Source organism: Streptomyces sp. Ru71 (assembly GCF_002920535.1).
GTDB lineage: Bacteria > Actinomycetota > Actinomycetes > Streptomycetales > Streptomycetaceae > Streptomyces.
The window spans coordinates 1-57,671 of the sequence record NZ_PQSS01000043.1; the positions used below are offsets into that span (position 1 = coordinate 1).

General features: G+C 72.6%; 46 protein-coding genes (1 of these 46 running past the window's edge). 24 read left to right on the plus strand and 22 right to left on the minus strand.

The features are described from left to right. Together C3489_RS23570 and C3489_RS23575 are read left to right on the plus strand one after the other, a co-directional pair. Positions 1–3,099: carboxyl transferase domain-containing protein (locus C3489_RS23570; protein WP_103784035.1), on the plus strand; the 3,099-nt coding region annotated here is incomplete at its 5' end. 110 nt (positions 3,100–3,209) lie between these two features. Then, the gene (locus C3489_RS23575; protein ID WP_103784036.1) at positions 3,210–5,996 is read left to right on the plus strand and encodes a beta-L-arabinofuranosidase domain-containing protein; all 2,787 of its coding nucleotides are present in this window, start codon (positions 3,210–3,212) and stop codon (positions 5,994–5,996) included. A gap of 9 nt (positions 5,997–6,005) precedes the next feature. On the opposite strand, the gene C3489_RS23580 is transcribed toward C3489_RS23575, so the two are convergent. Then, entirely contained in the window at positions 6,006–6,806 is an 801-nt protein-coding gene (locus tag C3489_RS23580) for a LysR substrate-binding domain-containing protein (protein WP_103784037.1), read from the minus strand. Positions 6,807–6,865: 59 nt separating this feature from the next. On the opposite strand from C3489_RS23580, the gene C3489_RS23585 reads away from it, so the two are divergent. Then, positions 6,866–7,252 (plus strand): DUF5997 family protein, encoded by a 387-nt coding sequence (locus C3489_RS23585; protein ID WP_103784038.1) that lies wholly within the window; start codon positions 6,866–6,868, stop codon positions 7,250–7,252. Positions 7,253–7,300: 48 nt separating this feature from the next. After that, positions 7,301–9,472: a TerD family protein gene (locus C3489_RS23590; protein WP_103784039.1), complete on the plus strand. Its 2,172-nt coding sequence runs from the start codon at positions 7,301–7,303 to the stop codon at positions 9,470–9,472. A 137-nt stretch (positions 9,473–9,609) separates the two neighbouring features. Here the strand turns inward: C3489_RS23590 and C3489_RS23595 are convergent, their stop codons facing one another. The 4 genes from C3489_RS23595 to C3489_RS23610 form a co-directional block, all read right to left on the minus strand. Further along, entirely contained in the window at positions 9,610–12,984 is a 3,375-nt protein-coding gene (locus C3489_RS23595) for a pyruvate carboxylase (protein WP_103784040.1), read from the minus strand. Between the two features lie 126 nt (positions 12,985–13,110). Then, on the minus strand, positions 13,111–14,592 hold the full coding sequence (locus C3489_RS23600; protein WP_103784086.1) for an MFS transporter: 1,482 nt from the start codon (positions 14,590–14,592) through the stop codon (positions 13,111–13,113). Between the two features lie 153 nt (positions 14,593–14,745). After that, the gene (locus C3489_RS23605) at positions 14,746–16,242 is read right to left on the minus strand and encodes an alpha-amylase family glycosyl hydrolase (RefSeq protein WP_103784041.1); all 1,497 of its coding nucleotides are present in this window, start codon (positions 16,240–16,242) and stop codon (positions 14,746–14,748) included. Then, the gene (locus C3489_RS23610; RefSeq protein WP_103784042.1) at positions 16,239–18,938 is read right to left on the minus strand and encodes a glucosidase; all 2,700 of its coding nucleotides are present in this window, start codon (positions 18,936–18,938) and stop codon (positions 16,239–16,241) included. Before C3489_RS23610 ends, C3489_RS23605 begins: the two co-directional genes overlap by 4 nt. A gap of 99 nt (positions 18,939–19,037) precedes the next feature. Here C3489_RS23610 and C3489_RS23615 point away from each other — a divergent pair, with 99 nt between their 5' ends. After that, positions 19,038–19,589, plus strand: a complete 552-nt coding sequence (locus C3489_RS23615; RefSeq protein ID WP_258054920.1) for a GNAT family N-acetyltransferase — start codon at positions 19,038–19,040, stop codon at positions 19,587–19,589. A 16-nt stretch (positions 19,590–19,605) separates the two neighbouring features. Here C3489_RS23615 and C3489_RS23620 read toward each other — a convergent pair whose 3' ends face one another. The 6 genes from C3489_RS23620 to C3489_RS23645 all read right to left on the minus strand — a co-directional run bounded on the left by C3489_RS23620 (position 19,606) and on the right by C3489_RS23645 (position 26,358). Beyond that, positions 19,606–20,256 (minus strand): GntR family transcriptional regulator, encoded by a 651-nt coding sequence (locus tag C3489_RS23620; protein WP_103784044.1) that lies wholly within the window; start codon positions 20,254–20,256, stop codon positions 19,606–19,608. A gap of 117 nt (positions 20,257–20,373) precedes the next feature. After that, positions 20,374–21,099, minus strand: coding sequence for an aspartate/glutamate racemase family protein (locus C3489_RS23625; protein ID WP_103784045.1), 726 nt, complete (start codon positions 21,097–21,099; stop codon positions 20,374–20,376). A 44-nt stretch (positions 21,100–21,143) separates the two neighbouring features. Then, entirely contained in the window at positions 21,144–22,625 is a 1,482-nt protein-coding gene (locus C3489_RS23630; protein WP_103784046.1) for an NCS1 family nucleobase:cation symporter-1, read from the minus strand. A 227-nt stretch (positions 22,626–22,852) separates the two neighbouring features. Next, entirely contained in the window at positions 22,853–24,043 is a 1,191-nt protein-coding gene (locus C3489_RS23635; RefSeq protein WP_103784047.1) for an amidohydrolase, read from the minus strand. A 46-nt stretch (positions 24,044–24,089) separates the two neighbouring features. Further along, positions 24,090–25,373 carry an amidohydrolase family protein gene (locus C3489_RS23640; RefSeq protein WP_103784048.1) on the minus strand — a complete coding sequence of 428 codons (1,284 nt, stop codon included), beginning with the start codon at positions 25,371–25,373 and terminating at the stop codon, positions 24,090–24,092. Between the two features lie 163 nt (positions 25,374–25,536). Beyond that, positions 25,537–26,358, minus strand: a complete 822-nt coding sequence (locus tag C3489_RS23645) for a GntR family transcriptional regulator (RefSeq protein ID WP_103784049.1) — start codon at positions 26,356–26,358, stop codon at positions 25,537–25,539. 324 nt (positions 26,359–26,682) lie between these two features. On the opposite strand from C3489_RS23645, the gene C3489_RS23650 reads away from it, so the two are divergent. From C3489_RS23650 to C3489_RS23665, 4 genes are all read left to right on the plus strand, one after another. Further along, entirely contained in the window at positions 26,683–27,960 is a 1,278-nt protein-coding gene (locus C3489_RS23650; RefSeq protein WP_103784050.1) for an extracellular solute-binding protein, read from the plus strand. Positions 27,961–28,042: 82 nt separating this feature from the next. Next, the gene (locus C3489_RS23655; protein ID WP_181139813.1) at positions 28,043–29,041 is read left to right on the plus strand and encodes a carbohydrate ABC transporter permease; all 999 of its coding nucleotides are present in this window, start codon (positions 28,043–28,045) and stop codon (positions 29,039–29,041) included. Continuing rightward, entirely contained in the window at positions 29,038–29,868 is an 831-nt protein-coding gene (locus C3489_RS23660; protein WP_103784052.1) for a carbohydrate ABC transporter permease, read from the plus strand. The genes C3489_RS23655 and C3489_RS23660 overlap by 4 nt, the downstream gene beginning before the upstream one ends. A 7-nt stretch (positions 29,869–29,875) precedes the next feature. Continuing rightward, the gene (locus tag C3489_RS23665) at positions 29,876–31,393 is read left to right on the plus strand and encodes a glycoside hydrolase family 3 protein (RefSeq protein WP_103784053.1); all 1,518 of its coding nucleotides are present in this window, start codon (positions 29,876–29,878) and stop codon (positions 31,391–31,393) included. A gap of 342 nt (positions 31,394–31,735) precedes the next feature. Here the strand turns inward: C3489_RS23665 and C3489_RS23670 are convergent, their stop codons facing one another. From C3489_RS23670 to C3489_RS23685, 4 genes are read right to left on the minus strand one after another with little or no spacing between them, the layout of a single operon-like run. Beyond that, the gene (locus C3489_RS23670) at positions 31,736–32,866 is read right to left on the minus strand and encodes an XdhC/CoxI family protein (RefSeq protein ID WP_103784054.1); all 1,131 of its coding nucleotides are present in this window, start codon (positions 32,864–32,866) and stop codon (positions 31,736–31,738) included. Beyond that, positions 32,859–34,985 (minus strand): xanthine dehydrogenase family protein molybdopterin-binding subunit, encoded by a 2,127-nt coding sequence (locus tag C3489_RS23675; RefSeq protein WP_103784055.1) that lies wholly within the window; start codon positions 34,983–34,985, stop codon positions 32,859–32,861. The genes C3489_RS23670 and C3489_RS23675 overlap by 8 nt, the downstream gene beginning before the upstream one ends. Continuing rightward, positions 34,982–35,974 (minus strand): xanthine dehydrogenase family protein subunit M, encoded by a 993-nt coding sequence (locus C3489_RS23680; protein WP_103784056.1) that lies wholly within the window; start codon positions 35,972–35,974, stop codon positions 34,982–34,984. Before C3489_RS23680 ends, C3489_RS23675 begins: the two co-directional genes overlap by 4 nt. Continuing rightward, positions 35,971–36,537, minus strand: coding sequence for a (2Fe-2S)-binding protein (locus C3489_RS23685; RefSeq protein WP_103784057.1), 567 nt, complete (start codon positions 36,535–36,537; stop codon positions 35,971–35,973). The genes C3489_RS23680 and C3489_RS23685 overlap by 4 nt, the downstream gene beginning before the upstream one ends. A gap of 227 nt (positions 36,538–36,764) precedes the next feature. Between C3489_RS23685 and C3489_RS23690 the strand changes: the two genes are divergently transcribed. The 3 genes from C3489_RS23690 (at position 36,765) to C3489_RS23700 (ending at position 38,595) form a co-directional block, all read left to right on the plus strand. Then, positions 36,765–37,364 (plus strand): TetR/AcrR family transcriptional regulator, encoded by a 600-nt coding sequence (locus C3489_RS23690; protein WP_103784058.1) that lies wholly within the window; start codon positions 36,765–36,767, stop codon positions 37,362–37,364. Between the two features lie 165 nt (positions 37,365–37,529). Continuing rightward, positions 37,530–37,733, plus strand: a complete 204-nt coding sequence (locus tag C3489_RS23695; RefSeq protein ID WP_103784059.1) for a cold-shock protein — start codon at positions 37,530–37,532, stop codon at positions 37,731–37,733. A 172-nt stretch (positions 37,734–37,905) separates the two neighbouring features. Next, positions 37,906–38,595, plus strand: coding sequence for a triacylglycerol lipase (locus tag C3489_RS23700; protein WP_219821972.1), 690 nt, complete (start codon positions 37,906–37,908; stop codon positions 38,593–38,595). A gap of 3 nt (positions 38,596–38,598) precedes the next feature. Here C3489_RS23700 and C3489_RS23705 read toward each other — a convergent pair whose 3' ends face one another. After that, positions 38,599–39,414, minus strand: a complete 816-nt coding sequence (locus tag C3489_RS23705; protein ID WP_103784061.1) for a DUF427 domain-containing protein — start codon at positions 39,412–39,414, stop codon at positions 38,599–38,601. A 43-nt stretch (positions 39,415–39,457) separates the two neighbouring features. Beyond that, entirely contained in the window at positions 39,458–39,880 is a 423-nt protein-coding gene (locus C3489_RS23710) for a secondary thiamine-phosphate synthase enzyme YjbQ (protein WP_103784062.1), read from the minus strand. Positions 39,881–40,002: 122 nt separating this feature from the next. On the opposite strand from C3489_RS23710, the gene C3489_RS40060 reads away from it, so the two are divergent. From C3489_RS40060 to C3489_RS23735, 6 genes are all read left to right on the plus strand, one after another. Further along, complete coding sequence (locus tag C3489_RS40060; RefSeq protein WP_374936770.1) at positions 40,003–40,086, plus strand: putative leader peptide; 84 nt, start codon at positions 40,003–40,005, stop codon at positions 40,084–40,086. Positions 40,087–40,200: 114 nt separating this feature from the next. Continuing rightward, positions 40,201–41,076, plus strand: a complete 876-nt coding sequence (locus tag C3489_RS23715) for an ABC transporter permease (RefSeq protein ID WP_103784063.1) — start codon at positions 40,201–40,203, stop codon at positions 41,074–41,076. Beyond that, positions 41,049–41,789 (plus strand): ABC transporter ATP-binding protein, encoded by a 741-nt coding sequence (locus tag C3489_RS23720; RefSeq protein ID WP_103784064.1) that lies wholly within the window; start codon positions 41,049–41,051, stop codon positions 41,787–41,789. The genes C3489_RS23715 and C3489_RS23720 overlap by 28 nt, the downstream gene beginning before the upstream one ends. A gap of 45 nt (positions 41,790–41,834) precedes the next feature. Then, on the plus strand, positions 41,835–42,863 hold the full coding sequence (locus C3489_RS23725; RefSeq protein WP_103784065.1) for an ABC transporter substrate-binding protein: 1,029 nt from the start codon (positions 41,835–41,837) through the stop codon (positions 42,861–42,863). Between the two features lies 1 nt (position 42,864). Beyond that, complete coding sequence (locus C3489_RS23730; RefSeq protein WP_103784066.1) at positions 42,865–44,010, plus strand: LLM class flavin-dependent oxidoreductase; 1,146 nt, start codon at positions 42,865–42,867, stop codon at positions 44,008–44,010. A 45-nt stretch (positions 44,011–44,055) separates the two neighbouring features. Beyond that, on the plus strand, positions 44,056–45,141 hold the full coding sequence (locus C3489_RS23735) for an NAD(P)-binding domain-containing protein (protein WP_103784067.1): 1,086 nt from the start codon (positions 44,056–44,058) through the stop codon (positions 45,139–45,141). Positions 45,142–45,153: 12 nt separating this feature from the next. Here the strand turns inward: C3489_RS23735 and mltG are convergent, their stop codons facing one another. Next, positions 45,154–46,065, minus strand: a complete 912-nt coding sequence (mltG, locus tag C3489_RS23740) for an endolytic transglycosylase MltG (RefSeq protein ID WP_103784068.1) — start codon at positions 46,063–46,065, stop codon at positions 45,154–45,156. Between the two features lie 38 nt (positions 46,066–46,103). Continuing rightward, on the minus strand, positions 46,104–47,930 hold the full coding sequence (locus C3489_RS23745) for an ABC transporter ATP-binding protein (RefSeq protein ID WP_103784069.1): 1,827 nt from the start codon (positions 47,928–47,930) through the stop codon (positions 46,104–46,106). Between the two features lie 116 nt (positions 47,931–48,046). Between C3489_RS23745 and C3489_RS23750 the strand changes: the two genes are divergently transcribed. Further along, a complete protein-coding gene (locus C3489_RS23750; RefSeq protein WP_103784070.1) occupies positions 48,047–48,496 on the plus strand; it encodes a MarR family winged helix-turn-helix transcriptional regulator in 450 nt (149 codons plus the stop codon). A 15-nt stretch (positions 48,497–48,511) separates the two neighbouring features. Here the strand turns inward: C3489_RS23750 and C3489_RS23755 are convergent, their stop codons facing one another. Further along, entirely contained in the window at positions 48,512–50,119 is a 1,608-nt protein-coding gene (locus C3489_RS23755) for a peptide-N4-asparagine amidase (RefSeq protein WP_181139814.1), read from the minus strand. Between the two features lie 93 nt (positions 50,120–50,212). Beyond that, complete coding sequence (locus C3489_RS23760; protein ID WP_103784072.1) at positions 50,213–50,947, minus strand: L,D-transpeptidase family protein; 735 nt, start codon at positions 50,945–50,947, stop codon at positions 50,213–50,215. Positions 50,948–51,122: 175 nt separating this feature from the next. Between C3489_RS23760 and C3489_RS23765 the strand changes: the two genes are divergently transcribed. From C3489_RS23765 to C3489_RS23780, 4 genes are all read left to right on the plus strand, one after another. Further along, positions 51,123–53,048, plus strand: coding sequence for an ABC transporter ATP-binding protein (locus C3489_RS23765; RefSeq protein WP_103784073.1), 1,926 nt, complete (start codon positions 51,123–51,125; stop codon positions 53,046–53,048). Continuing rightward, positions 53,045–54,826, plus strand: a complete 1,782-nt coding sequence (locus tag C3489_RS23770; RefSeq protein ID WP_103784074.1) for an ABC transporter ATP-binding protein — start codon at positions 53,045–53,047, stop codon at positions 54,824–54,826. Before C3489_RS23765 ends, C3489_RS23770 begins: the two co-directional genes overlap by 4 nt. 315 nt (positions 54,827–55,141) lie before the next feature. Beyond that, a complete protein-coding gene (locus C3489_RS23775; protein WP_103784075.1) occupies positions 55,142–55,612 on the plus strand; it encodes a DUF5709 domain-containing protein in 471 nt (156 codons plus the stop codon). Positions 55,613–55,678: 66 nt separating this feature from the next. Then, positions 55,679–55,930, plus strand: coding sequence for a type B 50S ribosomal protein L31 (locus tag C3489_RS23780; protein WP_103784076.1), 252 nt, complete (start codon positions 55,679–55,681; stop codon positions 55,928–55,930). Between the two features lie 38 nt (positions 55,931–55,968). Here the strand turns inward: C3489_RS23780 and C3489_RS23785 are convergent, their stop codons facing one another. After that, positions 55,969–56,763, minus strand: a complete 795-nt coding sequence (locus C3489_RS23785; RefSeq protein ID WP_103784077.1) for a metal-dependent hydrolase — start codon at positions 56,761–56,763, stop codon at positions 55,969–55,971. 145 nt (positions 56,764–56,908) lie between these two features. Between C3489_RS23785 and C3489_RS23790 the strand changes: the two genes are divergently transcribed. Then, on the plus strand, positions 56,909–57,671 hold the 5' end (the start) of the coding sequence (locus tag C3489_RS23790; RefSeq protein ID WP_181139815.1) for an RNA helicase. 1,751 nt of this gene lie beyond the right edge of the window; the window shows 763 of its 2,514 coding nt (coding positions 1–763); it begins with the start codon at positions 56,909–56,911; the stop codon falls past the right edge of the window.

The window sequence follows — 57,671 nt, forward strand, 5'->3', positions numbered from 1 at the left end:
GAGATCGCCGTCCGGGTGCTGCGGGCGGCCCGGGAGGCGGGGCTGCGCACGGTCGCGGTGTACGCGCGGGGCGACGACGCCCATGTGGGGCTCGCCGACGAGGCCGTGCCGCTCGACGGCGGCTATCTGGACGGCGACGCCCTGATCGAGGCGGCCCGGCGCACCGGCTGCGGGTTCCTCCACCCGGGCTACGGCTTCCTCAGCGAGGACGCGGACTTCGCGGACCGCTGCGCCGGGGCCGGTGTCCGCTTCGTCGGGCCGAGCGCGCACACGCTGCGCGTGCTCGGCGACAAGGTGCGCGCACGTGAGCTGGCCGCGCGGGCGGGGGTGAGCGTGCTGGAGGGGGCCTTCGCCCTCGACGAGGCCCGTGCGCTGCTGGCCGGCGGGCCGCTGATGGTGAAGGCGGTCGGCGGGGGTGGCGGCCGTGGCATGCGGGTGGTGCGGTCGGCAGGAGAGCTCGACGAGGCGTGGGAGCGGTGCGGTTCGGAGGCGCGGCAGGCCTTCGGACGGGCGGAGGTGTACGCCGAGCGGCTGCTGGAGGGCGCCCGGCACATCGAGGTGCAGATCGTCGGTGACGCCACCGGCGCGGTGACCCACCTGGGAGACCGGGACTGCAGCGCCCAGCGCCGCCATCAGAAGCTGATCGAGATCGCTCCCGCACCCGAACTCGCGGACGCGGTCAGGGAGCAGCTCCACGACAGCGCTCTGCGGCTGGCGCGGGCCGCGCGGGTGTCCAGCCTGACCACGGTCGAGTTCCTCGTACGGGGCGAGGAGTTCCGCTTCATCGAGGCCAACCCGCGGCTCCAGGTGGAGCACACGGTCACCGAGGAGGTGACGGGCGTCGACCTGGTCGCCGTGCAGCTGCGCCTCGCGGCCGGGGACACGCTGGCCGACGTGGGGCTCGCGGGTCCGCCGCCGGTGCCGCGTGGCTGCGCGGTGCAGGCGCGGGTCAACGCCGAGGTGACGGCGGGCGACGGGAGCGTGCTGCCGCAGTCGGGCCGGATCACCCGGTTCGACGTGCCCACGGGACCGGGCGTCCGGGTCGACACGGCGGTGCGGGCCGGGGTGGAGGTCGGCACGCGCTATGACACGCTGCTGGCGAAGGTGATCGCGCACACCCCGCACGGCGGTGTGGAGGCGGCCTGCGCGCGGGCCGGGCGGGCGCTGGCGGAGTTCGCCGTGGACGGCGTGCGCACCGGTATCCCGCTGCTGCGCGAGCTGCTGGCCCTGCCGCGTTTGTGGGCACACACGGGCGTGGTCGCCGAGCACGTCCGGACCAGGGAACCCGAGGCACCCGTGGCGCTGGACGGCACGGTCACAGCGCCGATGAGCGGCACGGTCGTCTCCGTGGACGTGGCACCGGGCGATCCGGTCCGCGCGGGTCGGCAGCTGCTGGTGCTCGAAGCGATGAAGATGGAGCACGTCGTCCGGGCGCCCGCCTCCGGTGTGGTCCGGCAGCTCGACGCACGCGTGGGTGAGACGGTGACCGCGGGGGCGCTGCTCGTGGCACTGGACGAGGTGGAGGGCACCGATCAGGAGAGCACCGCCGGCGAACAGGCCGACCTGGACGCCGTCCGTGCCGACCTGGCCGAGACGGTGCGCCGGCACGCCTTCACGCTGGACGCGAACCGGCCCGAGGCCGTGGCCAAGCGGCATGCGCTCGGCCGCCGTACCGCCCGGGAGAACATCGCGGACCTGTGCGACAAGGGGTCGTTCACGGAGTTCGGCGCGCTGGCGATCGCCGCGCAGCGCCGGCGCCGGGCGCTGGACGACCTGATCCGCTCGACACCGGCGGACGGCATGGTGACGGGCACCGGGCGGATCGACGGCAGGGCGTGTGTGGTGATGTCGTACGACTACACGGTCCTGGCCGGTACGCAGGGGCTGAACAACCACCGCAAGACCGACCGGATGCTGGAGCTGGCGGAGCAGCGGGAGCTGCCGGTGGTGCTGTTCGCGGAGGGCGGCGGGGGCCGTCCCGGGGACACGGACACGACGTCCGTGGCGGGCCTGGACATCACCACGTTCCAGCGCATGGGCCGGCTCAGCGGCCGGGTGCCGCTGGTCGGCATCGCCTCCGGCCGCTGCTTCGCCGGGAACGCGGCGCTGCTCGGCTGCTGTGACGTCGTGATCGCCACGCCGGAGGCGAGCATCGGGATGGGCGGCCCGGCGATGATCGAGGGCGGCGGGCTCGGGGTGTACCGGCCGGAGGAGGTGGGGCCACTGTCGGTCCAGGTCCCGAACGGTGTGGTGGACCTGGCGGTGGCGGACGAGGCGGAGGCGGTGCGGGTCGCCCGGCGCTATCTGTCGTACTTCCGGGGCCCGCTCGCCGACTGGGAGGAGCCGGACCCGCGGCTGCTGCGGCATGTCGTGCCCGAGAACCGGCGGCGGGCCTACGACATGCGGGCGGCCGTGCGCGCGCTGGCCGACGTGGACTCGGTGCTGGAGCTGCGGGCCGGGTTCGGAGTCGGCGTCCTGACCTGTCTGGTCCGCGTGGCGGGCCGGCCGCTCGGTCTGATCGCCAGCAATCCGGCGCACCTGGGCGGGGCCATCGACCGGGACGCCGCCGACAAGACGGCCCGTTTCCTGCAGTTGTGCGACGCGTTCGGGCTGCCGGTGGTCTCGCTGTGCGACACGCCCGGTTTCATGGTCGGCCCGGACGCCGAACGCACCGCGACGGTACGGCACTTCGCCCGCCTCTTCGTCACCGGCGCCAACCTGCGCGTGCCGCTGGTGAGTCTGGTGCTGCGCAAGGCGTACGGGCTCGGCGCGATGGCGATGATGGGCGGCTCGACCCGTGCCCCGCTCGCCACGGCGGCCTGGCCGAGCGGCGAGTTCGGCGGCATGGGCCTGGAGGGCGCGGTCCGCCTCGGCTACCGCAAGGAGCTGGAGTCCATCGCCGACCCCGCAAAGCGGCAGGCGGCCTTCGAGGCCCGGGTCGCCGAACTGTACGAGCACGGCAAGGCGGTGAACGCGGCGGCGGCACTGGAGATCGACGCGGTGATCGACCCGGCGGAGTCCCGTGCGTGGATTCTGGCGGCGCTTCAGGACTGGAGCGAACCCGCCGAGCGGCGAAGGGCGTTCGTCGACACCTGGTGAGACGACCGGGGCGCAACTCGTCAGTACCGTTGACGCCCTCCTCCCCCACCTCTACCGTCTGGTCGACCTTCCGTACGCCGTTCGTGATGTCGAACAACCGTGGAGGACCCATGGCCCCGCCCCTCACCCGGCGGACCCTGCTGCGCACCGCCGTTCTCGCCGCGTCCGTGTCCGGCCTGGCGGCCGGGACGACCGGTGCGGCGGGGGCGGCCCCGCTGCCCGCCCCCGGCACCTGGAAGCTGCACCCCTTCGGGCTCGACGAGGTCGCCCTCGGCCCCGGACTCTTCGCGGACAAGCGGGCGTTGATGCTGGCGCACGCCCGCGGTTACGACGTCAACCGGCTGCTGCAGGTGTTCCGGGCGAACGCCGGTCTGTCCACCCTCGGCGCGGTCGCGCCCGGCGGATGGGAGGGCCTGGACGGGGAGGCCAACGGCAATCTGCGCGGGCACTACACCGGGCACTTCCTGACCATGCTGTCCCAGGCGTACGCGAGCACCGGCGAGCAGGTGTTCGCGGAGAAGATCCGCGCCATGGTCGGCGCACTGACCGAGGTGCGCGAGGCGCTGCGGCACGACCCGGCCGTGCTGAGCGTCGAGGGCAGGTTCGGGCCGGCCGCCGAGAACGTCCGCGGCTCCTACCGGTACGTCGACCTGCCGCCGCAGCTCCTGGGCGGCGCCGCCGAACTCACCCTGGCCGCCTGGGTGAAGCCCACGCACGACGCCGCCTGGGCCCGCGTCCTCGACTGCGGCGACGACACCACCCGCTATCTGTACCTGGCCGCACGCAACGCGAGCGGAGTGCCCCGGTTCGCCATCACCACCGGCGGGCCGGGCGGTGAGCAGGGGCTGAACGGCACGGCCGCGCTGCCGCTGGACCAGTGGAGCCATCTGGCCGTCACCCTCGGCGCGGGCACCGGAACGCTGTACGTCAACGGCACGGCCGTGGCCCGGAGCACGGCCATGACCCTCACCCCGGCCGCCCTCGGCACGCTCGCCCACCACTGGCTCGGCCGCTCCGCCTTCGCCGCCGACCCCGTGTTCGCCGGCGCCTTCGGCGGCTTCGACGTGTGGTCGCGGGCGCTCGGCCCGGCCGAGATCGCCGCCCTGCAAGGCCGCCGGGGCTCCGGCGACCTCGTCTCGTACGCCTTCGACGAGCAGGAGGGCGGGACCTTCGCCGACGCCTCCGGGCGCGGGCTCACCGCGACCCTGCGGCGCACCTGGGGCGGGCCCAGTCACCCCGGGTTCCTCGCCGCGTACCCGGAGACCCAGTTCATCCAGCTGGAGTCGATGACCGGCAGCGACTACACCAAGGTGTGGGCGCCCTACTACACCGCGCACAAGATCCTGCGCGGGCTGATCGACGCGCACCTCGCCACCGGCGACGCCCGCGCGCTCGACCTCGCGGCGGGGATGGGCGACTGGATGCACAGCCGCCTGTCGAAGCTGCCCGCCGCCACGCTCCAGCGGATGTGGGGGATCTTCTCCAGCGGCGAGTTCGGCGGCATCGTCGAGGCGATCTGCGATCTGCACGCGCTCACCGGCCGCTCCCAGCACCTGGCGCTGGCCGAGCTGTTCGACCTGGACCGGCTCATCGACGCGTGCGCCGCCGGCACCGACGTCCTCGCCGGGCTGCACGCCAACCAGCACATCCCGATCTTCACCGGGTACCTCGGGCTGTACGACGCGACCGGCGAGGAGCGCTACCTCCAGGCCGCGCGGAACTTCTGGCACATGGTCGTACCGCACCGCATGTACGCGATCGGCGGCACCAGCACCGGCGAGTTCTTCAAGGAACGGGACGTCATCGCGGGCACGATCGCCGCCACCACCGCCGAGACGTGCTGCGCGTACAACATGCTCAAGCTCAGCCGGGCACTCTTCCTGCACGATCAGGACCCGGCCTACATGGACTACTACGAGCGGGCGCTGTACAACCAGGTGCTCGGCTCCAAGCAGGACAAGCCGGACGCCGAGAAGCCGCTCGTCACCTACTTCATCGGCCTGACACCCGGTCATGTGCGGGACTACACGCCCAAGCAGGGCACCACCTGCTGCGAGGGCACCGGCATGGAGAGCGCCACCAAGTACCAGGACTCGGTGTACTTCGCGCAGGCCGACGGCAGCGCCCTGTACGTCAACCTCTACAGCCCGTCCACGCTGACCTGGCGGGAACACGGTGTGACGGTCACTCAGGAGACCGGCTTCCCGAGCGAGCAGGGCAGCACGCTGACCGTGCGCGGCGCCACCGCCGCCTTCACACTGCGGCTGCGGGTGCCGGCGTGGGCGACAGCCGGTTTCCGGGTGACGGTCAACGGGCGCCCGGTGGGCGGCACTCCGGTCCCGGGCAGCTACTTCCCCGTCGAGCGGACCTGGCGGGACGGGGACGTCGTCCGGGTGGTGATGCCGTTCCGGCTGCGGGTGGAGAAGGCGCTCGACGACCCGGTCCTCCAAGCGCTCTTCCTCGGCCCGGTCAACCTCGTCGCCCGTCACCCGGCCACGACGTACCTGGAGTTCGGGCTGTACCGCAACGCCGCCCTGTCCGGGGACCTGCTGCCCACGCTCACGCCCGTGCCCGGCAAGCCCCTGCACTTCACCCTGGACGGGATCGAGTTCGCTCCCTTCCACGAGGGCACCGAGGACCCGACGCACGCCTACGTCCGGCGCGTCGAGCCCCGGGTGGTGTTCGGCGGAGCCGACTCGGGCGTGGCCAACCCCGCGCGGCCGGACGGCGCCACACTGCTCGACGAGGTGTGGGCCGGGGCGCCGTTCGCCGGGAAGGGGGCGCTGGTGGCCCGGGTGCGTGCCGTGGTCGAGGCATGGGTGGCCGACGGGTTGCTCGGCCCGGCCGACGGCGAGGCGGTGGTACGGACGGCGCGGTCGGCGACGTACGTGCGCTGACGGCGCCGGCTACGAGCGGCGGCGGGGCTTGCCTCCGCCGCCGCGCCGGCCGCCCGACTTGGCGCCCGCGCCCCGGGAGCCGGCCGCGCGCGAGCTGCCGCTCCGGGCAGCACCCCCGCCCTTGCGCTCACCGCTCCCGGCGGTCTTGCGCCGCTCCCGCTTCTCCGCGCCCTGCTGCGCCGCCTGCTGGGTCCGGCCGCGCCCCCGGGTGCTGTTGACCGTGCGGCCCCGGACGATGCCGATGAACTCCTCCACCAGGTCGGTGGTGGCCTCCTCCGGCCAGCACAGTCCGATGCCGGACTGCGGCGCGTCGGTGACCGGCCGGTAGGTGAGGTCCCGGCGGTGGTACAGCCGGGCCAGTGACTGCGGCACGATCAGCACGCCGATCCCGGCCGCGACCAGCTCGATCGCGTCCTCGGTGGTCTCCGGGCGCTGGAAGGCCGGCTCCCCGGGCGGCGCGTCCTGCCAGCCGAGGACGTCGTCGAGGGGGTGCAGCACGACCTCGTCGGCGAGATCACCGAGGGTGACCTCGTCGGCCGCGGTCACCACATGGTCCTTGGGGACGACCACGACCGTCGTCTCCGTGTAGAGCGGGATCGCGCTGAAGAAGGTCCGGTCCACCGGCAGCCGCAGCAGGCCGATGTCGGCGGACTGCCCGCGCAGCAGGTCGGACGCCTCGGCGGCCGGGACCTGCAGGAGGGTGAGGGGGACGTCGGGCAGGCGCTCGTTCCACACCCGCGCCCACTTGGCGGGCGTCACGCCGGGGACGTACGCGAGCCGGAACGAGGGGGAGTCTTCGGTGCCTGTCACGCCCGCAAGGCTACCGGCTGTGGTCGGAGGTCTCCGCCCGGGCGGATAGTCTGGACTGCATGAAGTCGCAGCAGAACGCCCAGACGATGAAGCCGGCCACGGCGGCGAAGAAGCTGGGTGTGTACCTCCCCGCCACCCCCAAGGAGTTCCAGGAGGGTGCCGTCTCGCGTGCCGAGCTCGACGAGCTCCAGGCCAACCCGCCCCAGTGGCTGCGCGAGCTGCGACAGAACGGCCCGCACCCGCGCCCCGTGGTCGCGGCCAAGCTGGGCGTGTCCAACGCGGGGCTGGCCCGCGCCGGGATCACCGAGGCCCTCACCACCGAGCAGATCGAGGCGCTCAAGCAGGAGATGCCCGAGTGGCTGGTGAAGGAGCGCGCCACCCAGGCCGAGGTGCGCAAGGAGGCGGCCCGCCTGAAGCAGCGGGACGCGGAGCGCAACCAGGCGTAGCCGCAAAATGCGGTGCGGGGCCCCGCGGGGCGCTGCGATCATGCCGCAATGCGTGACACCCTCGAACAGCTGGTCGTACGGCACACCCACCGCATCCCCTCCCCCGCCGGACCGGCGGGGTCGGGCGAGGTCGCGGCGCGGCAGTTCGACGCCGCGCTGATGTCGGTGGGGTTCAAGCTCTCCGGGCAGGCGCTGGAGCACCTGTCGTCGCTGTCCGGAGCCACGGTCGCCGGCACCGCCCGCCGGGTGCTGAGCACCGTCCGGGAGATGGTCGGCGACCACGTCCGGCACAACGTCTACTTCGTCGACTTCCCGGCGAACGTCCCCGACACCCTCGACTTCTGGATGCGCTGCATCGCCGAGGCGCTCGCCGACGACGCCTCGCGCGCGAGCACGCTGCAGCAGCTCAGCCACGGCGTGGTGGACCTGCTCACCCTGCCGTCCTACGGCCGCTACCCGCACGCCTACGCCGAGATGCTCGCCGCGCACGACGAACTGATCCCGGCGGCCGGCGACCGCCTCACCGTGCTGCACCTCGGCGGCCCGCTCCAGGACGAGGTCACCGGCCTGTACCTGGCGCTGGCCGGCAGCAGCACCCCGCTGGGCGAGGACGGGCTGCGCGACCTGGAGATCCTGGCCGGGCACTGCGTGGCCGGGCCGCAGCCGGAGACGATCCCGGTGCGGGAGAACCGGGCGGTGGTGAACCGGGCCCGGCTGGTGGCGGGCGCCGGCCTGCTGCTGGACACGGTCACGGACGTGCTCCGGCTGGCCTGCGCCCTGTCCGGCGGCGATGTGACCCTGACGGAGCCGACCCGGTTCCGGACGCTGCCGCGGCCGGTGCGCCGCGCGCTGCTCGCGGGCCTCGACGCGGTCGTGGCCGCCTCCCCGGCCAAGCTCGCCGACGTCACCGCGCACCGGGAGGCGTTCAAGCGGCTCGGTGAGCGCCTGCACCCGCACGAGTATCCGCACTGGCCGCACGCCGCCGACGTGTTCGCGGTCGCCCGTGGGGAGAAGGAGGCGCGCTCCTTCGACAGCCGGGTCGAGGAGCTGCTGGCGATGCACGACGTGACGGGTGCGGTGAACTTGCTGTCCGCCGCGCCGGGCAAGCTGTTCCGCTCGCTGGACCGGCTGCTGCGCATGGCGCTCACCCAGGACGAGCGGGACACGATCGCCGAGACGGCCGGGCAGGTCGCCGGCGAGGTCTCCGGCCGCGTGCTGCTGTCGGTCGCCGAGCATCTGCGCAACCGCGCCTGGGCGACCGGTGAGCGCCGGGTGTTCGTGGGCCGCACGGGCCGCGCCTGGGTCACCGAGGACACGCGCCCGCCGGTGCTGCCGCCGGAGCGCGAGCGGCTGATCGCCGTCGTCGACGCGGAGATGCGCCGCCGGCTGCCGGACACGGCGCACGTCCTGGTCGACCCGGATGTGCTGGACGTGGCGCTTCCGCTCAGCGGCAGGGCGACCACGGCCGGCCTGGGCGTGCTGCCGCGCGGCTCCCTCTCCCCCGTCGACGGCGAGCTGCTGCGCTTCTTCGTGTACTGGAAGGAGCACGCTCACACCACCGACTACGACCTGTCGGCGCTGCTGCTCGACGCCGACTACCGGACGGTGACCTGGCTGTCGTACACGGCCCTGTCCGACGTCGAGGGCGAGCACTCCGGTGACATCACCGCAGCTCCCCAGGGTGCCTCGGAGTTCATCAACCTGCGGCTCGGCGCCGTGCGCGGCACGTACATCGTCCCGCAGGTCAACATCTTCTCCGGGGAGGGCTTCGAGGAGGTCGAGGAGTCCTTCTTCGGGTTCATGCTGCGCGAGGCGGAGAAGGCGGGCCGGCCGTTCGAGCCGCGCACGGTGCGGATGAAGTCGGACCTGCGCGGCCCGGGCCGGGTGGCGCTGCCGCTGGCGTTCCTGCGGGGCGACGACGGCCGGTGGCGTGCCAAGTGGCTGCACCTGTACCTCAAGGGCCACCCGTCGGCCAACCGCGTCGAGGGCAACCGGGTGTCGGTGGCGACCCTGCTGCGCGGCGTCGTCGAGCGGGAGTACCTCACCGTGGGCTATCTGACCGATCTGCTGGCCGGCCGGGGTACGACCGTGACCCGCTGGGACGGCACGTCCGTGCCGGACGGCCCGGTCACCTACATCGGTCTGGAGCGGCCCGACGGCCTGCACCCGGACTCCCGGATCGTCACGCCGGAAAATCTGCGCGACCTGATCCCGGCGTGACTGCTACCTTTGGCGGCGGCGAGGCCATGCAGGGGCTTCCTTCTCACACTCCTTGAACTAGCCCTTGCGCTCTCCTCGCCCTCGACGCCGGCCCCCCGGCACCGGAAGGTGCCGGGGGGCCGTTGTCGTCTCCTGGCTCAGCCGATCACGACGAGCAGGTCGCCGCCCTCCACCTGCTGGACCCGGTTGATCGCCAGCCGGGACACGGTGCCCGCCTTCGCGGCCGTGATCGAGGCCTCCATCTTCATCGCCTCGATGGTGGCGACCGTGGCGCCCGCCTCCACCTGGTCGCCCTCGGCGACGGAGAGGGTGACCACGCCCGCGAAGGGTGCCGCGACGTGGCCGGGGTCGGTGCGGTCGGCCTTCTCGGTGGCCGGGATGTCGGCGGAGGCGGCGACGTCACGGACCTGGATCGGCCGCAGCTGGCCGTTGAGCGTGGACATCACCGTGCGCAGGCCGCGCTCGTCGGCCTCGCCGATCGCCTCCAGGCCGATCAGCAGCCGCACACCGGGCTCCAGGTCGACGGCGTACTCCTTGCCCGGGCGCAGGCCGTAGAAGAAGGCCTTGCTGTCCAGGATGGAGGTGTCGCCGTAGGAGTGGCGGTGTGTCTCGAACTCGCGGGTCGGCGCCGGGAAGAGGAGCCGGTTGAGGGTGGCGCGGCGGTCCTTGTCCAGGCCCTCGCGGTCCTCGGCGCTCAGTTGCGGGGCCGGCTTGGCCTCCGCGCGGCCCTTGAGGGCCTTGGTGCGGAACGGCTCCGGCCAGCCGCCGGGCGGGGTGCCCAGCTCGCCGCGCAGGAAGCCGATCACCGAGTCCGGGATGTCGAAGCGGTCCGGGGTCTCCTCGAACTCCTTGGGGTTCACGCCGGCGCCGACCAGGTGCAGGGCGAGGTCGCCGACCACCTTGGAGGACGGGGTGACCTTGACCAGGCGGCCCAGGATGCGGTCGGCGGCCGCGTACATCGCCTCGATGTCCTCGAAGCGGTCGCCGAGGCCGAGCGCGACGGCCTGGGTGCGCAGGTTGGACAGCTGGCCGCCGGGGATCTCGTGGTCGTAGACGCGGCCGGTCGGGGAGGCGAGGCCCGCCTCGAAGGGGGCGTAGATCTTGCGGACGCTCTCCCAGTACGGCTCCAGGTCGCCGACGGCCTTGAGGTCGAGGCCGGTGGGCCGCTCGGAGTGGTCGGTGGCGGCGACGATCGCCGACAGCGACGGCTGCGAGGTGGTGCCCGCCATGGAGGCCACCGCCCCGTCGACCGCGTCCGCGCCGGCCTGGATCGCGGCGAGGTAGGTGGCGAGCTGGCCGCCCGCGGTGTCGTGGGTGTGCAGGTGGACCGGCAGGTCGAACTCGCGGCGCAGCGCGGAGACCAGCTTGGCGGCGGCCGGGGCGCGCAGCAGGCCCGCCATGTCCTTGACCGCGAGGACGTGGGCGCCGGCGTCGACGATCTGCTCGGCGAGACGCAGGTAGTAGTCGAGGGTGTACAGCTGCTCGCCGGGGTCGCTGAGGTCGCCGGTGTAGCACAGGGCGACCTCGGCGATGGCGGTGCCGGTCTCGCGGACGGCCTGGATGGCCGGGCGCATCTGGCCGACGTCGTTGAGGGCGTCGAAGATGCGGAAGATGTCGATGCCGGTGGCCGCGGCCTCCTGCACGAACGCGTCGGTGACCTCGGTCGGGTACGGGGTGTAGCCGACGGTGTTGCGGCCGCGCAGCAGCATCTGCAGACAGATGTTGGGCACGGCCTCGCGCAGCGCGGCGAGGCGCTCCCACGGGTCCTCGGCGAGGAAGCGCAGCGCCACGTCGTAGGTGGCGCCGCCCCAGCACTCCAGGGACAGCAGCTCGGGCAGGGTGCGGGCGACGACCGGCGCGACCGCGAGCAGGTCCTTGGTGCGCACCCGGGTGGCGAGCAGCGACTGGTGGGCGTCGCGGAAGGTGGTGTCGGTGACGCCGAGGGTCGGCGACTCGCGCAGCCAGCGGGCGAAGCCCTCCGGGCCCAGCTGGGTGAGCTTCTGCTTGGAGCCGGCGGGCGGCTCGGCGGCGGGCAGCGCGGGCAGCTTGGTCACCGGGTCGATCAGCTCGGGGCGCTCACCGTGCGGCTTGTTGACGGTGACGTCGGCTAGGTAGGTGAGCAGCTTGGTGCCGCGGTCCGCGGAGTGGCGGGCGGTGAGCAGGTGCGGGCGCTGCTCGATGAACGAGGTGGTGACGTTGCCGGCCTGGAAGTCCGGGTCGTCGAGCACGGCCTGCAGGAAGGGGATGTTGGTGGCCACACCGCGGATGCGGAACTCGGCGACCGCGCGCCGGGCCCGGTTGACGGCGGTGGTGAAGTTGCGGCCCCGGCAGGTCAGCTTGACCAGCATGGAGTCGAAGTGCGCGCTGATCTCCGTACCGGCGTGGGTGGTGCCGCCGTCGAGGCGGATGCCGGAGCCGCCGGGCGAGCGGTAGGCGCTGATCCGGCCGGTGTCGGGGCGGAAGCCGTTGGCGGGGTCCTCGGTGGTGATACGGCACTGCAGCGCGGCCCCGCGCAGGGTGACCGTGTCCTGGGACAGGCCGAGGTCGGCGAGGGTCTGGCCGGCGGCGATGCGCAGCTGGGACTGGACGAGGTCGACGTCGGTGACCTCCTCGGTGACCGTGTGCTCGACCTGGATGCGCGGGTTCATCTCGATGAACACGTGCCGGCCCTGGCGGTCGAGGAGGAACTCCACGGTGCCCGCGTTGCGGTAGCCGATGTGCCGGGCGAACTTCACGGCGTCTTCGCAGATCCGCTCGCGCAGCGCCGGGTCCAGGTTGGGCGCGGGCGCCAGCTCGATGACCTTCTGGTGGCGGCGCTGCACCGAGCAGTCGCGTTCGAAGAGGTGGATGACGTTGCCCTCGCCGTCGGCGAGGATCTGCACCTCGATGTGGCGGGGCTCGACGACCGCCTGCTCCAGGAAGACCGTCGGGTCGCCGAAGGCGGAGGCGGCCTCGCGGGAGGCGGCCTCGATGGCCTCGCGCAGCTGGGCGGGGTCCTCGACGCGGCGCATGCCGCGCCCGCCGCCGCCCGCGACGGCCTTGACGAAGACGGGGAAGCCGATGTCCTCGGCGGCCCGCAGCAGTTCGTCGACGTCGTTGGAGGGCTGCGAGGAGCCCAGCACGGGTACGCCGGCCTCGCGGGCGGCGGCCACGGCGCGGGCCTTGTTGCCGGTCAGTTCGAGGATCTGCGCGCTCGGGCCGACGAAGGTGATGCCGGCTTCCTCGCAGGCGCGGGCCAGCTCGGGGTTCTCGGACAGGAAGCCGTAGCCGGGGTAGACGGCGTCGGCGCCGGCCAGCCGGGCCGCGCGGATGATCTCGTCGACGGAGAGATACGCGCGCACCGGATGCCCGGGTTCACCGATCTCGTAGGCTTCGTCGGCCTTGAGCCGGTGCAGCGAGTTGCGGTCCTCGTGCGGGAAGACGGCCACGGTGCGCGCACCGAGCTCGTATCCGGCCCGGAAGGCGCGAATCGCGATCTCGCCACGGTTGGCGACCAGTACCTTGCGGAGCATCCCCGATCCCTTCGGCGTGCGGGTGAGTGCCACCATGGTCGCGGCAACGACCCCACCTGGCCATGAGACGCGGGTCACCATTCAGGCGGCGGTCTCAGGATGCGGGACATCGCGGAAGTTCGCCGTCTAGCCCGGTGGCATCCCGGTCTGTCCCTGGAGCCGTTCCAGGTCGGAGGCGCGGACCTGGATGGCGAAGACGGCGATCAGCGCGGCGAGAGCGGTGAAGATCGCGGCGACGACGAACGCGGCGCTCGCCCCGGCGGTGAGGATCTCGTCGGAGAAGGGCTTGGGCAGCTGCCCGGTGCGCTGGAAGCGCAGCCGCTCCAGCGGGGTGGCCTGGGCGAGGAAGCGCGGGATCTGCTGGTGCGCCTCGTCGGTGCTGGCGGTGCCGAACGTGGTGACCAGGATGGACAGGCCGAGGGAGCCGCCGACCTGCTGGGTGGCGTTGAGCAGCCCGGAGGCGGCTCCGGCCTCCCGGGGTGCCACGTTGGACAGGGCCATCAGGGTCAGTGACACGAACTCCATGCCCATGCCGAGGCTGAAGACGAGCATCGGGCCGAGGATGCTGCCGGCGTAGGTGGAGTCCACGTCGGTCAGGGTCAGCCAGGACAGGCCGGCCGCCGCGAGGATCGCGCCGGTCACCATGAACGGTTTGGGCCCGAACCGTGGCAGGAACCGGGAGGCGAGCCCGGCGCCGATCGCGATGACCGCGCTGACCGGCAGGAAGGCCAGTCCGGCCTGCAGCGGGCTGAAGCCCAGGACGTCCTGCACGAACAGGGTGAGGAAGAAGAACATCCCGAAGATCGCCGCCGCCAGGCACAGCATGATGCCGTAGGTGCCGGCCCGGTTGCGGTCGGCGAACATGTGCAGCGGGGTGATCGGCTGCCTGGAGCGCCGCTCGATCAGCACGAACCCCGCCAGCACGACGACCGCGGCGGCGAACGAGGCCAGCGTCAGCGCGTCCCGCCAGCCCTCCTGCGCGGCCCGGATGAATCCGTACACCAGCAGCACCATGCCGACGGTGGAGGTCAGCGCGCCCGCGATGTCGAAGTGGCCGGGGTGGCGTTCGGACTCGCGGATATAGCGGGGTGTGGCCAGCACGATGAGCGCGCCGATGGGCACGTTGACGAACAGCACCCAGCGCCAGTTCAGCCACTCGACGAGGATGCCGCCCATGAGCAGCCCGATCGCGCCGCCGCCCGCGGAGACCGCGGCGAACACCCCGAAGGCCCGGTTGCGTTCCGGGCCCTCCTTGAAGGTGGTGCTGACCAGGGACAGCGCGGTCGGGGAGGCGATGGCACCGCCGACGCCCTGCAGGGCGCGGGCGGCGAGCAGCTCGCCGGGGTTCTGCGCGAGGCCGCCGAGCAGGGAGGCCACCGCGAAGAGCACCACGCCGAACATGAAGACGCGGCGTCTGCCGAGGATGTCGCCGGTGCGGCCGCCGAGCAGCAGCAGACCGCCGAAGGTGAGGGTGTAGGCGTTGACCACCCACGCCAGGCTGGTGGTGGAGAAGTGCAGCGCGCTCTGGATGTGCGGCAGGGCGATGTTCACGATGGTGATGTCGAGGACCACCATCAGCTGGCAGGAGGCGATGACCAGCAGGGCCATCGCGTTCCCACCGCCGCCGCGTTTCTCGGTGGCGGGCTGCGTCGCGGAGATCGGTTGCGGGCTGGTGCTCATGGTGCAACCCCAGGGGTGCCGGGTCCGTCGTCGACGCTACGCCCGCGCCGACAGGGGCACCACTCGATCAGGCGTACCGCCTCAGGCGGTGACAGCCGCCGTACGCAGGGTGTCGGGGTCCGGGTCCGGCACCGGCACGGTGAGCACGTGGGCCTGCCAGGCGGGCAGGTCGACAAAGAGGCCGGCGTCGGCCAGTTCGTCGCCGTCGCGGTCGTAGGACTGCCCGGTGAGCAGGTCGGTCAGCAGGCGGCCGGCGCCGCGCAGGTCGTCCCAGGGGAGGTGGACGCGGCCCTGGGCCTGGTGGGCGCCGTGGTTGACGACGACCAGGTGGCGGGCGTCGGCGGCGGTCCAGCTCCAGGCGAGCAGGGAGCGGTGCGTGTCGTTGTCCGGCCGGCCGGTCGTCTCCAGCAGGTGCCACTCGCCCCGGCGTACGGCGGCCGCGGCCTCCAGCAGGCGCTGGTGGAAGGCGCGCAGGTCCTCGTCGGGGGGCTCGGCGGGGCGGCGGGCCAGGAAGACGGGCAGGTGCACCCGGCGGCCCTCGAACTGGCCCTCGTGCCACAGGGTCGCGCCGGGCAGCGTGGCGACGGTGACGGCCGCCGCGCGTTCCCGGTCGCCGGGGAGGGCGCTGGCGGCGCGGGGCTCGTCGTGGTTCTCCACGAAGCGCACGAGGCCGCGCTGGTAGCCGAGGTCCGCGCGCAGATGGGCGCGCACCTGCTCGGCGTCCTCGTGCACGAGCCGGTCGTACAGCCGCTTGTCGTAGGCGTGGTCGAAGCCCTGCTGCTGCAGGAGGTACTCCATGTCCCAGTAGGCCTCGGCGAGGAAGAGCATGTCCGGGTGGCGGGCGCGCACGCGCGGGATCACGTACGGCCAGAAGTCCTCGGCGGGGACGGCTCCCGCCCGCTCGCCCCAGGTGCGCGCGAACACCTCGTTGGTCATCAGCATCGCCATGTCGCAGCGCACGCCGTCCGCTTGGTCGCCGATCGCGATGAGTGTCTCGACGGCCGCGTCGCGCAGTTCGGCGCTGAAGGCGTTCAGCTGGACGACGTCGGGCCAGGGCGGGAAGTAGGGGTCGCGGCCGCGGGCGTAGACGTGCCCGGCGGCTTCCAGGTAGGCGTCCGGGGCGTGGGCGAGGTCGTCGGGGGTGCCCTGGATCAGGCAGCCGGGCCGGTCGGCGGTCCAGGGGTGGTCGGGGGCGACGTGGTTGGGGACGTGATCGACGATCACCTTGCGTCCCCGGGCGGCCAACTGGGCGCGCGCCTCGGCCAGGCCGTCGGGTCCGCCGAGGCGGGTGTCGACGACGTAGTCCCGTACGCAGTAGGGGGAGCCGGCGAGGTCCGCCTCGGTGAGGTCGGGCAGGGCCGCGCGGAAGGAGGCGAGCAGACCGGGGTCGCGCAGGGCGAGGGCGAGGCCGGCCGGGCTGCGCTCCCACACGCCCATCAGCCACACCGTGTCGACGCCGGGCCGCGCGATCTCGTCCCAGGCCTCGCCGGGCACGTCGCCGAGGGTCACGGGCCGGCCGTACCGGCCGCTGAGCTCGCCCAGCCAGACCAGGGTGTTGATCTCGTACACGACCGTCATGCGAGCGACTCCTGCGGTGTGAGGGAGTCCCGGCCGCCGCGGTGCCACTCGTCGGCGCCGATGGTGCGGAACAGGGTCGCCGTGGCCGCGACCAGTCCGGTCCAGCCGGTCTGGTGGGCGGCCCCGAGGCCGGCGCCGGTGTCGCCGTGGAAGTACTCGTAGAACAGGACGAGGTCCTTGAAGTGCGGGTCCTTGGCATAGACGGCCTGGGTGCCGTGCACCGGGCGGTGGTCGTCGGCGTCGGGCAGGAAGGTGGCGGTGAGCCGGTCGGAGATCTCCCGGGCGACCTCGTACAGGTTCAGCCGTCTGCCGGAACCGGTCGGGCACTCCACGGTGAACTCCGGGCCGTGGTAGGCGTGCAGGTTCAGCAGGGCGCGGATGATCAGCACGTTCACCGGGAACCACACCGGGCCGCGCCAGTTGGAGTTGCCGCCGAACAGGCCCGAGTCGGACTCGGCGGGCAGATAGCCGACGCCGTAGCGCTCACCGTGCACCTCGAAGGTGTAGGGGTGCTCGGCGTGGTGGCGGGAGAGCGAACGGATGCCGTACGGGCCGAGGAACTCGTCCTCGTCGAGCATGCGGGCCAGGATGCGGCGCAGCCGGTCCTCGCCGAAGAGGGCGAAGAGGTAGCGGCCGTCGGCGTTGGGGTCGGCGGTGACGTGCTGCTCGACGAAGGCCTCCACGGCGGGGTGACGTTCGATGAACTCCCTGGCGCCCTGCACGAGTTCGGGGAAGCTGCGGTCGGCACGGCCGCCGATGACGCTGGTCGCGGCGAGCGGGATCAGCCCGACCAGGGAGCGCACCTTCAGCGGGGTCGCGCGGCCGTCGGGCATGCGCAGCACGTCGTAGAAGAAGCCGTCGTCCTCGTCCCAGAGGCTGGCGTTGTCGCGGCCCATACGGTTCATGGCGACGGCGATCCACGCGAAGTGCTCGAACAGCATCTGCGCCTGCTCGACGTAGACGGGGTTGTCGACGGCGAGTTCGATGGCGATCTCCAGCAGGTTCTGGCAGTACAGCGCCATCCAGGCGGTGCCGTCGGCCTGGTCCAGGTGACCGCCGGTGGGCAGCGGGGCGCTGCGGTCGAAGACGCCGATGTTGTCCAGGCCCAGGAAGCCGCCCTGGAAGACGTTGTTGCCGTCGACGTCCTTGCGGTTGAGCCACCAGGTGAAGTTCTTCATCAGCTTCTGGAAGGCGTTCTCCAGGAACGCGCGGTCGCCGCGGCCGGTGCGGTGCTTGTCGAGTTCGTAGACGAAGAGCACCGCCCAGGCGTGCACGGGCGGGTTGACGTCGCCGAAGTTCCACTCGTACGCGGGGATCTGGCCGTTGGGGTGCAGATAGAGGCGGCGCAGCAGCAGCTCCAGCTGGTCCTTGGCGAAGTGGGTGTCGACCATGGCCAGGGCGAGGGTGTGGAAGGCGAGGTCCCAGGCGGCGAACCAGGGGTACTCCCAGGTGTCCGGCATCGACATGATCGCGTCGTTGACCATGTGGTACCAGCCGCTGTTGCGGACGCGGGGGTCGACGGCGAGCGGGTCGACGCCGTGCTCGGCGAGCCAGCGCTCCACGTCGAGGTGGTAGTACTGCTTGCTCCACAGCATTCCGGCGAGGGCCTGGCGGACCATGCGCCGCTCGTGCTCGCTCATGCCGTCGGGGGCGAGGGCGGCGTAGAAGGCGTCGGCCTCGGTGCGGCGGGAGTCCAGCACCTGGGTGAAGTCCCGCCAGGGGTCGGCGAGTTCGGTGTCGGTCAGGCGCAGCCGGATGGCGGCGCTGTCGCCGGCGGGGACGGTCAGCACATGGTGGACGGCGGCCTTGGTGCCGGTCCGCTCCGGGTCGACGGCCTCCTGCTCGCCGTGGACGACGTACCGGTCGATGCCGTCCTTGACGTAGGGGGTGGTGTTGGGGCTGCCGAAGATCCGCTCGTTGTTGGTCTCGTTGCCGGTGAAGAGGGTTTCGGCGCCGGTGTCGTGGTGCAGCCAGCGGGTGCCGAGTCCGGCGTGGTCGGCGCGGATGGCGTGCGGGGTCTGCCGCAGGGCGGGCACGGTCGTGCCGCCGGCCCAGGACCAGGTGTGCCGGAACCACAGCGTCGGCAGCAGGTGCAGGGTGGCCTCGTCGGGGCCGCGGTTGTGCGCGGTGATCTCGACCAGCAGGTCCTCGGGGCCGGCCTTGGCGTACTCGACGACGACGTCGAAGTAGCGGTTCTCGTCGAAGATCCCGGTGTCGAGCAGCTCGTACTCGGGTTCGCCGCGGCCGCGGGCGCGGTTGGTGTCGACGAGGTCGCTGTAGGGGAAGGCGCGCTGCGGGTACTTGTACAGGTACTTCATGTAGGAGTGCGTGGGCGTGTTGTCGAGGTGGTAGTAGCACTCCTTGACGTCCTCGCCGTGGTTGCCCTCGGCGTTGGTCAGGCCGAACATGCGCTCCTTGAGGATGGGGTCGCGGCCGTTCCACAGGGTGAGCGCGAAGCACAGGCGCTGCTTGTCGTCGCTGACGCCGGCGATGCCGTCCTCGCCCCAGCGGTAGGCGCGGGAGCGGGCCTGGTCGTGGGTGAAGTACGACCAGGCGTCGCCGTCGGCGCTGTAGTCCTCGCGGACGGTCCCCCACTGCCGCTCGCTCAGATACGGCCCCCAGCGCCGCCAGGCCACCACGCCGGCGTCGGCCTCGGCGAGCCGCAAGCGCTCGGCGTCCGGCACATGGGTCGTCATCGCATGGTCCTCCCGCCAACCCGGCGCACTCACCTCAGATTCGGGCATGCCGGGCGGGCCCGCAATCACGGTGCGGCCGGTCGGTTACGCTCCGGGAGCGTGGAGACGACCGAGGACGGCCCCGGCGCCGTGATCCTGCGCGCGGCCCGGCCGGAGGACCGGACGGCCATCGCGCGCATCGACGGCTCTTTCACCACGGACAGGGTGCTGCGCGTACGGCGCACGGACACGGGGTTCGAGGCGGCGGAGACGGCGGTGGACCCGCCCGTGCGCAAGACGTTCCCCGACGACGACTGCGGCGAGGCGGACGACCCCGGCGAGCGCACGGTCGTGGCCGAGGTGCGGGGACGGGTGTGCGGCTTCGTGACGACCGTCTTCCAGCGGTGGAACCGGCGCCTGGTCGTCGCCGATCTGGAGGTGGCCCCGGCCCATCGCGGCCGGGGCATCGGCGCGGCCCTGCTGGCGCGGGCCGTCGAGGAGGGGCGGCGGCTCGGCGCCGGCCATGTGTGGCTGGAGGTCACCCATCTCAACGCGCCCGCCGTCCGCCTCTACCGGCGGGCCGGGTTCGAGCTGTGCGGGCTGGACACCTCCCTGTACTCGGGCACGGCGTCCGAGGGGGAGACGGCGCTGTTCATGAGCCGCCCCCTCTGATGCCGGGCCCGGCCCGTCAGGCGCCGTCCGGCTTGCGGTGGCCCTGGACCGCCGCGCGGCTGGTGGTCAGGTGGTGCAGGACCAGGGACTCCACGCGGGTCACGTCGCGGTCGGCGATGGCCTGGTAGAGGGCCTCGTGTTCCTCGGCGATGCCGAGGAGGTCGTCGTGCTGGCCGAGCAGCCAGCGCACCCGGCTGCGCATGACGCGTTCCAGCTCGCTGAGCAGCTCGTTCGCGGCGAGCCAGATCACCGTCTGGTGGAAGTCGGCCGCGGCCCGGCGGGCCGCCACGGCGTCGCCGGCCCGGGCCGCGTCCAGTTCGCGGTCGAGGTCGGCGCGCAGCCGCTGCAGCCCCTCGCGGGTGTGGCGCTGCGCGGCGAGCCGGAAGGCCAGCGTCTCCAGGGCTCCGCGCACCTCGTCGAGGTCGGCCAGGTCGGACGGGGTGAACTCGCGGACCACCGCCCAGCTGCGGGGCCGCGGGGTGACCAGGCCCTCGGCGACGAGCGTCTTGAGGGCGTCGCGCACGGGCAGCCGGCTCACGCCCAGCGACTCGGCGAGCTCGCGCTCGACCAGCCGGCTGCCCGGCTTGCGTACCCCGTCGAGGATCTCGTCCCGCAGCTGCCTGGTCACGCGCTCCGACTCGGGCGTGAACCCCTGTGACCCCGTCATGGTCGTCCTTCTCTCGTCACGTCCCCGGCGGCGCACCGGCGCTGTGCGGGTGCCGGTGTGCCGAGGGGACCAAGCCACAGTGACCTTAGCCGGTGGCGGGAGAAGGGCGGGCGGGGGTCAGCGGGCCCTGGGCGGCCAGTTGGCGATCAGCTTGGGGCGCGGCCGGGCGTAGGTGCGCACCTTCGACGTGGTCAGCCCCAGGCGGACCAGGGACTCGGCGATGGTGACGGCCGCCGCGACCCCGTCGACGACGGGCACCCCGGTGCGTTCCACGACGCGCTCGGCGAGGCCGGCCATGCCGCCGCAGCCCAGGCAGATCACCTCCGCCCGGTCGTGCTCGACGGCGTACGCGGCCTGTTCGACGATGGCGTCCACGGCGACCTTCTCGTCCTCCTCCAGGTCCAGCACGGCGAGGCCGCTGGCCCGCACGGAGGCGCAGCGGGCGCTCAGCCCGGCCGCGTGCAGGCGCTCCTCGATGAGCGGGACCGTGCGGTCGAGGGTGGTGACGACGGAGTAGCTGCGGCCGAGGAACTGCGCGGTGCTCGCGGCGGCCTCGGTGATGTCGACGACGGGCACGTCGAGCAGTTCCTGCAGCCCCTCGCGGCCGTGCTCGCCGTAGCCGGCCTGGACGACGGCGTCGAAGTGGCCCTCGTAGGCGCGCACGGTCTCCATCACGGCGATGGCGGCGAGGTAGCTCTCGTAGTTGCCCTCGACGGACTCCGCGCCGAACAGCGGGGTGAGCGGGACGATCTCGGTGCCGGGCGAGGCCGCCGCGGCCGCCTGCCGGCCGATGGCGTCGGTGATGGACTGCGTGGTGTTGACGTTGACGACGAGGATGCGCATGGGTGGGCTTTCTGGGTGGCGTGGCCGGCTCGGGCCGGTCGGGCTCATTCGGCGGCCACGGCGATGGCCTCGCCGTCGACGTCCCGGGCGGCCGCGGAGCGGTCGGCGACGACCGCGTGGACGGCGGCGGCGAGGATCGCGCCGATGAACCACGAGAACCCGGCCGCGGCGTGGAAGGACGGGACGAGGGCCACGGTGACGGCGATGGCGGCGCTGGGCAGGAAGGCGGCGACGGCGCGCGGGTTGTAGCCGCGCCGGTAGTGGTAGTCGCCGCCGGCGTCCTCGGTGTACAGGTCGGGCACGTTGACGCGGGAGCGGCGCAGCAGCCAGTAGTCGGCCATGACGACGCCGAACAGTGGGCCGAGGAGCGCGCCGAGGCCGCCGAGGAAGTAGTTGACGACGATCGGGCTGTTGTAGAGGTTCCAGGGGGTGATGACCAGGCCGAGCACCGCGCTGACCAGTCCGGCCCTGCGGAAGTCCAGGCTGCGCGGGAAGAGGTTGACCAGGGCGTAGATCGGGGCGACGAAGTTGGCCAGCAGGTTGACGGCGACGGTCAGGGCGATCAGCGCGAGGGAGGCGACGGCGAGCAGGGCCATGTTGGGGATGGTCCGCACGATGTCCGTCGGGCTCGTGATGACGTGCCCGTCGAGCTTGAACTGGGCGCCGCTGAGGACGGAGACGATCGCGGCGAAGAAGAGCATGTTCACCGGGATGCCGATGACGTTGCCGCGCACGATGGCCCCGCGGCTGCGGGCGGAGCGGGTGAAGTCGCAGAAGTTCAGCACGAACGTGCCGTAGATGACCACCCACAGCGCGGCGGCCTGGAGGATCTGCAGCCACATCGCCCCGCCGGTGAGGGGGTCGCCGACGGACAGCGAGATGGAGCCGCCGGCGCGGAAGAACATCCAGGCGGCGAGGGCGCACATGGTGATCAGGGTGGTGGGTGCCGCGAAGGCCATGTAGCGGCGGATCATCTGCATGCCGTAGCTGACGATGAGCACCTGGAGGCCCCACAGGACCAGGAAGGTGATCCAGCCGAGGGTGGACTGGCCGAGCAGCGAGTCGTCGTCGAGCCGGCCGAGGCCGGGGAACATGGCGACGAGCAGGGTGCTCAGCACGGACGAGGCCAGGTAGGTCTGGATGCCGAACCAGGCGATGGCGACCAGGCCGCGCACGCCGGCCGGGATCTTCGCGCCGTGGATGCCGAAGGCGATGCGGCTCATGACCGGGAACGGCACACCGGTCTTGTGTCCCATGAAGCCGGACAGGGTGAGCAGCAGGAAGAGCAGGACGGACGCGAGCGCGAAGGCGGCCAGGATGCCCCACACGTTCAGGCCCAGCGCGAACAGTCCGATGGCGAAAGCGTAGTTGCCGAGGCTGTGCACGTCGTTGGCCCACAGGGTGAAGACGTTGTAGGCGCCCCAGCGGCGCCCTTCCTTCTTCGTGGGGGCGAGATCGTACGTGTAGAGACCAGGGCTCGGGGTGCTGCTGGTCTCCACGGACGACCGGTTGTCCAGCGCGGTCATACGGGACTCCGGGAGGGGGAGAAGCGGGAACTTTCAGAGGTTTCCACAAAGTGGAAGGTAACTTCCGCGCGAATGAACGTAGTTTTCACCGAAGACCACCGTCAAGAGGTGGGGACAGAACTTGCGGAATGGTTTTTACCGGGCGAAAAAGGGCAGCGCGAACCGGCCCGCGCCTCAAGGGCTCGCACGGGGTGATTCGCGCTGCTGTGAAGGTGTTTGAGGTGCCGTCAGATCAGTCGGCCGGCGCGGGCCACGACCCTCCCGCCGTGCACCACGGCCTCCCGGGGCGGCAGATCGACCAGGACCTGCGGCAGGCACTCGCCGTCGACGAGGACGAAGTCGGCCGGAGCGCCCGGGGCGAGGTCGGCACGGGGCAGCCCGAGCACGTCGGCCCCACCGTGGGTCGCGACGTCCAGGCAGGCGGACAGCTCCTCGTCCAGGCGCACGTCGGTGACCCAGCCCAGCAGATGCGCGCGGTGCAGCAGGTCGGCGTTGCCGAACGGACTCCAGGAGTCGCGCACTCCGTCCGAACCGAGCCCGATCCGCACCCCGTGGGCACGCAGCCGCGTGATCGGCAGCACGAGGTCACGGCTCGGCGCCACGGTCGTCAGGGCGATGTCCAGCTCGGCCAACTCCCCTGCCAGCGGGGCGAGGTCCGCGTCGGACAGGAAGGGCAGGCAGAAGACGTGGCTGACGGTGACCCGGCCGTGCAGGCCGAGGGCCCGGGTGCGGTCGAGGACGGCGCGCAGGACCGTGAGTCCGCGCTCGTCCCGGTCGTGCAGATGGAGGTCGATGCCGGTGCCGTAGCGGTCGGCCAGCCCGAAGAGCAGGTCGAGCTGTTCGTCCATCGCGTCGTCGAAGCCGATCGGGTCGATGCCGCCGACCACGTCCACGGCCTTGCTGCGGGCGGCCTCGGTGAGCAGTTCGGCGGTCCCGGGGGCGCGGACGACGCCGTGCTGCGGGAAGGCGACGATCTGGACGTCGAGGGCGTGCCGGAGGCGGTCGCGCGCCTCGGCGACGCCCTCGACGCCGGCCAGACCGTAGGCGGGGGCCACATCGGCGTGCGCGCGCATCGCGCGGGTGCCGCGGGTGACGGCGTGCGCCATGAGCGTGTGCGCCCGTTCGGCCACCGGTCGCTGCTGTGCGCGGAAGAGTTCAGCGTCCTGGGCGGCGTACTCGGCGATCGTGCCGGCCGGTTTCCGGGACACCCAGGGGCCGCCCCAGGTGGTCTTGTCGGGGTGGATGTGCGCGTCCACCAGGCCCGGCAGGGCGATCCGTCCCCCGCCGTCGACGACCAGGGCGCCGGGGGGCGCCGGCTCGCCGCTGACGAGTCCGTCGACGACGACCAGGTCCACCGGGGGCCCGGCCCCGAGGGGCCGCACGTTGCGGAAGACGACGGGCGGGGACGGGGGCGGCATGGGGCTCCTTGGCGTGGGGGTGAGGCGGTTGCGCGGGCGGGCGGCGTCAGAGGGCCTGGCCCGCGCGGACGACGTGCGCCGGCCGGGTCAGCACCGTCAGGTCGGACAGCGGGTCGCCGGCCAGCAGCACGGCGTCGCCCGCGCAGCCGGGGGCCAGCCGGCCAACCGTGCCGTCGAGGCCGAGCAGCCGGGCGGCGCCGGTGGTCGCCGTGCGGATCGCGTCCAGCGGGGACAGTCCGGCGCTGTGCACCAGGACCACCTCACCGCCGATGGGGCTGACGTCGCCGCCGGCGGAGTCGGTGCCGGCGGCCAGAGGGACTCCAAGCGCGTGCGCGGCCCGTACGGCCTCCTTCAGCACGGGCAGGAACGTGCGCCCCCGCTCGTCGAGGACCGGGTTCGGGTCGCCCACCATGCCCGCGATGGCGGTGAGGGTGGGTGTGAAGAACGTCCCGCGGCGTGCCATCTCGTGCAGGGTGCGCTCGGCGACGAACACCCCGTGCTCCAGCGAGCGGATGCCGGCGCGCACCGCGTCGTCGCACCCCTTGGCGCTGTAGCTGTGGCACAGCACGCCCTTGCCGCGCCGGCGGGCCGCCGCGACCACCTCGGAGAGCTGCTCGTAGGAGTAGACCTGGGTGAGCGGGTCCTGGTCCGGCACTCCGGCACGCTCGTTGACCCGGGTCTTGATGACGTCCGCGCCACGGGCGAGGTTGACGTCGACGACGCGCCGCAGGGCGTCGGCGGACCGTACACCGTCCTTGAGCGCGGTCAGCGGCGCGAGGTCGGGGTCGGCGAGCACCGACTCGCCGAGGTCGGGGGTGACGAAGACGCCCGCGGCCGTCAGGCGCGGCGCCCGGGTGGGCAGCCGGCGGGCGAGCTCCCGTACGGCGATGTCCTGGTAGAAGGTGGTGGAGCCGCTGCGGACGCTGGTGGCGCCCTGGGTGAGCGCGGCGCGCGCCTCGGTGACGGTGCTGAGGTGGATATGGGCGTCGACCAGGCCGGGCAGCACCCAGTGGCCGTGTGCGTCGAGCCGCCGTGCGTCCGCCGGGACGGGGGCCTTGCCGCGCCGGCCGGCCCACCGCACGGTGCCCCCGCGGATCACGACGACCGCGTCCTCGGTGACCTCGCCGGTGGCCGGGTCCAGCAGGGTGCCGCCCTCGATGACCAGATCACCGGCGGGGCCGCCGGGCTCCGTCCCGCGGGCCGGTCCGGCCGCCGCCTCCGGTGCGGCGCCGGCCAGCACAGTGGCCGTCCCGGCGAGTGCGGCCGCGCCCGCGAGGACGCCGCGCCGGGTGAGCCGGCTGGGAGGCGGGGGGACGGATTCCAGACACATGGAGGCTCCTGAGACCTGGGGGACGTGCAGCAGGCCTCCGTTTTGTATACCAAAATTCAGCCAGGCCACAAGGGTCGTTGACGTGCGGGCACGCGGAGGGCAGGATTTTGGTATCCAATTTTCGAGGGCGGGAGGTCCCCCACCGAGCGCGCGGCGCCCCGGCTCACCTCGCCGGACGCGTCAGTGTGGCCATGAACTTGTAGCGCGAGCCGCGGTACACCGAGCGGACCCACTCCACCGGCCGGCCCTCGGCGTCCCGGGAGTGGCGCGACAGCAGCAGCATCGGCAGGCCGACGTCCGTACCGAGCAACCCGGCCTCCCGGGGGGTCGCCAGCGAGGTCTCGATCGTCTCGTCGGCCTCCGCGAGCCGTACGCCGTACTGCTCGGCCAGCGCCGTGTAGAGGGAGGTGTACTTGGCCAGGTTGCGGCGCAGACCCGGGAAGCGGCCGTCCGGCAGATGGGTCGCCTCGATGGCCATCGGCTCACCGCCGGCCAGCCGCAGCCGCTCCACGCGCAGCACCCGCTCACCGGTCGCCACGCCGAGCAGTCCGGCCAGCTCGGCGTCCGCGCTGACGTACCCGATGTCCAGCACCTGCGAGGCCGGCCGCAGCCCCTGGGCCTCCATGTCCTCCGTGTAGGACGTCAGGTCGAGGGTCCGGCACACCTTGGGGCGCGCGACGAAGGTGCCCTTGCCCTGGATGCGGTCCAGCCGGCCCTCGCCGACCAGTTCCTGCAGGGCCTTGCGGACGGTGGTGCGGGAGGTGCGGAACTCCACGGCGAGCAGCCGTTCCGGCGGCATGGACGCGCCGGGCGCTCGCGCCTCGGTCATCTCCAGCAGCTTCTTCTTGATCCGGTAGTACTTGGGCTCGCGTTCGGCGCGGTCCGCGTACCCGGGCGCCGCCGGCCCGTCCCCGCGCCCGGACCCCGCCCGCCCGGCGTGTTCCGGCACCCGTCCCTCCTGGGCACTGCTGACGTCGGTGCTCATGACCCGCCTTCCCGGCTCCCGGTGCCCGAGCCGGCCGACGACCGGCGGCCGTGGCCCGCTCAGCGGTTCACCGTTATAGCGGGGAGATCGACACTTGGTCTAGTCCAACCCTCCACGCCCCCTCGATGTCCGCGCCGGTGACGTTCCGGTCACGACGGACATCGGGGTCGCGAACACCCCTTGACAGCCCCATAGGTCTAGGCCAAGCTCGCGGTGCTGGTCTACACCATTTGAGGCCAGGTCCCCAGCCCCGCGTGCAGCAGCGCCGTTTACGCAGGTCACCGCCGAGGGCGTGGGTGAGAGGTATTCCTTAGGAGGGGTGGCGTGAAGCGCAAGCTGGTATCCGCGATCGGGCTCGCAGGCATCTTGATGTCCGTCGCGGCATGCGGGGGCGGCAGCGACGACAACGGCAAGGACGCCGGGCCGGAGGGCTCCAAGGGCCAGACGCTGACCGTGTGGACGATGGACGGCTCGGCGCCGGCCCAGTGGACCAAGGACGTGCAGGCGGCCTTCGAGCAGAAGACCGGCGCCAAGGTCAAGTTCGAGATCCAGAAGTGGGACGGGATCCAGCAGAAGATCACCACCGCCCTGTCGGAGTCCAACCCGCCGGACGTCATCGAGGTCGGCAACACCCAGACCCCGTCCTACGCGGCCACCGGCGGCCTCGCCGAACTGGGCGACCTGAAGCAGGAGATCGGCGCCGACTGGACCCCGTCCGTCTCCGCCTCCTCCGTCTACGAGGGCAAGCAGTACGCCGCCCCCTGGTACTTCGCCAACCGCATCGTCATCTACAACAAGAAGATCTGGGCGCAGGCCGGCATCAAGGACACCCCCAAGACGCGGGACGAGTTCTTCAAGGACCTGGAGACCATCGGCAAGAAGACCGACGCCGAGCCGATCTACATGCCCGGCCAGAACTGGTACTTCCTCGACGGCCTGATCATCGGTCAGGGCGCCGACCTGGTGAAGAAGGACGGCGACAAGTACGTCTCCAACCTCGGCGACCCGAAGGTCTCCGCGGCCATGGAGATCTACAAGAAGTACGCCTCCTACTCCAAGGCCCCGAAGGACAAGGACGAGGCCACCCCGCAGCAGGCCGAGGTGTTCGCCAAGGGCAAGACCGGCGCGTTCATCGGCATGGGCTGGGAGGCCGCCACCGCCGTCACCGCCAACAAGGCCATCGAGAAGGACCTCGGCTACTTCACCATCCCCGGCGCCACCGCCGGCAAGCCCGAGAGCGTCTTCCTCGGCGGCTCCAACCTCGCCGTCGCCGCGGGCAGCAAGAAGCAGGACCTGGCCAAGGAGTTCCTGAAGATCGCCCTGTCCGACAAGTTCGAGGGCGAGCTGGCCAAGCTCAACGGCATCGTGCCGAACAAGGAGTCCCTGCAGAGCAACCTCCAGGGCAACGCCGTCGCCGAGGCCGCCGCGCCGGCCGCCGCCGTCGGCGGCACCACGCCGCTCATCCCCGAGTGGGCCGCGGTGGAGAACACGCCGAACCCGATCAAGAGCTACATGACCGCGGTCCTCAACGGCAAGGCGCCGGCGGACGCGGCCAAGGACGTCGAGGCCGAGATCAACAAGCGTCTCGCCCAGAAGAACTGACGATCCCAGGCCGGGGGCGGCCGCCACGCCGCCCCCGGCCCCTCATGTGTTGCTCGTACGGCCACGGAAGAGACGGCAAGCCATGCCAGTGCAGACCGAAGGCACGGACACGGCCGGGGGGCCCGGTGTCCGCAAGGCCGAGGCTCCTTCACCCCCGCGTGACGGGACCCGCACCACCACACCCGCGCGCGGCCGACGGAACGCCGCCCCCTACCTGCTCCTGCTGCCCGCGCTGCTCGCCACCCTGATCCTGCTCGGCGTACCGCTGGTGAAGAACGGCATGCTGTCGTTCCAGAACCTCAACCCGCGCCAGCTGATCCTGCACCTCACCGAGTGGAACGGCGTCGACAACTACCGCGAGGTGCTGACCAGCGCCGACTTCTGGCGGGTCGTCAAGCGCTCGGTGCTGTTCACCGCGGCCAACGTCGCGCTGATCATGCTGCTGGGCACCCTGACCGGCCTGCTGCTCGCCCGGCTCGGCAAGAAGATGCGGCTGCTGCTCCTGCTCGGCCTGGTGCTGGCCTGGGCGATGCCCGTCATCGCCGCCACCACCGTCTACCAGTGGCTGTTCGCCCAGCGCTTCGGCGTCGTCAACTGGGTGCTGGACAGGCTCGGCTGGCACTCGATGGCCGACTACAACTGGATGGGCACGCAGTTCTCCACGTTCTCCGTGATCACGCTGCTGATCGTGTGGCAGTCCATCCCGTTCGTGGCGATCAACCTCTACGCCGCCACGACCACCATCCCGCGCGAGCTGTACGAGGCCGCTTCCCTGGACGGCGCCGGCACCTGGCAGAGCTTCACCTCGGTGACGTTCCCCTTCCTGCGGCCGTTCCTGTACTCCACGACGTTCCTTGAGGTCATCTGGGTCTTCAAGGCGTTCCCGCAGGTCTTCGCGATGAACGAGGGCGGCCCGGACCGGCTCACCGAGACCCTGCCGGTCTACGCGTTCGTGGAGGGCGTCGGCAACCAGCACTTCGGCATGGGCGCCGCGATCTCCTTCCTGACCGTCCTGGTCCTGCTCGCCCTCACCTCGTACTACCTGCGCATCGTGCTCAAGCAAGAGGAGGACGAGCTGTGAAGCGCTCGATCTTCGGCCGCATCTGGCCCAACGCGACCGCCGTCATCCTCTTCGTGGCCTTCGCGTTCCCCGTCTACTGGATGTTCGCCACGGCCCTGAAGCCGACCGGCGACATCATCGCCGAGGACCCGGTGTGGTTCCCGACGGACGTCACCTTCGAGCACTTCGACAAGGCGGTGCACGCGGACCACTTCTGGACCCTGGTGGGGAACTCGGTCACCGTGACCGTGCTCGCGGTGCTGATGTCGCTCGTCATCGCCCTGTTCGCGTCGTTCGCCCTCGCCCGGATGCGCTTCCGGGGGCGGGGCGCGTTCATCGTGACCTTCATGCTGGCGCAGATGGCGCCCTGGGAAGTCATGATCATCGCCAACTACATGCTGGTGCGCGACAGCGACATGCTCGACAGCCTCATGCCGCTCACCGTCTTCTACATGATGATGGTGCTGCCGTTCACGATCCTCACGCTGCGCGGCTATGTGGCCGCCGTGCCCAAGGAGCTGGAGGAGTCCGCGATGGTCGACGGCTGCACGCGCGTCCAGGCCTTCGTGAAGGTGATCTTCCCGCTGCTGGCGCCCGGGCTCATGGCCACCTCGCTGTTCGGGTTCATCACCGCCTGGAACGAGTATCCGCTGGTCCTGATCCTCAACAAGAGCATCGAGAAGCAGACGCTCCCGCTGTGGATCTCCCAGTTCCGCACCGCCTTCGGTGACGACTGGGGCGCCACGATGGCCGCCTCGTCGCTGTTCGCCCTGCCCATCCTGGTCCTCTTCGTCTTCCTGCAGCGCAAGGCCGTCAGCGGCCTCACCGACGGCGCCGTGAAGGGATAACGCCCCGATGACGACATTCACCAGCACCGCGTCCGGCAGCGGCTCGGCCGCGGGCGACACCGTCGCGCGTGACGCGCTCGCCGTGCTGCAGCCGGGTTTCGCCGGCACCACCGCTCCGGACTGGGTGCGCCGCCGGCTCGGCGAGGGCCTGGTCTCCGTCGGTCTGTTCGGCCGCAACGTCGCCACCGCCGAGCAGGTCGCGGCCCTGACCGCCGAGCTGCGGGCGGAGCGGGACGACGTCCTGGTCGCCATCGACGAGGAGAGCGGCGACGTCACCCGCCTGGAGGTGCACACCGGTTCGTCCTTCCCCGGCAACCACGCCCTCGGCGCGGTCGACGACACCGAGCTGACCCGTCGTGTGGCCCGCGAGCTGGGCCGCCGGCTCGCCGCGTGCGGCGTCACCTTCAACTGGGCGCCGTCCGCCGACGTCAACGCCAACCCGGACAACCCGGTGATCGGCGTGCGTTCCTTCGGTGCCGATCCGGGGCTGGTGTCCCGGCACACCGCCGCCTACGTCGAGGGGCTGCAGTCGGTGGGGATCGCCGCCTGCACCAAGCACTTCCCCGGCCACGGCGACACCGGTGTCGACTCCCACCTCGCCCTGCCGCGCATCGACGCCGACGCGGCCACGCTGCGGGACAGGGAGCTCGCACCGTTCCGGGCGGCCATCGCGGCCGGCACGCGTGCGGTGATGAGCGCCCACATCCTGGTGCCCGCCCTCGACCCGGACCGCCCGGCCACGCTCTCCCGCCCCATCCTGACCGACCTGCTGCGCGGCGAACTCGGCTACGAGGGGCTGATCGTCACGGACGGCATGGAGATGCGCGCCATCTCCGGGACGTACGGCATCGAGCGGGGCACGGTCCTGGCCCTCGCGGCGGGCGCGGACGCGATCTGCGTCGGCGGCGGGCTGTGCGACGAGGACATCGTGCTGCGGCTGCGCGACGCGCTCGTGGCCGCCGTCCGCGCCGGCGAGCTGCCCGAGGAGCGGCTGGCCGACGCCGCCGCCCGGGTGCGTGAGCTGGCCCGGTGGACCGCCAAGGCCACCCGCGAGGCGGACCCGGCCGGGGCGCCGGAGCCGGAGGTCGGGCTCGTCGCGGCCCGCCGCGCGGTCACCGTGACGCGGGGCGGGAGGGAGGCGGGGCCGGTGACGGAGCCGGTGTACGTCGCCACGTTCAGCCCCACGCCCAACATCGCCGTCGGGGACGAGACGCCGTGGGGCGTGGGCGTCGAACTGGAACGCCTGCTGCCGGGCACGACGTCCGGGGTCTTCACCGGTGACGGCGCGGGCGCCGCGGCGCTCACCGCTGCGCAGGGCCGCCGTGTCGTCGCGGTGGTCCGCGACGAGCACCGGCACGCCTGGATGGGGACCGCCCTGGACACGCTGCTCGCCGCCCGCCCCGACACGGTCGTGGTGGAGATGGGTGTCCCGCAGGCCACGCCCCGCGGCGCCCTGCACCTGGCCACCCACGGCGCGGCCCGGGTGTGCGCGGTGGCGGCGGCAGAGCGGATCGCCGGCGACTGACCGTGCCGGGCGCCGGCGCCGGGCCGCCGCTGGTGCCGCGCGGTGCGACCGCCGTACGGCGGGCCGTCCCCGCGCGGTGAGACCGGGACCGCGCCATGCAGCGGGTGCTCCCGTGCCGCGCGACCGGGCCCGCGTCGGGCGGCGGGTACTCCCGGCCGTTCACGGACTCCGTGCCATGCGGCCGGGCCCACGCTGTGCGGCGGGCCGTCCCGCGCCGTGCAACGGAGCCCGCGCCATGCGGCCGGGCCCACGCTGGGCGTCCTGGGCCTTGCCTCAGACGCCCCCGGCGGCAGCCGCACGGCGACGCGCCGCCATGAACCCCGCCGTAGGGCGGCGGCGTGCTCAGGCCGCCACAGTGCGGGCGTCCCGGTCCCGGTGGATCGGCGTGTCCGTGCCGGTCAGCGGAAGCCCCGTGCCGCCCCGGCGCGCGGCGACGATCTCGGCGGCGATGGACAGCGCGGTCTCCTCGGGCGTACGGGCGCCGAGGTCGAGGCCGATCGGGGAGCGCAGCCGGGCCAGCTCACGCTCGCTCAGGCCGGCCTCCCGCAGCCGCCGGTCGCGGTCCTCGTGGGTGCGGCGCGAGCCCATCGCCCCGACGAACGCGACCGGCATCCGCAGCGCCACGGTCAGCAGCGGCACGTCGAAGCGGGCGTCGTGGGTGAGCACGCACAGCACGGTCCGCGCGTCGGTACGGGTGTCCTGCAGATAGCGGTGCGGCCAGTCCACGACCACCTCGTCGGCGTCCGGGAACCGGGCCGGGGTGGCGAAGACCGGGCGGGCGTCGCACACCGTGACGTGGTAGCCGAGGAACTTCCCGGCGCGGACCAGGGCGGCGGCGAAGTCGACCGCGCCGAAGACGATCATCCGTGGCGGCGGCACGTTCGACTCGACCAGCAAGGTGAGCCCGCCAGGGCAGTGCGTGCCGTCCTCGGCGAGTTCGACGGTGCCGGTCCGGCCGGCCTCCAGCAGGGCCCGGGCCTGCGCCGCCGCCGTGCGGTCGAGGTCCGGGTGGCCGCCGAGGGTGCCGTCCACGCCGCCGTCGCCGCGGACCAGCAGGGCACGGCCGAGCAGTCCGTCCGGCCCGGCGGCGACGCGGGCCAGGGCGACCGGCTCACCGCGCCCGGCGGCGGCGAGCGCGGCGGTCGAGGGGCCCTTGTCCGGCCCGCGGAACGGGGTGACCAGGATGTCGATCACCCCGCCGCAGGTCAGGCCGACCGCGAAGGCGTCCTCGTCGCTGTAGCCGAAGCGTTCCCGGACGCTGACTCCGTCGGCGAGCGCCTGCACGCACAGCTCGTACACCGCTCCCTCGACGCAGCCGCCGGAGACCGAGCCGATCACGGTGCCGTCGGTGTCGACGGCCAGCGCGGCGCCCGGTCCGCGCGGGGCGCTGCCGCCGACGGCCACGACGGTGGCGACGGCGAAGTCCCGGCCCTCCTCGGCCCAGCGGTGCAGCTGCGCGGCGATCTCAAGCACGCGGCGGCTCCGCGCGCAGCACGCGGTCGGGCCGGATCGGCAGGGCGCGGTGGCGTACGCCGGTGGCGTGCCAGACCGCGTTGGCGATCGCCGCCGCGGCGCCGACGATGCCGATCTCGCCCACGCCCCGGATGCCGATCGGGTCGTCGGGGTCGACGTCCTCGATCCAGTCGGCCTCGACCAGGGGGACGTCGGCGTGGGTGGCGACGTGGTAGCCCGCGAGGTCGGCGCCGACGACACCGCCCGAGGCCCGGTCGCGGGCGGCCTCCTCGTGCAGGGCCATGGACAGGCCCCAGATCATGCCGCCGACGAGCTGGTTGCGGGCGGTGAGCGGGTTGACGATCCGGCCCGCGGAGAAGATCCCGAGCATCCGCCGCACCCGCACCTCACCGGTGCCGACGTCCACGGCGACCTCGGCGAACTGGGCGCCGAAGGAGTGCCGTTCCTTCTGGGTGAGAGCGCCGACGGCCTGGGTCGTGTCGGAGCGCACGGTGAGGCCCTCCGGCGGGATGCCGGTGCCGAGGGCGAGCCGTTCACGCAGTTCGGTGGCCGCGCCGGTGACGGCCCACGCCCAGGAGCGGGTGCCCATGGACCCGCCGGCGATCCACGCCTGCCCGAGGTCGCTGTCGCCGATGAGCACCCGGACGCGTTCCGGCGTCGTTTCGAGCGCGTCGGCGGCGATCAGGGTCAGTGCGGTGCGGGCGCCGGTGCCGATGTCGGCGGCGTTGACGCGCACGGTGAAGGTGCCGTCCGCCTCGGCGGTGACGGTGGCCGTGGAGGGGGCGGACCCGGCCGGGAAGGAGGCCGCCGCGGTGCCGGTGCCGATCAGCCAGCGTCCCTCGCGGCGCAGGCCGGGGCGCGGGTCGCGGTCGGCCCAGCCGAACCGGCGGGCGCCTTCCTCGAAGCAGGCGATCAGGTGGCGGCTCGCGAACGGCAGCCCGGACACCGGTCCGGCTTCGGGTTCGTTGCGTACGCGCAGCGCGATCGGGTCCAGGCCCAGCCGCTCGGCGAGTTCGTCGAACGCCGACTCCAGCGCGAACGACCCCGGTGCCTCACCCGGCGCGCGCATCCAGGTCGGGGTCGGCACGTCGAGCCGTACCACCCGGTTGGCCGTGTGGTGGGCGTCGGCGTCGTACATCACCCGGGCGGGTCCGGCGCCGGACTCGACGAACTCGTGGACGGTGGAGGTCAGGCTGAGGCAGCTGTGCTCCAGGGCGCGCAGCCGCCCGGTGGCGTCGGCGCCGAGCCGGATCCGCTGCCGGGTGGGGCTGCGGTAGCCGGCCAGCGAGAACATCTGACGCCGTGTCATCACCACGCGCACCGGCCGCTGGAGGGCGGTCGCGGCGAGCGCGGCGGCGACCTGGTGCGCGCGCACGCCCTTGCTGCCGAAGCCGCCGCCGACGTGCTCGGAGCGCACGTGCACCGCGGCGGGGTCGAGGGAGAAGAGCAGCGCGAGCTCGTGCGCGACCCACATGGTGCCCTGGTTGGAGTCGACGATCTCCAGCCGGCCGCCGTCCCAGTGCGCGGTGGCCGCGTGCGGCTCCATCATGGCGTGGTGTTCCTCGGGCGTGGTGTACTCGGCGTCCACGACCGTGTCGGAGGCGGCGAGTTCGGCCGCCAGATCGCCCTTGGCGGCGACGCCGGGCATGTACCCGTCCACCGAGTAGGCCTCGTCGTCGCCCGCGCCGGCGAAGTCGACGTCGTGCGGCTGCTGTTCGTAGTGCACGACGAGTGCCTCGGCGGCCTCCCTGGCCTGCTCGGACGTCTCGGCGACGACGAGTGCGACCGGCCAGCCCAGGTGGGGCACGCGGTCGTGCTGGAAGAGCGCGGAGGTCCGGTCGGGTGTGCCGAGCAGGCCGGTGTACTCGGTGTCCAGGCGCGGGGCGTTGCCGTGGTGCAGGACGGTGAGGACACCGGGCATCTCCAGCACGGGGCCGGTGTCGATCGAGGTGATGCGGCCGCGCGCGACGGCCGAGGTGACCAGCCAGCCGTGGGCGAGCCCGGCGAAGGGGATCTCGCCGGCGTAGCGGGCGGCTCCGGTGACCTTGTCGCGTCCCTCGACCCGGGTGTGGGGGGTGCCGACGGCGCGCGCGGTGGTGGCGGTGGTGGTCGTGGTCATCGGGCGGTCTCCTCGGCGAGTTCGGTGAGCACGGCCACGACGAGGTTGCGCATCAGGGTCACCTTGTATCCGTTGTCGGGCAGCGGGTCGGCGGCCGCCAGTTCGGCGTCGGCGGCCGCGGCGAAGGCGTCCGGGCCGGCCGTCGCCCCGGTCAGCGCGCGTTCGGCGGTGCGGGCCCGCCAGGGCCGGGAGGCGACCGCGCCGAGGGCGAGCCGTACGTCGTGCACGACGCCGTCGCGGACGTCGAGGGCGGCGGCGACGGAGCCGATCGCGAAGGCGTACGAGGCACGCTCGCGCACCTTGCGGTAGCGGGAGTGGGCGGCGACCGGCGCGGGCGGCAGGGTGACGCCGGTGATCAGCGCACCCGGCGGCAGCGCGGTCTCCCGGTGCGGGGTGTCGCCGACCGGCAGGTAGAGGTCGGCGAGCGGCACCTCGCCCGGCCCGTCGGCGGTCTCGTAGGTGACGACGGCGTCGAAGGCGGCCAGCGCCACCGCCATGTCGGAGGGGTGGACGGCCACGCAGTGCTCGGAGGCGCCCAGGATGGCGTGGCCCCGGTGCTCGCCGGTGCGGGCGGGGCAACCGCTGCCGGGGGCGCGCTTGTTGCAGGGCTGGGTGACGTCGGTGAAGTAGCCGCAGCGGGTGCGCTGGAGCAGGTTCCCGGCGACCGTGGCCATGTTGCGCAGCTGCCCGGAGGCACCGGCCAGGACGGCCTGGGCGAGGGCGGGGTAGCGGCGGCGGACGTCGGGGTGGGCGGCGAGGTCGCTGTTGGTGACGGTCGCGCCGATGCGCAGGCCGCCGTCCGGTGTCGACTCGACGCGGTCCAGGGGGAGTTCGCGGACGTCGACGAGGCGGGCGGGCCGTTCGACACCGGTCTTCATCAGGTCGACGAGGTTGGTGCCGCCGCCGAGGTAACGGGCGTCCGGGTCGGCGCCGAGCAGGGCGACCGCGCCGGCGACGTCCGTGGCGCGCTGGTAGCCGAACTCCTTCATGCCGCCGCCTCCTCACCGGTGGCGGTGCGCTCCTGCGCGGCGCGGGTGATCGCCTGGACGATCGACACGTAGGCGCCGCAGCGGCACAGGTTGCCGCTCATCCGCTCGCGGATCTCCTCGGGTGTCAGCGGCGGCGGTCCCGCCTCGGGCCGTACGTCGTCGGTGGCGGCACTGGGCCAGCCCCGCGCGTGTTCCTCGATCATCGCCACGGCGGAGCAGATCTGGCCGGGGGTGCAGTAGCCGCACTGATAGCCGTCGAGGTCGAGGAAGGCCTGCTGGACGGGGTGCAGCTCCGCTCCCTCGGCCAGGCCCTCGACGGTGGTGATCTCCCGGCCCTCGGCCGCCACCGCGAACTGCAGGCAGGCCACGGTGCGGCGCCCGTCGACCAGGACGGTACAGGCGCCGCACTGCCCCTGGTCGCAGCCCTTCTTCGTGCCGGTGAGGTCGAGCCGCTCGCGCAGGGCGTCGAGCAGGGTGGTGCGGTGGTCGACGGTCAGCGTGTGCTTCTCGCCGTTGATGTGCAGGGTGACGGCGCTGTGGGTCGACGGCGGTGCGGTGGCCATGGTCAGCCTTCTTTCACGAAGAGCAGGCGGAGAGACAGCGACGAGGAGGAGGGGGAAACGGGACGACGCAGAGTGACGGTCGGGAGCGCGGGCGAGACGTCCGCGCAGGCAGGCGCTATGGTGACGGTGACGCTAACCGGACAGCTGTCCACTAGAGCATTGAACCTAACGGACAGCTGTCCGCTTAGCAAGGCCGGGTTCGGGCCACGAACCCATGAGGAGGACCCGTGCAGCCGAAGAAGGACGCACCCGGCACACCGCGCCGCTCCGACGCCCAGCGCAACCGCGAGCGCATCCTGGAAGTGGCCCTGGCCGAACTCACCCGCGACGCCGACGTCCCGCTGAGCCAGATCGCCAAGAAGGCGGGAGTGGGACAGGGCACGTTCTACCGCAACTTCCCGAGCCGGGAGGCGCTCGTGCTGGAGGTCTACCGGCACGAGATGCAGCAGGTCGCCGACAGCGCGGGCGAGCTGCTGCGCGGCCGCGAACCCCAGCGGGCACTGCGCGCCTGGATGGACCATCTGGCCCGGTTCGCGATGACCAAGGCGGGCCTGGCCGACGCCCTCCGCCAGGCCACCAGCGCGCCGGGCGGCCCGGCGAAACCGTCGCCCACCCCGGTGGCCGAGGCGGCCGAGCGCCTGCTGCGCGCCAACGAGGAGGCAGGCACGATCCGCCCCGGTGTGAGCGTGGACGACTTCATGCTCGCCCTGTCCGGCCTGTGGCAGGTCGGCACGCACGAGGACGCCCACGCGCGCGCCACCCGCCTCCTGGACCTCGTCATGGACGGACTGCGCGCCGGGGCACCGGGCGGACCTGTGCTACGGTGAATGTGTTGCAGTTTTGGTACCCATGACTTTGTGCGCGCCTGACGGTTTGTGACCATCAGGCGCGTTGTTTTGTGCCGGGGGCTTCTCCGGTCGGGGTCATTGCGGCGACCGGGTGTTTCGCACGGTGTGAAACGCCCGTCACTACCCCATGCGGAGGAGAAAATCATGGCCAGCGGCACCGTGAAGTGGTTCAACTCGGAAAAGGGCTTCGGCTTCATCCAGCAGGACGGCGGCGGCCCGGACGTGTTCGCGCACTACTCGAACATCGCCACCCAGGGCTTCCGTGAGCTGCAGGAGGGCCAGCGCGTGACCTTCGACGTCACGCAGGGCCAGAAGGGCCCGCAGGCGGAGAACATCCTCCCGGCCTGACGCCCACGCCTTTGAAGGGCCCGCACCCGCTCGGGGTGCGGGCCCTTCGGCATGCCGCCACGAAAACCGTGCACACCTCTTGACCCCGGGCGGTTACCGGCCAGTACGCTCACGCCGCCACCCCCTCACACCGGTGTACGACCTCCCCATACCGCTCCTGTGAGGACCCCCCGTGAACAGACCCCTCATGGCCGCTGCCCTGGCTGCCGCCGGAACCCTCCTCGCCGCCTGGACGTCCGTCCCCGCCCAGGCGTCGACCAGCTCCACGTTCACCTCCACCAGCAACCCCGTCCTCTTCGTACACGGCTACAGCGGTGACGGCAGCAACTGGAACACCATGGCCGACCGCTTCCGCACCGACGGCTGGCCGTCCTCCTACCTCGACCAGTGGACCTACGACTGGCACCAGTCGAACACCACGACCGCCCAGCAGCTCTCCGCCGAGGTCGACCGCCTGCTCGCGGCCACCGGCGCCACCAAGGTGGACATCGTCAGCCACTCCATGGGCGGGCTCTCCTCCCGCTCCTACCTCAAGAACCTCGGCGGCACCGCCAAGGTCGACGCCTGGGTGTCCCTGGGCGGCCCCAACCACGGCACCGACACCGCCAACACCTGCTTCGACACGTCCTGCACCGAGATGCGCATCGGCTCGGACTTCCTCGCCGCCCTCAACTCCGGCGACGAGACACCGGGCTCCCCCCGTTACGCGACCTGGTGGTCACCCTGCGACACCGTGATCAACCCCGACAGCTCCGTCGCACTCGCGGGCGCGGCCAACACCAAGACGGCCTGCCTGAGCCACACCGGCCTGCTCTCCGACGCGACCGTCTACGCCCAGACCCGGGACATGATCAACTCCTGAACGTCATGACTGCGGACGCTGCGAGAGCACCCCGGTGAAGTAGGTGACGGGGCGTTCCCGGCGTTCGCCGTCGACGGTGATGTCGGTCGCCTCGTTGTAGAAGGCGAGGAGTCCCCGGATCGGACCGACCGCGGGCAGCGGGTCCGGGTAGCTCCAGACGACGTTCGCGGGGACGTCCGGCCCGCCGCGCCAGGACCAGTACTCCGCCGTGCCCTTGTAGGGGCAGCCGGTGTGGTGGCCGGTGGGCTCGAACAGGTCGAGGCGGACGTCCTCGCGCGGGATGTAGTAGCGCGTGGGAAGGCCGGTCTCGAACAACAGCACCGGGTGGCGGGTGTCCGCGACGACCGTGCCGTCGATCTCGACCACCACATGGCGGCTGCTCGGGAGGGCGTCCACGCGTTTGTGCGGGTCACGGGGGTGGACGAAGATCTCTTCCTCCTCCTCGTACCAGTGGTCGAGGCCCCGGCCGGCACGCCGGAACCATTCGAACGCGATGTGGCCGGCGAGGTCGGCGGCCGGGAAGGTCCAGGCGGCGTTCTCCAGCACCTCGCCCTCGACGTCGAGGTCGTAGAAGATCCGCGAGCCGGTGTGCGTGCCCGTCCGAGCGTTCTTCGCGGGGCGGAGCAGGTCCTCGCGGACCTCCGCGCGCGGGAAGGCGTACAAGGGGACGGGGACATCCGGCTCCCAGACCAGGACGGGGTGCCGGCTGTCGACGACCGTCACCTCGCCCTTGCGCCCGCGTACCCAGCGCTCGCAGGGTTCCCACAGGAGGCCTTCCGGGGTGGTCCGCACGCCTTGTGCGGAGGGAAAGGTGGTCATGATCGGTCCTCCTCCGGCCGGCTCGCGCCGCTTCCGGGCCCGTTCAGCCCAGGAAACTCAGCCGCACCTGCCGGTGCGGGTTGTCCTTGTTGGTGTCGACCAGGCACACCGACTGCCAGGTACCCAGCTCCAGGCGGCCGCCGATGACGGGAAGCGTGGCGTGCGGCGGGACGAGGGCCGGCAGGACGTGGTCGCGGCCGTGGCCGGGGCTGCCGTGGCGGTGCTGCCAGCGGTCGTCGGCCGGCAGCAGGGTGTGCAGCGCGGCGAGAAGGTCGTCGTCGCTGCCGGCGCCGGTCTCGATCACGGCGATTCCCGCGGTCGCGTGCGGGACGAAGACGTTGAGCAGGCCGTCGCGGCCGGCGGCCGCCTCCCGCAGGAAGGCCTCGCAGTCGCCGGTGAGGTCGACGACGGCCTCCCGGGAGCCGGAGGACACGTTCAGCACTCGGGTGGTGAAGGCATCGGACATGGGCCCATCCTCACCCATCGCCGCCCTTTCACGCCGAACGAACCGCCCGCCTGCTGAAACCACCGTCCAACCGGCGAGACGCCCGTTGACCTTGACGCCGACAGGTGGCTACGTTCGTGCGCATGTTGCGTACAGCCCTGCTCACCACGCGCGGTCACATCGACCTGCTGCGGGTGGCCTCCGCCGCGTGTCTCCGCGGCTGCTGACGCCTTCTCACCTCCTCACCCGCGCCTGACGCTCCGCTGAACCCGCGTTCGCCGAGCCGGGCGTGCGCGCGTGCGCCTCCCTTCGGCCTCACCGCTCTCTCCCCTGGAGCATCCATGAGCATCAGCCATGCCCCACCCAGCTCTTCACAGACGGATATTTCCGTCATATCCGCCAGTAAAGCCGCACCCGACCTCGAACCCCTCGTCCCCGCCTCCTCCCGCCGCACCCGCGTCCCCCGCTGGCTGCGCCGCACCGCCGGCCCGCTCCTGCTGCTGGCGCTGTGGCAACTCCTCAGCGCCACCGGTGTGTTGCCCGCCGACGTGCTCGCCTCCCCGGGGCGGATCGCCGAGGTCGGCCGGGACCTGATCGCGGACGGCTCACTGCCCTCGGCCATGGGCACCTCCCTGCGGCGGGTCGCCGCCGGACTGCTGCTCGGCGCGGTCGTCGGCACCGGACTCGCCCTGGTCTCCGGGCTGTTCCGGATCGGCGAGGACCTGGTGGACGCGCCGGTGCAGATGCTGCGGACCGTGCCGTTCGTCGGTCTCATCCCGCTGTTCATCATCTGGTTCGGCATCGGCGAGGCCCCCAAGATCGCCATCATCACCCTCGGTGTGACCTTCCCGCTCTACCTCAACGTGTACGCCGGAATCCGCGGTGTGGACGCCCAGTTGATCGAGGCCGGGGAATCGCTGGGTCTCACCCGGTGGGGGCTCGTGCGGCACGTGGTGCTGCCGGGCGCGCTGCCCGGAGCCATGACGGGGCTGCGCTACTCCCTCGGCGTCGCCTGGCTCGCCCTGGTCTTCGCCGAGCAGGTCAACGCCGACTCCGGCATCGGGTTCCTGATGGTGCAGGCGCGCGACTTCCTGCGCACCGACGTGATCGTCGTCTGCCTCATCGTCTACGCCTTCCTCGGCCTGCTCGCCGACTTCGTCGTCCGTACCCTCGAAAGGCTGCTGCTGCAATGGCGACCGACGTTCACGGGCCGCTGACCGCGCGCTCCGCGGTCCGCGTCGAGGGGCTCAACCGCTCCTTCGACGGCCGCAAGGTCATCGACGACCTCCGACTCGACGTCCGCCCCGGGGAGTTCGTCGCCCTGCTCGGCCGCAGCGGCTGCGGCAAGTCCACCCTGCTGCGCATCCTCGCCGGTCTCGACCGGGACATCGAGGGCACGGTGCTGGTGCCGCGCCGCAAGGCCGTCGCCTTCCAGGCGCCCCGGCTGATGCCGTGGAAGAAGGTGTGGCGCAACGTCCTGCTCGGGCTGCCCGGCAAGCCCGAACGCGCCGTCGCCGAACGGGCGCTTGAGGAGGTCGGCCTCGGCCACCGCTTTGACGCCTGGCCCAAGACGCTGTCCGGCGGCGAGGCCCAGCGCGCCTCGCTGGCCCGCGCCCTGGTGCGGGAGCCCGATCTGCTGCTGCTCGACGAGCCGTTCGGCGCGCTCGACGCGCTCACCCGGATCAAGGCCCAGCGCCTGGTCGGCGAGTTGTGGCAGCGGCGCGGCTGCGCGGTGCTGCTCGTCACGCACGACGTCGAGGAGGCCGTGCTGCTCGCCGACCGGGTGCTGGTGATGGACGGCGGTGTCATCGCCCACGAGCAGCGCATCGACCTGGACCGCCCGCGCGACATCACCGACCCGCGCTTCGCCGAACTGCGCGCCGCGCTCCTGGAGCGCCTCGGTGTGGACACCGCCGCCGAAGCCGCCTGAACCAAGCCCCCCCCTTTCGAAGACCTGCCGAAGAACGGAACCCTGATGCGACGACGTCTCGTCCCCGCCGCCCTGCTCCTCCCCCTCGCTCTCCTGGTCTCCGCCTGCGGCGGCTCCTCCGCCGCGCGGACGGGCGGTGGCGGCACCGACGGCAAGGGCTCCCTCACCCTGAACGTCGGTGACCAGAAGGGCGGTTCCGAGGCCGTCCTGCGCGCCGCCGGCGAACTCAAGGACCTGGACTACAAGATCAAGTGGTCCACCTTCACCTCCGGCCCACCGCTGCTGGAGGCCGTCAACGCCCGCGCCGTCGACATCGGCGGCGTCGGCAACACCCCGCCGGTCTTCGCGGCCGGCGCCGGCTCGAAGATCACGGTGGTGGCGGCCTGGCACGGCACGTCCAAGGGCGACACCATCCTCGTACCGAACGACTCGAAGCTGAGCAGCCCGCGGCAGCTCAAGGGGCACTCCGTCGCCGTGGCGCAGGGCTCCTCCGCGCACTACCAGCTGGTCGCGTCCCTGCGGAAGGCCGGACTCACGCTCGGCGACGTGAAGGTCAAGTACCTCCAGCCGGCCGACGCGCTGGCCGCGTTCACCTCCGGCAAGGTCGACGCGTGGGCGGTGTGGGACCCGTACTCCTCGCAGGTGCTGCAGGGCAAGCGGGGGCGGGTGCTGACGACCGGGGACGGCGTCACCAACGGACTCACCTTCCAGGTGGCCGCGCCCTCGGCCCTGAAGGACCCGAAGAAGGCCGCCGCCGTCCAGGACTTCCTCCAGCGGCTGCGGCGTGCCCAGGACTGGGTGTACACGCACCCGGAGGAGTGGGCCAGGGTGTGGGCGAAGGACACCGGGCTGCCCTACGAGGTGGCACTGGCCGCCGTGAAGCGCACCTACGGCACCCGGGTCCCGGTCGCCGTCGACCAGCCGCTGATCGCTTCCGAGCAGCAGATCGCGGACACGTTCGCCGAGCTGAAACTGATCCCGCGCAAGGTGGACTTCGGCGACTTCACCGACACCCGGTTCAACGGCACCCTGCCGGCGTCGACGACGGCGCCCCGGCCCTCGAAGGAGTCCTGAGATGACGGTCCGACTGCACTGGTTCCTGCCCACGGGCGGGGACGGCCGGACCCTCGTGGACCGGCACGCCTACGGCCCCGGGACCGCCCGCAAGGTAAGCGGGGTGCGCGCACCCGACCTGGACTACCTCGCGCAGATCGCCAAGGCGGCCGAGCGCCTGGGCTTCGAGGCGGTGCTGACGCCGACCGGCACCTGGTGCGAGGACGCCTGGCTGACCACCGTGGCGCTCGCGCAGCACACCGAGCGGCTGAAGTTCCTGGTGGCGTTCCGGCCGGGGCTGCTGTCGCCGACGCTGGCCGCGCAGATGGCGTCGACCTATCAGCGGCTGACGGGCGGGCGGCTGCTGCTCAACGTGGTCACCGGCGGCGACTCGGCCGAACAGCGCCGCTTCGGCGACCGGCTGGACCACGACAGGCGCTACGCCCGCACCGACGAGTTCCTGTCGGTGGTGCGCGGCGTGTGGCGCGGTGCGCCGTACGACTTCGACGGCGAGCACTACCAGATCGAGGGCGGGCTGACCGCGCTGCCGCCGGACCCGGTGCCGCAGCTGTTCTTCGGCGGGTCGTCACCGGCCGCCGGGCCGGTCGCGGCGCGTCACGCGGATGTCTACCTGACGTGGGGCGAACCGCCCGCACAGGTGAAGGAGAAGATCGACTGGATCCGCTCCCTCGCCGAGCGGGAGGAGCGCACGGTCCGGTTCGGGGTGCGGCTGCACACCATCTCCCGTGACTCCGCCGCGGAGGCCTGGGCGAGTGCGAACCGGCTGCTGGACGACCTCGACGCGGACACCGTCGCCGCGGCGCAGGCCGCGCTCGGGCGCAGCGAGTCGGTCGGGCAGCAGCGGATGCTGGCCCTGCACGGCGGCTCTCGGGACAAGCTGGAGATCCATCCCAATCTGTGGGCGGGCGTCGGACTGGTCCGGGGCGGGGCGGGGACCGCGCTGGTCGGCAGCCACGCCGAGGTCGCGGACCGGATCGAGGAGTACCACGCGCTGGGTGTCGAGCATTTCGTGCTCTCCGGTTATCCGCACCTGGAGGAGGCGTACTGGTTCGGGGAGGGCGTGATCCCCGAGCTGGCCGCGCGGGGGCTGCTGGCCGGTGAGGCGGTGTCCGGCGGTGCGCCGCTGCTCGTCGCGAGCGGGCGGTGAGGCCCCGGAGGGAAGATCCACGGCCGCGCGGGCGTTAGTAGAAACGTGAACGAACTGCGCGAGGTCGAGGTCGTCGTCGTGGGCGCCGGTCAGGCGGGTCTGTCCGGCGCCTACCACCTGTCCCGCACCGGATTCGCCCCCGAGCGAGACTTCGTGGTGCTGGACCACTCCCCCGGCCCGGGCGGCGCGTGGCAGTTCCGGTGGCCGTCGCTGACGTACGGCAAGGTGCACGGGATGCACGCGCTGCCGGGTATGGAACTGACCGGCGCGGACCCGCGGCGGCCGTCGTCGCAGGTCATCGCCGAGTACTTCGCGGCGTACGAGCGCGCGTTCGATCTGCGGGTGCGGCGGCCCGTCGACGTGCACGCGGTGCGGGAGGGCACCGGCGGGCGGCTGCTCGTCGAGACCTCCGAGGGCGTGTGGTCGACGCGGGCGCTGATCAACGCCACCGGCACCTGGGACCGGCCGTTCTGGCCGCGCTACCCCGGCCAGGACACCTTCCGCGGGCACCAGCTGCACACGGCGCGGTACCCGGGGCCCGAGTGGTTCGCCAGGCGGCGGGTCGTCGTGGTCGGCGGGGGCGCCTCCGGCACCCAGCATCTGCTGGAGCTGGCCCCCTTCGCGGCGGCCACCACCTGGGTCACCCGCCGGCCTCCGGTCTTCCGCGAGGGCCCCTTCGACGAGGACGCGGGCCGCGCGGCGGTCGCGCTGGTGGAGGAGCGGGTGCGGCAGGGTCTGCCGCCGCGCAGTGTCGTGTCGGTCACCGGTCTGCCGCTGAACGACGCGATACGGCAGGGTCTCGCGGACGGCGTCCTGGACCGCCGGCCCATGTTCGACCGGATCACGCCCGACGGTGTGGAGTGGAACGACGGGCGGCGCGTCGAGGCGGACGTGATCCTTTGGGCGACCGGATTCCGGCCGGTCATCGACCATCTGGCACCGCTGCGGCTGCGTGAGCCGGGCGGCGGCATCCGCGTCGAGGGCACGCGCGCGGTCGCCGATCCGCGCGTCCACCTCGTCGGCTACGGCCCGTCGGCCAGCACGATCGGCGCGAACCGGGCCGGGCGTGCGGCCGTACGGGACATCAGGCGGCTGTTGCGGGAACGGGACGCGGAGCCGCTGGCGGCCTGACGCCCCGCCGGCTCACCGGCCGCTGTGCTGGTTGCGGTTGAACTCGGCCACGTTGCGCTCGTGTTCGGCGTAGTCGGCGGTGAAGCGGGTGTCGCCGGGCTTGACCGTGACGAAGTACAGCCAGTCGCCCGGGGTCGGGTTGATCGCGGCGTGCAGCGCGTCCTCGCCCGGGTTGTCGATCGGGGTGGGCGGCAGACCCATGCGTTCATAGGAGTTGTAGGGGCTCTGCACACGGGTGTCGGCGGTGGTGGTGCGCAGCGTGGAGCGTCCCAGCGCGTAGTTGATGGTGGAGTCCATCTGCAGCGGCATGCCCCGCTCCAGCCGGTTGAAGACGACCCGGGCCACCTTGCCCATGTCCGCCTTGGTGGCGGCCTCGGCCTGCACGATGCTGGCGATGGTGACCGCCTGGTAGACGTTGAGCGCGTTGCGCTGGGCGCCGGCGGCGACGGGCGTGGCGGCGAACGTGCGGTTCGCGGTGTCGACCATCGTCGCGAGCAGCTGCTCCGGCGTCGCCCGGCCCTTGTCGGGCAGCGGGTACGTCGCCGGGAAGAGGTAGCCCTCCGGGTTGCCGCCCGCGTCGCTCGGCAGCCTCAGCTGGGCCTTGGCCAGGGACTTCCTGGTGCTGCCCGGTGGCAGGGCGAGTGCCTTGTCGACGGCGGCGTAGACCTGGGCGGCACGCCAGCCCTCCGGGACGACCAAGGTCGCGCTCTGGCCGGCCCGCTCGCCGCCCAGGACCAGCAGCGGCACGGCCACGGCGGTGGCGGCCACGAAGGCTCCGGCCGCGATGAGGACGGCACGGCCGCGGCGGGTCAGCCGGATCGTGCCGCTCCCGTGTCCCGCCCTGGACCGGGCCCCGCTCGGGAACCTCGTGCTCCGGTTGCCGCTCCCGCTCCTCGGCCTGCGTGGCGGTGTGTTCCTGTCCATGCGGGCACGGTATCCGGCATTTGGTTACAAACCCGGCATCACTCTCCCGATCGCGGGCTTGTCGGCTCCAGTCGGGCGTCCCGGCGGACCAGGCCCGCGTACCGTCCGTCCAGCGCCAGCAGTTCGTCGTGCGTGCCGCGCTCGGCGACCCGGCCCGCGTCGAGCACCACGATCTGGTCGGCGCCGCGGACGGTGGAGAGCCGGTGGGCGATCGTGAGCGTGGTGCGGTCGGCCGACAGGGCGTCGATCGCCTGCTGCACGGCGGCCTCGGTACGGGTGTCCAGGGCGCTGGTCGCCTCGTCGAGGATGAGCACCGGCGGGTCGCGCAGGATGGTGCGGGCGATGGCCAGGCGCTGCTTCTCGCCGCCCGAGAAGCGGTGGCCGCGCTCGCCGACGACCGTGTCGTAGCCGTCGGGCAGGGACACGATGTGGTCGTGGATCTGGGCCGCCCGCGCGGCGGCGTGCAGCTCCTCGTCGGTGGCGTCCGGCTTGGCGAAGCGCAGGTTGTCGGCGACGGAGGCGTGGAAGAGGTACGTCTCCTGCGAGACGACACCGACCGCGCGGGCGAGGGTGTCGAAGTCGAGGTCGCGCACGTCGATTCCGTCGAGGGTGACCCGGCCGCCGGTCACGTCGTACAGGCGCGGCACCAGGTAGCCGAGGGTGGACTTGCCGGCGCCGGTCGGTCCGACGACGGCGAGGCTGCCGCCGGCCGGGACGGTGAGGTCGACGCCGTCGAGCACCGGGCGGGCCTCGTCGTGCTCGCCGCCGTACCGGAAGGTGACGTTCTCGAAGCGGACCTCGCCCTTGATCTGGTCGAGGCGGACGGGGTCGGCGCGCTCGGTGATGTCGATGGGCAGGTCCAGGTACTCGAAGATGCGCTGGAAGAGCGCGAGGGAGGTCTGGATCTGCACGCCCGTGGACAGCAGGCTGACGGTCGGCCGGAACAGCCCCTGCTGGAGGGAGACGAAGGCGACGATGGTGCCGATGGAGACGTCCGGGCCGCCCATCTGGAGGGCCAGGCCGGCGGTCCAGTAGATGACGGCCGGCATCGCGGCCATGACGATGGTGATGACGGCCATCCGCCAGCGCCCGGCCATGTTGGACCGCACCTCAAGCCCCACGAGGGCCTCGGACTCCTCGGCGAAGGAGGCCGTCAGCGAGTCGGAGCGGCCCATGGTGCGGCCGAGCAGGATGCCGCTGACCGACAGGGACTCGGTGACCGTGGCGGCCATGGCGGCCATCTGCTTCTGGCGCTGCGTGGTGATCTTCCGTCGCTCCTTGCCCACGCGGCGGCTGATCCACACGAACACCGGCAGCAGGAGCAGCGAGACGACGGTGAGCCGCCAGTCGAGGGCGATCATCGCGACGACGGTGGCGACGACGCTGGTGAAGTTGGAGACCAGCGAGGTGGCCGTGGAGGTGACGGTCGCCTGCATGCCGCCGATGTCGTTGGCGATGCGGGACTGCACCTCGCCGGTGCGGGTGCGGGTGAAGAAGGCGAGCGACATGCGCTGGAGGCGGCCGTAGACCGCGGTGCGCAGGTCGTGCATGACGCGCTGGCCGACGGTGGTGGAGATCAGGGTCTGCAGCACGCCGAAGACACTGGTGAGGACGGCACTGAGGATCATGCCGAGAGCGAGCAGGCTGAGCAGGCCGGTGCGCCCCTGGGGGATGGCGACGTCCAGGGTCTCCTTCAGCAGGAACGGCGTTGCGACCGAGACCAGCGAGGAGGCGCCGACGAGCAGACCGACGACGGCGAGCCGGGCGCGGTAGGGGCGGAAGAGCCGCAGGATGCGGCGGACCTGCCGGGGCTGCTGCGCCGCGTCGGCGGGCGGGGTCCAGGTGGGAGCGTTGTCGGGATGCATGGGCTCCTACGGAGTGTGTGCGGGCGGGCCGGCGCGGCGTGCGGCGCCGACCGAAAGGGACCATAGCTCATTGTTACCTAGACTCACAATGAACTACGTCCTGATATTGTTCCCGCATGACCACCCCCGACCCCGACGGTCTGCTCGCCGAGCAGTTGCTGCGGCTCACCCGCCGGGTGCACCGCATCCAGAAGCGCCATCTGCACACGCGTGACCTGGGGATCACCCCGGCGCAGTCCCGCCTGCTGCGCACCCTCGCGCACTACAGCGCGCCCCCGCGCATGGCCGACCTCGCCGAACGGCTGGAGGTCGTGCCCCGCGCGGTGACGACGCTGGTGGACGCCCTGGAGAGCAGCGGCAGGGTGCGCCGGGTGCCGGATCCCGTCAATCGCCGGGTGACCCGTATCGAACTGACGGACGCGGGCCGTGCGACACTCTCCGAACTCCACACGGCCCGCCGCTCGGCGGCAGAGGAGATCCTGGCTCCGCTGACGAAGGAACAGCGGGCCACCTTCGGGGACCTGCTGGACACGCTGATCGACGGAGGGCCGGCGGAGCACTGCTGACGAGCGGACCCCGGCTCAGCAGCCGTCGCCGTCCTCCACGAGCACCCCCTGACGGGTCATGAGGGTCTTGTCGTAGCAGCCGTCCGAGCCGTACAGCCGGTAGCGCTCACGGCTCGTCCCGACCGCGTGCCGCTGGTCGCGCGGCACGTTCAGCGTGAACGCGGCGTCACCGGTGTAGGTGTCGTCGAGCCGGGACCACGCCACCCGTCGCTCACCGCGCAGCTCGTCGACCGCGGCCCGGTCCCCGAGCGTGAGGACGGTCCGCAGCCGGTCGTCCGCGCCGATCGTGATGGTGCCGTCCATCGTGTAGGTCCGGCGGGTGTGCGTGCTGTGCGCCGGCCCGAGTGCGTCCACGGTCGCCCTCTCGTCGTCCGTCCAGGCCGCGTCCAGGCCGTCCACGGTCTCTCCGTCGTTCCAGCGGTGCGTGGAGGTGTTCGCGAGGGTGCGGTCGATCGTGGTCGTCACCCGGCCGTGCGAGGTGTCCAGGTATCCGGCGACCGTGAGGCGGTGACCGCCCCGGGTGTCCACCCGGTGCTCGGAACCGGGCGTGTACACCGAGGAGTTGGCGAGGTCACCCACCCGGTGCACGGTGAGTTTCCCAGTGACCTGCGCCTTCCCGGCGTCCTGCCAGACGAGGACGTTCACCGGCGTGCTCCAGCCGGCCTGCCCCTCGGGCACACCGGCGACGGACACCTCGACGCGGTGCGGACGGCCGTCGTTCAGCAGACCGGCGAACGGTGTGAGGTCGTACGTGATCGGCTGGACGTCGAAGGCGCGGGGAGCCGGGACGACGTACCAGAGAAACGGGTTGGACCAGCCACCCGTCCACACCGTCGGGAACGGCGCGGCGATTCCGGCCAGTCGGCCGTCGACGGAGATCTGCACCTCGCGGTACGGCCCGCCGCTCGCCTTGCACGAGTACGGCGCCGCGTCCGGCACCGTCAGGTACCAGAACTCCTCACAGCCACCGCCCGAGCCGGTGGCGTACACCTCGGCGAGGACACGCTCGCTGTTGCGCGGAGTGGTGAGGGTGGTGCCGTCGGTGAGGGTCAGGACCCGGTCGGGGGCGCGTGCGGCTGGAGCGCCGGTGTAGAAGGTGAGGGTGACCTTGACGTCGATGACGCCGGTGTACGTGTCGTTGACGACGTTCCCGATGAGCATCTCCACGTCCCGCGCGCTGCGGAAGGTGTCGCTGTAGCGCGTGACGTCCTTCTCCACCGACCAGGTGATCCCGTCCGGCGACGGCTCCGGGGTCGAGGTGCGCAGTATCTCCACGCCGCCGACGTGCAGATACCCGAGCCGGTCGAACTGCCGGCCCTTCACCTTGCCGTCGAGCCGCAGCACGACCTTGCTCCAGCCCTCACCGCAGCCGGCGGGCGGGGTGTACGTGCCGCGGTACGGCGTGAAGTCGCGGAACTGCGCCTCGGCGAGGGTGACCTGGCAGCTCCGGGAGTGCGGACGGGTGACCGGCGGGGCGGCGGTGAGGGGGTCGTGCCAATCGGTGCCGAACTCCGCGGGCGCGTCGGTGGTCTGCGCGGCACCGGCCGGCGCGGCCGCTCCGAGGAGGGTGCTCGCGAGGAGGGTCGCCCCTGCGAGCATGGACATGATGATCCGGCTTCTCATGGCCGGTCTTTCTACGGGGTGCGGGCCCGCCTCGCAATGGGGCCTCGGCCGCTGTGAGGGGTTTGCGCCTCGCTGTCCCCGACCCGCACGGCCCTAGGCGAGCAGGTCGGCCCTGTCCCCCATCACCACCACCGGGTGACTGTCCGGGTCGATCGTGCGCAGCAGGTACTCCATGGCCGCCCGGGACAGGGTCACGCACGCCGAGGTGCCGCTGCCGTGGTCCATGTGCAGCCAGATGCTGCCGCCCTTCTTCTGCCCCTGCGGCCGGGTGGGGTCGTTGGGCGAGGTGCCCCTGACCCGGTTGTAGTCGATGGCAATGACGTAGTCGAAGTCGTGCCAGGCGCTCTTGCCCCAGGTGTGCGGGGCGGCGAAGGACGCCGAGCGGGTGTACGGCAGCTTCGCGCCCGGATCAGGGAGCACCCCGCCGGCGTCGCTCAGCGTGAACACGCCCACCGGCGTGCGGTTGTCCCCCTCGTGGTGGTCGAGGGTCCAGCCCTTCTTGCCGTTGTGCGCCGGCCAGGCGGCCACCCGGTGCCAGCCCGCACCGCGCCGGTCGTACAGGACGACCGTGGCGCCCGGCGCGTCCTTCCCGTCGCCGTAGACCGCCACCACCTGGCGGGAACCCGGCGGGACTCGGCGCTGCAGACGGTCGCCGATCCCGGGGATACGGGTCGGATCGGTGCTGGGCCGGGCCGCCGGTGCGCCGGTCTCCCCCGCGTGGCCGCCGGTTCCGCCACCGCACGCGGTCAGCGTTCCCAGTGCCAGGGCGCAGACCGCCGCGGTCACGGCCGACGCACGCCGTATCCCGCCGATGCCGCTGTCTCGCATCGGTCCATGATGGCACCGCCGTTCGGCGGGCGGATCGGCCGGGGGTGCTCGCCCGCGCGGAAAACCGTTTGATTCGGACCACGCTGCGGCGTCAACCTGTCACGGTTTGCAGCCGCTTGCCGGCCCGCCCGATACCCCTTCTCCCCTGCCCTCTGACACGAGCCACTGGGACGTCATGCAGATCCAAGACCTTCCGTATTCCCACCCGGGCGTGCCCGACGCACGCTCGGGGCCCCGCTTCCTGTGGTGGCTCGGCCGCAACCAGCTGGGCGGTCAGCTGAAGGCCTTCGCCTGGGGGCTGGTGCACTTCGTGGCCGTCTCCGCGCTGCCCTTCTGCGTCGGGTTCGCCGTGCAGGCCGTCGTCGACCGTTCCGGAGCGCGGCTCGCGCTCGCCGGCGGGGTGCTCGCCCTGTGCGGTGCCGCCACCGCGCTCGGCGACACCTTCCTGCACCGGGCCGCGGTCACCAACTGGATCACCGCTGCCGCCCGGGTGCAGCAGCTACTCGCCCGCAAGGCCGCCGAGCTGGGGTCGGCGCTCACCCGCCGGGTCGCGGCCGGTGAGGTGGTCGCCGTGTCCACCGGGGACGTGGAGAAGATCGGCTGGTTCGTGGAGGCCGTGTCCCGGTTCAGCGCGGCGGCGTTCACCGTCGCGGCGGTCTGCGTCGGCCTGGTCGTCTACCAGCCCGCCCTCGGTGTGGTCGTCGCCGTCGGCCTGCCGGTGCTCGCGCTGGCCGTGCTGCCGCTGCTGCCGGCCGCCACGCGGCGCGCGGACGAGCAGCGGGAGAAGGCCGGCCGCGCCACCGAGCTGGCCTCGGACACCGTCGCCGGGCTGCGGGTGCTGCGCGGCATCGGCGGCGAGGAGCTGTTCCTGCGCCGCTACCGCCGCGCCTCGCAGGAGGTCCGGCGGGCCGCGGTGCGCAGCGCCCGCATGTGGTCGCTGATCGCGGCCCTCCAGGTGCTGCTGCCCGGCCTGCTGCTGATCGGCGTCGTCGTGTACGGCGTCCACCTCGCTCGCCAGGGCCGCATCACCGTCGGTGAACTGGTCACCGTCTACAGCTCGGTCATGGTGCTGGCCTATCCGCTGCGGCACTTCGAGGAGATCGCCATGGCGTACTCCTTCTCCAAGCCGTCGGCGAAACGGGCCGCCCGGGTGCTCTCCCTCGAACGGGCCGCCGGTCCGGGCGGTGCGCGCGGACAGGAGCCGTCGTCCGGTGACCTGCGCTCGGGTGCGGTGTCCACCGGTGACCTGGCCTCGGGGGCGGTGTCCGTGGGTGACCTGCCTTCGGGTGCCGTGTCCGTGGGCGGCCTGCCCTCCGGTGACCTGCACGACCCCGCGACCGGGCTGCTCGCTCCCGCGGGGCGGCTCACCGCTGTGGTGTGCGGCGGCCCGGACGCGGCCGGACGGCTCGCGGAACGGCTCGGCGGGCACGCCACCGAGGGGGGTCCGTCGGTACGGCTGGGCGGCGTCCCGCTGGACGAGCTGCCGCTGTCCGCCGCCCGAACGGCCGTCCTCGTCCAGGACAAGGACCCGGTGCTGCTCTCGGGCACCCTGCGCGAGCTGCTCGACGTGCCCGCCTCCGGTGCCGTCGAGGCACGGGCCGCTCTCGCGGCCGCCCAGTGCGAGGACGTGCTGCAGGCGCTGGTGCAGGGCTCGGTCGGTGCCGAGGATCCGATGGACGCCCGCATCACCGAACGGGGCCGCTCCCTGTCCGGCGGCCAGCGCCAGCGCCTCGCGCTCGCCCGCTCGCTGGTCACGGACCCGGAGGTGCTCGTCCTGGACGAGCCGACCTCGGCCGTCGACTCGCACACCGAGGCGCGGATCGCCGAGGGGTTGCGCAGGCTGCGGGAGGGGCGCACCACCGTGGTGTTCACCTCCTCGCCGCTGCTGCTGGACCGCGCCGACCAGGTCGTCCTGGTGCACGAGGGGCGGGTGGCCGCGGTCGGGGCGCACCGGGAGCTGGTGCACTCCGAGCCCCGGTACCGGGCGGTGGTGACCCGGGAGACCGACGACGAGACCGACACGCTCAGCGCCCTCGGCACCGCGCTCGAAGACGACCTGGGTGTGCTGGAAGAACTGCGAGAGATCGAGGAGACCGCATGATCGGCGTGGCGCCACCGGCGTACGACCCGGCGGCCCCGACGACGGCGACCACCCTGCCCGTCGGCGCCCCCGCCACCGTCCGCGCCTACGTGGCCGAGCTGTTCCGCCGGCACCGCCGCGCCTTCTGGCTGCTCATCGCGGTCAACACGGTCGCGGTCGTCGCCTCCATGGTGGGCCCATGGCTGCTGGGCGACCTCGTCGAGCGGGTCTCCCAGCAGACGGCGGACCTGCCTCTGACCCGCACCGCCGCCCTGTTCGTCCTCGCCCTCGCCGTGCAGGCCGTCTTCGTCCGGCAGGTTCGGCTGCGCGGGGCGGTGCTGGGCGAGCGGATGCTGGCCGACCTGCGCGAGGACTTCCTCGTCCGCTCGGTCGCCCTGCCGCCCGGCGTGCTGGAACGCGCCGGCACCGGCGACCTGCTCTCCCGGATCACCACCGACATCGACCGGCTGGCCAACGCCATGCGCGAGGCCGTGCCCCAGCTGGCGATCGGCGTGATGTGGACGGTACTGCTGCTCGGCGGCCTGGTCGTCACCGCGCCGCCGCTGGCGCCCGCCGTGCTGCTGGCGCTGCCGCTGCTGATCGCCGGCTGCCGCTGGTACTTCCGCCGGGCGCCGTCCGCCTACCGTTCCGAGGCCGCCGGCTACGCCTCCGTGGCCGCTGCCCTGGCGGAGACGGTGGACGCCGGGCACACCATCGAGGCGCACCGGCTGGGCGAGCGCCGCACCGCGCTGTCGGAACGGCGGATCTCCCAGTGGACGGCGTGGGAACGGTACACACTCTGGCTGCGCTCGATCCTGTTCCCGGTGATCAACGCCGTGCACGTCACCGTGCTGGGCTCGGTGCTGATGATCGGCGGCGTGTTCGTGCTCCAGGGCTGGATCAGCGTCGGCCGGCTGACGACGGCCGCGCTGATCGCGCAGATGCTCGTGGATCCGGTGAACCTGATCCTGCGCTGGTACGACGAGCTGCAGGTCGCCCAGGTGTCGCTGGCCCGGCTGGTCGGCGTCCGCGACATCGAGCCGGACGCCGGCGACCCCTCGCTGGCTCCGGACGGCCGTGACGTGCACGCCGACAAGGTCCACTTCGGCTACCTGGACGGCGTGGACGTGCTGCGCGAGGTGTCGCTGCGGGTGGCGCCGGGCACCCGGCTGGCCCTGGTCGGCCCCTCGGGCGCGGGCAAGTCCACGCTGGGCCGGCTGCTGGCCGGCATCTACGGACCCCGCTCGGGCCGGATCACCCTCGGCGACGCGGAGCTGTCCCGGATGCCCGCCGAGCAGGTCCGCTCCCATGTGGCCCTGGTCAACCAGGAGCACCATGTGTTCGTCGGCTCGCTGCGCGACAACCTGCTGCTCGCGCGCACCGACGCCGAGGACGCCGAGCTGTGGTCCGCCCTGGGCGCGGTCGACGCCGACGGCTGGGCCGGCGCCCTGGCGGACGGGCTGGACACCGAGGTCGGTTCCGGCGGGTTCGCGCTCACCCCGGCGCAGGCCCAGCAGATCGCGCTGGCCCGGCTGGTGCTGGCCGACCCGCACACGCTGGTCCTGGACGAGGCCACCTCCCTGCTCGACCCGCGCGCGGCCCGGCATCTGGAGCGCTCCCTGGCCCGGGTGCTGGACGGACGCACCGTGGTCGCCATCGCCCACCGGCTGCACACCGCGCACGACGCCGATGTCATCGCCGTCGTGGAGAACGGCCGGATCAGCGAACTGGGCAGCCACGACACGCTGGTCGCAGCCGACGGAGCGTACGCGGCACTGTGGCGGTCGTGGCACGGCTGAGGGACGGGGGTGGGCCGTGATCGTCGGACGGGGGTGGTCTGCGGTCCAAGGGCGGGCGGGACGGTCCCGGCGGTGGTGCCGTGCGGCGGGGCGGGCCCCCGGTCCGTGGGCGGCCGGGATCGCCCGCACGGCCCGACGCCGAGGCGTCTGCCGTTGCGCGGTGCCGATCGGGGGTGGAACGCTGGAAGCGGCACCGGCTCGGGAAGGGTCCGGGGACCGTCCGGCTCGTGTCGTGCGCGGCCTGTGCCCCGCACCACGACGGGCTGTCACCGGCCGCCGTGGCAACGGGCCCGTCCTCACCCCCTGGAGGTACCCGTGAACACCGCCGATGGTTGGGGAGACGACGTCTACCAGCCCGATGCGTCCGACCAGCGGGAGGACACGGGCGTGCTCGACTCCGAGGACACTCTGGAGTACGACGGGGTCGACGATCCGCTGGACCGCGGCTGGTCCCCTCCGGAGCGGCCCTGGGCGGTGGAACACACGGGCGTGACGGCCGCGGAGCGGCATGCGGGCGAGACCCTCGACCAGCGTCTTGCGGAGGAGCTGCCCGATCCGCCCGTGCCCGACGGCGACGGCATCGGCGACAGCGAGGGAACCGACGGCGAGCTGCTGGACAACGAGGTCGGTGCCGTCCGCTCCGGCCGGCTCGTCGCCCCCGACGAGGGCGCGCACGAGGACGAGGAGGCCGCTCTGATCGCCTCGGACGTCGGCATCGACGGCGCCGCGGCGTCCGCCGAGGAGGCCGCCATGCACATCGTCGACGAGGAGTCCTTCTCCGGCTGAACCCCGCGCCGCCCCACCTTGCCCTTCCCGGTCCCCGCCCCCGCATGCCCCCCAAGAGGAGCCGCCATGCAGCAGGACAAGCACCCCGACTACCACCCGGTCGTCTTCCGCGACCGCGCCGCCGGCTACGCCTTCCTGACCCGGTCCACCGCGACCAGCGACGAGACCATCGAGTGGGACGACGGACAGAGCTACCCCGTGGTGGACGTGGAGATCTCCTCCGAGAGCCACCCCTTCTACACCGGCAAGGCCCGCACCGTGGACACCGAGGGCCGCATCGCCCGCTTCGAGCGGCGCTACGGCGGCGAGGCGTCGTAGGGAACGGCCACGCCGCTCACCGCGTTGGGCGGCGCCGCTCAGATGAAGTTGAGCGCTGCCGCCCCGCCCACTCCCCCGAGCAGCATGAACGCCGGCATGAGCACCTTCAGCTCGACCCAGCTGCCGGCCCGGAAGCGCATCGCCTTCGGCGGCCCGATCGGGTACCAGCGCTTGCGGCCGACCGGGATCGGCCACAGGATCGGGCAGCCGGACACGGTCAGCGCGTCGCCGATGTCGTGCACCAGCGCCCCGAGCACGATCGGCAGCCCCAGCCACAGGTACTCCTGGCCCGGCGCCGTGAACAGCCAGTCCGAGCCGTTGCCCGGCTTGTCCAGCCACCCGGCGAGGATCCAGGCGCTGGCCGCGGCCAGCAGCCACACCAGTACATCGCTGCTGGAACCGCGCGCCGCCCGCCACAGCAGCCCCTCGATCGCCAGCACCATGTGCACGAAGAGGATGGCCAGCACCGCCCAGCGGCCGCCCGTGATCGCCAGCGCCGAGGTGCCCGCGCCGATCAGGACCGCCCACAGCCAGGTGTGGGTGAGCGTGCGGTGGCCGCCCGAGCGGCGCGCGTCGCCCTGCTTGCGGGTCGCCTTGTAGACGGCGTAGGAGAGCTTGTCGACGATCTCGCACAGCCAGCGTGAGAGGGGGCCGAAGGCCCGGGAGATCGTGGCCGCCTTGTGGTCCAGGTCCGGAGCGAGCGCGGCACCGGCACAGATCAGGGCACCCGCCAGCACCACCGGCCAGGGCATCGGATGCCCGGCCGCGGCCGCCGCCGCGCCGACGCCGAGCCAGGCGGCGGCGCCCGACAGTGAGTGTGCTGGTCCCATCATGGCCGTTGCCCGCCCCATTCCTCGTGTCGCGCCGCGCGGTTGACCGGGCGCGATGACGCTCCGTCGGCGACACAGCGTAGCGGTCGTGATCTTCGCCGGGACATCCGATTCCCGCATCGGGCACCGGGCCAGGCAAGATGGGGGCGTGACCCTCATCGATCAGCTGCCGCCGACCGCCGACCCCGACGCCCTGTACGACGCCTTCGAGTCCTGGGCCCAGGAGCGCGGTCTCACGCTCTACCCCCACCAGGAGGAAGCGCTGATCGAGGCGGTCTCCGGTGCGAACGTGATCGTGTCGACGCCCACCGGCTCCGGCAAGAGCATGATCGCCGCCGGTGCGCACTTCGCGGCGCTGGCCCGTGACGAGGTCACCTTCTACACCGCTCCGATCAAGGCGCTGGTGTCGGAGAAGTTCTTCGAGCTGTGCAAGCTGTTCGGCACGGAGAACGTCGGCATGCTCACCGGCGACGCCTCGGTCAACGCCGACGCCCCCGTCATCTGCTGCACGGCCGAGGTGCTCGCCTCCATCGCGCTGCGCGACGGCAAGGACGCCGACATCGGCCAGGTCGTCATGGACGAGTTCCACTTCTACGCGGAGCCGGACCGCGGCTGGGCCTGGCAGATCCCGCTGCTGGAGCTGCCACAGGCCCAGTTCGTCCTGATGTCGGCCACCCTGGGTGACGTCTCCTTCTTCGAGAAGGACCTCACGCGCCGCACCGGCCGCCCGACCGCGGTGGTCCGCTCCGCGACCCGTCCGGTCCCGCTGTCCTACGAGTACCGCTTCACCCCGCTGACGGAGACGCTCACCGACCTGCTGGAGACCAAGCAGGCGCCCGTCTACATCGTGCACTTCACGCAGGCGCAGGCGGTGGAGCGGGCGCAGGCGCTGATGAGCATCAACATGTGCA

Coding starts and splice junctions, on each gene's coding strand:
- C3489_RS23755 (WP_181139814.1), bottom strand. CDS start 50,119: ATGAGAAGCCGGATCATCATGTCCATGCTCGCAGGGGCGACCCTCCTC.
- C3489_RS23585 (WP_103784038.1), top strand. CDS start 6,866: ATGAAGTCGCAGCAGAACGCCCAGACGATGAAGCCGGCCACGGCGGCG.
- C3489_RS23645 (WP_103784049.1), bottom strand. CDS start 26,358: ATGAGCACCGACGTCAGCAGTGCCCAGGAGGGACGGGTGCCGGAACAC.
- C3489_RS23600 (WP_103784086.1), bottom strand. CDS start 14,592: ATGGCCCTGCTGGTCATCGCCTCCTGCCAGCTGATGGTGGTCCTCGAC.
- C3489_RS23635 (WP_103784047.1), bottom strand. CDS start 24,043: ATGCCGCCCCCGTCCCCGCCCGTCGTCTTCCGCAACGTGCGGCCCCTC.
- C3489_RS40060 (WP_374936770.1), top strand. CDS start 40,003: ATGTTGCGTACAGCCCTGCTCACCACGCGCGGTCACATCGACCTGCTG.
- C3489_RS23685 (WP_103784057.1), bottom strand. CDS start 36,537: ATGGCCACCGCACCGCCGTCGACCCACAGCGCCGTCACCCTGCACATC.
- C3489_RS23715 (WP_103784063.1), top strand. CDS start 40,201: ATGAGCATCAGCCATGCCCCACCCAGCTCTTCACAGACGGATATTTCC.
- C3489_RS23705 (WP_103784061.1), bottom strand. CDS start 39,414: ATGACCACCTTTCCCTCCGCACAAGGCGTGCGGACCACCCCGGAAGGC.
- C3489_RS23770 (WP_103784074.1), top strand. CDS start 53,045: ATGATCGGCGTGGCGCCACCGGCGTACGACCCGGCGGCCCCGACGACG.
- C3489_RS23620 (WP_103784044.1), bottom strand. CDS start 20,256: ATGACGGGGTCACAGGGGTTCACGCCCGAGTCGGAGCGCGTGACCAGG.
- C3489_RS23640 (WP_103784048.1), bottom strand. CDS start 25,373: ATGTGTCTGGAATCCGTCCCCCCGCCTCCCAGCCGGCTCACCCGGCGC.
- C3489_RS23675 (WP_103784055.1), bottom strand. CDS start 34,985: ATGACCACGACCACCACCGCCACCACCGCGCGCGCCGTCGGCACCCCC.
- C3489_RS23745 (WP_103784069.1), bottom strand. CDS start 47,930: ATGCATCCCGACAACGCTCCCACCTGGACCCCGCCCGCCGACGCGGCG.
- C3489_RS23720 (WP_103784064.1), top strand. CDS start 41,049: ATGGCGACCGACGTTCACGGGCCGCTGACCGCGCGCTCCGCGGTCCGC.
- C3489_RS23610 (WP_103784042.1), bottom strand. CDS start 18,938: ATGACGACCCATGTGCCGGACGCCGAGCGCTTGCGGCTCGCCGAGGCC.
- C3489_RS23730 (WP_103784066.1), top strand. CDS start 42,865: ATGACGGTCCGACTGCACTGGTTCCTGCCCACGGGCGGGGACGGCCGG.
- C3489_RS23780 (WP_103784076.1), top strand. CDS start 55,679: ATGCAGCAGGACAAGCACCCCGACTACCACCCGGTCGTCTTCCGCGAC.
- C3489_RS23695 (WP_103784059.1), top strand. CDS start 37,530: ATGGCCAGCGGCACCGTGAAGTGGTTCAACTCGGAAAAGGGCTTCGGC.
- C3489_RS23625 (WP_103784045.1), bottom strand. CDS start 21,099: ATGCGCATCCTCGTCGTCAACGTCAACACCACGCAGTCCATCACCGAC.
- C3489_RS23725 (WP_103784065.1), top strand. CDS start 41,835: ATGCGACGACGTCTCGTCCCCGCCGCCCTGCTCCTCCCCCTCGCTCTC.
- C3489_RS23575 (WP_103784036.1), top strand. CDS start 3,210: ATGGCCCCGCCCCTCACCCGGCGGACCCTGCTGCGCACCGCCGTTCTC.
- C3489_RS23680 (WP_103784056.1), bottom strand. CDS start 35,974: ATGAAGGAGTTCGGCTACCAGCGCGCCACGGACGTCGCCGGCGCGGTC.
- C3489_RS23710 (WP_103784062.1), bottom strand. CDS start 39,880: ATGTCCGATGCCTTCACCACCCGAGTGCTGAACGTGTCCTCCGGCTCC.
- C3489_RS23750 (WP_103784070.1), top strand. CDS start 48,047: ATGACCACCCCCGACCCCGACGGTCTGCTCGCCGAGCAGTTGCTGCGG.
- mltG (WP_103784068.1), bottom strand. CDS start 46,065: ATGGACAGGAACACACCGCCACGCAGGCCGAGGAGCGGGAGCGGCAAC.
- C3489_RS23760 (WP_103784072.1), bottom strand. CDS start 50,947: ATGCGAGACAGCGGCATCGGCGGGATACGGCGTGCGTCGGCCGTGACC.
- C3489_RS23630 (WP_103784046.1), bottom strand. CDS start 22,625: ATGACCGCGCTGGACAACCGGTCGTCCGTGGAGACCAGCAGCACCCCG.
- C3489_RS23595 (WP_103784040.1), bottom strand. CDS start 12,984: ATGCTCCGCAAGGTACTGGTCGCCAACCGTGGCGAGATCGCGATTCGC.
- C3489_RS23590 (WP_103784039.1), top strand. CDS start 7,301: ATGCGTGACACCCTCGAACAGCTGGTCGTACGGCACACCCACCGCATC.
- C3489_RS23655 (WP_181139813.1), top strand. CDS start 28,043: ATGCCAGTGCAGACCGAAGGCACGGACACGGCCGGGGGGCCCGGTGTC.
- C3489_RS23785 (WP_103784077.1), bottom strand. CDS start 56,763: ATGATGGGACCAGCACACTCACTGTCGGGCGCCGCCGCCTGGCTCGGC.
- C3489_RS23605 (WP_103784041.1), bottom strand. CDS start 16,242: ATGACGGTCGTGTACGAGATCAACACCCTGGTCTGGCTGGGCGAGCTC.
- C3489_RS23665 (WP_103784053.1), top strand. CDS start 29,876: ATGACGACATTCACCAGCACCGCGTCCGGCAGCGGCTCGGCCGCGGGC.
- C3489_RS23765 (WP_103784073.1), top strand. CDS start 51,123: ATGCAGATCCAAGACCTTCCGTATTCCCACCCGGGCGTGCCCGACGCA.